At 71.4% G+C, this 57671-nt stretch carries 52 protein-coding genes and 1 tRNA gene (1 of these 53 running past the window's edge); 33 read left to right on the forward strand and 20 right to left on the reverse strand.

All coding sequences use genetic code 11. The annotated features are described in order from the left end of the window. Positions 1–3 precede the first annotated feature (3 nt). Positions 4–90: an IS3 family transposase gene (locus tag GFD30_RS05870; protein WP_322633022.1), complete on the forward strand. Its 87-nt coding sequence runs from the start codon at positions 4–6 to the stop codon at positions 88–90. Between the two features lie 73 nt (positions 91–163). On the opposite strand, the gene GFD30_RS05875 is transcribed toward GFD30_RS05870, so the two are convergent. The 4 genes from GFD30_RS05875 to GFD30_RS05890 form a co-directional block, all read right to left on the reverse strand. After that, entirely contained in the window at positions 164–697 is a 534-nt protein-coding gene (locus GFD30_RS05875) for a hypothetical protein (RefSeq protein WP_153024287.1), read from the reverse strand. A 148-nt stretch (positions 698–845) separates the two neighbouring features. Further along, the gene (locus GFD30_RS05880) at positions 846–1439 is read right to left on the reverse strand and encodes a Uma2 family endonuclease (protein ID WP_153024288.1); all 594 of its coding nucleotides are present in this window, start codon (positions 1437–1439) and stop codon (positions 846–848) included. A 62-nt stretch (positions 1440–1501) separates the two neighbouring features. After that, positions 1502–2434, reverse strand: a complete 933-nt coding sequence (locus GFD30_RS05885; RefSeq protein ID WP_153024443.1) for a polyprenyl synthetase family protein — start codon at positions 2432–2434, stop codon at positions 1502–1504. Positions 2435–2574: 140 nt separating this feature from the next. After that, on the reverse strand, positions 2575–3747 hold the full coding sequence (locus tag GFD30_RS05890) for an MFS transporter (RefSeq protein ID WP_153024289.1): 1173 nt from the start codon (positions 3745–3747) through the stop codon (positions 2575–2577). 531 nt (positions 3748–4278) lie between these two features. Between GFD30_RS05890 and GFD30_RS05895 the strand changes: the two genes are divergently transcribed. After that, the gene (locus GFD30_RS05895; protein WP_194201862.1) at positions 4279–5094 is read left to right on the forward strand and encodes an IclR family transcriptional regulator; all 816 of its coding nucleotides are present in this window, start codon (positions 4279–4281) and stop codon (positions 5092–5094) included. 55 nt (positions 5095–5149) lie between these two features. On the opposite strand, the gene GFD30_RS05900 is transcribed toward GFD30_RS05895, so the two are convergent. The 4 genes from GFD30_RS05900 to GFD30_RS05915 all read right to left on the reverse strand — a co-directional run bounded on the left by GFD30_RS05900 (position 5150) and on the right by GFD30_RS05915 (position 9893). Continuing rightward, positions 5150–6169, reverse strand: coding sequence for a 2-oxoacid:ferredoxin oxidoreductase subunit beta (locus GFD30_RS05900; protein WP_153024291.1), 1020 nt, complete (start codon positions 6167–6169; stop codon positions 5150–5152). Then, on the reverse strand, positions 6162–8018 hold the full coding sequence (locus GFD30_RS05905) for a 2-oxoacid:acceptor oxidoreductase subunit alpha (RefSeq protein ID WP_322632986.1): 1857 nt from the start codon (positions 8016–8018) through the stop codon (positions 6162–6164). Before GFD30_RS05905 ends, GFD30_RS05900 begins: the two co-directional genes overlap by 8 nt. A gap of 337 nt (positions 8019–8355) precedes the next feature. Next, positions 8356–9264 (reverse strand): hypothetical protein, encoded by a 909-nt coding sequence (locus tag GFD30_RS05910; RefSeq protein WP_153024292.1) that lies wholly within the window; start codon positions 9262–9264, stop codon positions 8356–8358. Further along, positions 9261–9893, reverse strand: coding sequence for an RNA polymerase sigma factor (locus GFD30_RS05915; RefSeq protein ID WP_322632987.1), 633 nt, complete (start codon positions 9891–9893; stop codon positions 9261–9263). The genes GFD30_RS05910 and GFD30_RS05915 overlap by 4 nt, the downstream gene beginning before the upstream one ends. Before the next feature lie 480 nt (positions 9894–10373). Here GFD30_RS05915 and GFD30_RS05920 point away from each other — a divergent pair, with 480 nt between their 5' ends. The 5 genes from GFD30_RS05920 (at position 10374) to GFD30_RS05940 (ending at position 15220) form a co-directional block, all read left to right on the forward strand. Continuing rightward, entirely contained in the window at positions 10374–10742 is a 369-nt protein-coding gene (locus tag GFD30_RS05920; protein WP_153024294.1) for an NADH-quinone oxidoreductase subunit A, read from the forward strand. Between the two features lie 38 nt (positions 10743–10780). Next, positions 10781–11359: an NADH-quinone oxidoreductase subunit B gene (locus GFD30_RS05925; protein ID WP_153024445.1), complete on the forward strand. Its 579-nt coding sequence runs from the start codon at positions 10781–10783 to the stop codon at positions 11357–11359. Further along, entirely contained in the window at positions 11356–12048 is a 693-nt protein-coding gene (locus tag GFD30_RS05930) for an NADH-quinone oxidoreductase subunit C (RefSeq protein ID WP_153024295.1), read from the forward strand. Before GFD30_RS05925 ends, GFD30_RS05930 begins: the two co-directional genes overlap by 4 nt. Continuing rightward, positions 12038–12991, forward strand: coding sequence for a complex I subunit 1/NuoH family protein (locus tag GFD30_RS05935; RefSeq protein WP_153024296.1), 954 nt, complete (start codon positions 12038–12040; stop codon positions 12989–12991). Before GFD30_RS05930 ends, GFD30_RS05935 begins: the two co-directional genes overlap by 11 nt. Before the next feature lie 75 nt (positions 12992–13066). Further along, positions 13067–15220, forward strand: a complete 2154-nt coding sequence (locus tag GFD30_RS05940; RefSeq protein ID WP_153024297.1) for a transglycosylase domain-containing protein — start codon at positions 13067–13069, stop codon at positions 15218–15220. A gap of 213 nt (positions 15221–15433) precedes the next feature. On the opposite strand, the gene GFD30_RS05945 is transcribed toward GFD30_RS05940, so the two are convergent. Together GFD30_RS05945 and GFD30_RS05950 are read right to left on the reverse strand one after the other, a co-directional pair. Continuing rightward, the gene (locus GFD30_RS05945) at positions 15434–15769 is read right to left on the reverse strand and encodes an FmdB family zinc ribbon protein (protein WP_322632989.1); all 336 of its coding nucleotides are present in this window, start codon (positions 15767–15769) and stop codon (positions 15434–15436) included. A gap of 109 nt (positions 15770–15878) precedes the next feature. Further along, positions 15879–16460, reverse strand: coding sequence for a 5-formyltetrahydrofolate cyclo-ligase (locus GFD30_RS05950; RefSeq protein WP_227995887.1), 582 nt, complete (start codon positions 16458–16460; stop codon positions 15879–15881). Between the two features lie 158 nt (positions 16461–16618). On the opposite strand from GFD30_RS05950, the gene GFD30_RS05955 reads away from it, so the two are divergent. The 4 genes from GFD30_RS05955 (at position 16619) to GFD30_RS05970 (ending at position 21709) form a co-directional block, all read left to right on the forward strand. Then, on the forward strand, positions 16619–18568 hold the full coding sequence (locus tag GFD30_RS05955; RefSeq protein ID WP_153024300.1) for a diguanylate cyclase: 1950 nt from the start codon (positions 16619–16621) through the stop codon (positions 18566–18568). A gap of 183 nt (positions 18569–18751) precedes the next feature. Then, entirely contained in the window at positions 18752–19642 is an 891-nt protein-coding gene (locus tag GFD30_RS05960; RefSeq protein ID WP_153024301.1) for a UTP--glucose-1-phosphate uridylyltransferase, read from the forward strand. A gap of 59 nt (positions 19643–19701) precedes the next feature. Further along, positions 19702–20937, forward strand: a complete 1236-nt coding sequence (locus GFD30_RS05965) for a molybdopterin molybdotransferase MoeA (RefSeq protein WP_153024302.1) — start codon at positions 19702–19704, stop codon at positions 20935–20937. A 142-nt stretch (positions 20938–21079) separates the two neighbouring features. Beyond that, positions 21080–21709, forward strand: coding sequence for a GNAT family N-acetyltransferase (locus GFD30_RS05970; protein ID WP_153024303.1), 630 nt, complete (start codon positions 21080–21082; stop codon positions 21707–21709). A 60-nt stretch (positions 21710–21769) separates the two neighbouring features. Here the strand turns inward: GFD30_RS05970 and map are convergent, their stop codons facing one another. Continuing rightward, positions 21770–22540, reverse strand: coding sequence for a type I methionyl aminopeptidase (gene map / locus GFD30_RS05975; RefSeq protein WP_153024304.1), 771 nt, complete (start codon positions 22538–22540; stop codon positions 21770–21772). 53 nt (positions 22541–22593) lie between these two features. Between map and GFD30_RS05980 the strand changes: the two genes are divergently transcribed. The 6 genes from GFD30_RS05980 (at position 22594) to GFD30_RS06005 (ending at position 25875) form a co-directional block, all read left to right on the forward strand. Beyond that, entirely contained in the window at positions 22594–22854 is a 261-nt protein-coding gene (locus GFD30_RS05980) for a helix-turn-helix domain-containing protein (protein ID WP_153024305.1), read from the forward strand. Positions 22855–22952: 98 nt separating this feature from the next. Then, the gene (locus GFD30_RS05985) at positions 22953–24086 is read left to right on the forward strand and encodes a 5-(carboxyamino)imidazole ribonucleotide synthase (protein WP_322632990.1); all 1134 of its coding nucleotides are present in this window, start codon (positions 22953–22955) and stop codon (positions 24084–24086) included. Further along, entirely contained in the window at positions 24086–24598 is a 513-nt protein-coding gene (gene purE, locus GFD30_RS05990) for a 5-(carboxyamino)imidazole ribonucleotide mutase (protein WP_153024306.1), read from the forward strand. Before GFD30_RS05985 ends, purE begins: the two co-directional genes overlap by 1 nt. A 69-nt stretch (positions 24599–24667) precedes the next feature. Continuing rightward, positions 24668–25093: a Rid family hydrolase gene (locus GFD30_RS05995; RefSeq protein ID WP_322632991.1), complete on the forward strand. Its 426-nt coding sequence runs from the start codon at positions 24668–24670 to the stop codon at positions 25091–25093. A gap of 84 nt (positions 25094–25177) precedes the next feature. Further along, positions 25178–25441, forward strand: coding sequence for a ribbon-helix-helix protein, CopG family (locus tag GFD30_RS06000; RefSeq protein WP_153024307.1), 264 nt, complete (start codon positions 25178–25180; stop codon positions 25439–25441). Continuing rightward, entirely contained in the window at positions 25438–25875 is a 438-nt protein-coding gene (locus tag GFD30_RS06005) for a PIN domain-containing protein (protein ID WP_322632992.1), read from the forward strand. Before GFD30_RS06000 ends, GFD30_RS06005 begins: the two co-directional genes overlap by 4 nt. Here GFD30_RS06005 and GFD30_RS06010 read toward each other — a convergent pair. Continuing rightward, positions 25872–27035: a class I SAM-dependent methyltransferase gene (locus GFD30_RS06010; protein WP_153024309.1), complete on the reverse strand. Its 1164-nt coding sequence runs from the start codon at positions 27033–27035 to the stop codon at positions 25872–25874. The two genes, GFD30_RS06005 and GFD30_RS06010, sit on opposite strands and share 4 nt — an antisense overlap. A gap of 216 nt (positions 27036–27251) precedes the next feature. Here GFD30_RS06010 and groES point away from each other — a divergent pair, with 216 nt between their 5' ends. Continuing rightward, positions 27252–27551 (forward strand): co-chaperone GroES, encoded by a 300-nt coding sequence (gene groES / locus GFD30_RS06015; protein WP_270118789.1) that lies wholly within the window; start codon positions 27252–27254, stop codon positions 27549–27551. Positions 27552–27620: 69 nt separating this feature from the next. Continuing rightward, positions 27621–29249, forward strand: a complete 1629-nt coding sequence (gene groL / locus GFD30_RS06020; protein ID WP_153024310.1) for a chaperonin GroEL — start codon at positions 27621–27623, stop codon at positions 29247–29249. A 327-nt stretch (positions 29250–29576) separates the two neighbouring features. Here groL and GFD30_RS06025 read toward each other — a convergent pair whose 3' ends face one another. Next, a complete protein-coding gene (locus GFD30_RS06025) occupies positions 29577–31304 on the reverse strand; it encodes an ABC-ATPase domain-containing protein (RefSeq protein WP_153024311.1) in 1728 nt (575 codons plus the stop codon). 189 nt (positions 31305–31493) lie between these two features. Here GFD30_RS06025 and GFD30_RS27790 point away from each other — a divergent pair, with 189 nt between their 5' ends. Continuing rightward, complete coding sequence (locus tag GFD30_RS27790; RefSeq protein ID WP_322632993.1) at positions 31494–32114, forward strand: helix-turn-helix transcriptional regulator; 621 nt, start codon at positions 31494–31496, stop codon at positions 32112–32114. 167 nt (positions 32115–32281) lie between these two features. On the opposite strand, the gene GFD30_RS06035 is transcribed toward GFD30_RS27790, so the two are convergent. From GFD30_RS06035 to GFD30_RS06045, 3 genes are all read right to left on the reverse strand, one after another. Further along, a complete protein-coding gene (locus tag GFD30_RS06035) occupies positions 32282–33457 on the reverse strand; it encodes an amidase (RefSeq protein WP_153024312.1) in 1176 nt (391 codons plus the stop codon). Between the two features lie 199 nt (positions 33458–33656). Next, on the reverse strand, positions 33657–34586 hold the full coding sequence (locus tag GFD30_RS06040; protein WP_153024313.1) for a hypothetical protein: 930 nt from the start codon (positions 34584–34586) through the stop codon (positions 33657–33659). Between the two features lie 73 nt (positions 34587–34659). Continuing rightward, a complete protein-coding gene (locus GFD30_RS06045; protein ID WP_322632994.1) occupies positions 34660–35025 on the reverse strand; it encodes a DUF5319 family protein in 366 nt (121 codons plus the stop codon). A 183-nt stretch (positions 35026–35208) separates the two neighbouring features. On the opposite strand from GFD30_RS06045, the gene GFD30_RS06050 reads away from it, so the two are divergent. From GFD30_RS06050 to GFD30_RS06065, 4 genes are all read left to right on the forward strand, one after another. After that, positions 35209–35376 carry a hypothetical protein gene (locus GFD30_RS06050; RefSeq protein ID WP_153024314.1) on the forward strand — a complete coding sequence of 56 codons (168 nt, stop codon included), beginning with the start codon at positions 35209–35211 and terminating at the stop codon, positions 35374–35376. 340 nt (positions 35377–35716) lie between these two features. Next, positions 35717–37207 (forward strand): IMP dehydrogenase, encoded by a 1491-nt coding sequence (gene guaB, locus GFD30_RS06055; protein WP_153024449.1) that lies wholly within the window; start codon positions 35717–35719, stop codon positions 37205–37207. A 24-nt stretch (positions 37208–37231) separates the two neighbouring features. Continuing rightward, positions 37232–38353 (forward strand): GuaB3 family IMP dehydrogenase-related protein, encoded by a 1122-nt coding sequence (locus GFD30_RS06060; RefSeq protein ID WP_322632995.1) that lies wholly within the window; start codon positions 37232–37234, stop codon positions 38351–38353. A 98-nt stretch (positions 38354–38451) separates the two neighbouring features. Next, positions 38452–38667 carry a hypothetical protein gene (locus GFD30_RS06065; RefSeq protein ID WP_153024315.1) on the forward strand — a complete coding sequence of 72 codons (216 nt, stop codon included), beginning with the start codon at positions 38452–38454 and terminating at the stop codon, positions 38665–38667. Positions 38668–38733: 66 nt separating this feature from the next. On the opposite strand, the gene GFD30_RS06070 is transcribed toward GFD30_RS06065, so the two are convergent. Both GFD30_RS06070 and GFD30_RS06075 read right to left on the reverse strand, forming a co-directional pair. Beyond that, positions 38734–39204, reverse strand: a complete 471-nt coding sequence (locus GFD30_RS06070) for a hypothetical protein (protein ID WP_153024316.1) — start codon at positions 39202–39204, stop codon at positions 38734–38736. Positions 39205–39386: 182 nt separating this feature from the next. Next, positions 39387–40457, reverse strand: a complete 1071-nt coding sequence (locus tag GFD30_RS06075) for a hypothetical protein (protein ID WP_153024317.1) — start codon at positions 40455–40457, stop codon at positions 39387–39389. Between the two features lie 293 nt (positions 40458–40750). On the opposite strand from GFD30_RS06075, the gene GFD30_RS06080 reads away from it, so the two are divergent. Together GFD30_RS06080 and GFD30_RS06085 are read left to right on the forward strand one after the other, a co-directional pair. Further along, on the forward strand, positions 40751–44140 hold the full coding sequence (locus GFD30_RS06080) for an adenylate/guanylate cyclase domain-containing protein (protein ID WP_153024318.1): 3390 nt from the start codon (positions 40751–40753) through the stop codon (positions 44138–44140). Positions 44141–44545: 405 nt separating this feature from the next. Then, positions 44546–46477 (forward strand): serine/threonine-protein kinase, encoded by a 1932-nt coding sequence (locus GFD30_RS06085; RefSeq protein ID WP_194201863.1) that lies wholly within the window; start codon positions 44546–44548, stop codon positions 46475–46477. A 276-nt stretch (positions 46478–46753) separates the two neighbouring features. On the opposite strand, the gene GFD30_RS06090 is transcribed toward GFD30_RS06085, so the two are convergent. Both GFD30_RS06090 and GFD30_RS06095 read right to left on the reverse strand, forming a co-directional pair. Further along, on the reverse strand, positions 46754–47749 hold the full coding sequence (locus GFD30_RS06090) for a ribonucleotide-diphosphate reductase subunit beta (RefSeq protein ID WP_153024320.1): 996 nt from the start codon (positions 47747–47749) through the stop codon (positions 46754–46756). A 153-nt stretch (positions 47750–47902) separates the two neighbouring features. After that, a complete protein-coding gene (locus GFD30_RS06095) occupies positions 47903–50293 on the reverse strand; it encodes a ribonucleoside-diphosphate reductase subunit alpha (protein WP_153024321.1) in 2391 nt (796 codons plus the stop codon). Positions 50294–50686: 393 nt separating this feature from the next. On the opposite strand from GFD30_RS06095, the gene GFD30_RS06100 reads away from it, so the two are divergent. The 7 genes from GFD30_RS06100 to GFD30_RS06130 form a co-directional block, all read left to right on the forward strand. Continuing rightward, positions 50687–50759: transfer RNA gene (locus GFD30_RS06100), tRNA-Arg, on the forward strand. Positions 50760–51084: 325 nt separating this feature from the next. Next, positions 51085–52080, forward strand: coding sequence for a glycoside hydrolase family 11 protein (locus tag GFD30_RS06105; protein WP_153024322.1), 996 nt, complete (start codon positions 51085–51087; stop codon positions 52078–52080). 188 nt (positions 52081–52268) lie between these two features. Beyond that, positions 52269–52925 carry an LppX_LprAFG lipoprotein gene (locus GFD30_RS06110; protein WP_153024323.1) on the forward strand — a complete coding sequence of 219 codons (657 nt, stop codon included), beginning with the start codon at positions 52269–52271 and terminating at the stop codon, positions 52923–52925. Next, positions 52915–54396, forward strand: a complete 1482-nt coding sequence (locus tag GFD30_RS06115; protein ID WP_227995888.1) for an MFS transporter — start codon at positions 52915–52917, stop codon at positions 54394–54396. The genes GFD30_RS06110 and GFD30_RS06115 overlap by 11 nt, the downstream gene beginning before the upstream one ends. A gap of 38 nt (positions 54397–54434) precedes the next feature. Beyond that, positions 54435–54725 (forward strand): GNAT family N-acetyltransferase, encoded by a 291-nt coding sequence (locus GFD30_RS06120; protein WP_153024324.1) that lies wholly within the window; start codon positions 54435–54437, stop codon positions 54723–54725. A gap of 350 nt (positions 54726–55075) precedes the next feature. Further along, positions 55076–55564, forward strand: a complete 489-nt coding sequence (locus GFD30_RS06125; RefSeq protein WP_153024325.1) for a histidine phosphatase family protein — start codon at positions 55076–55078, stop codon at positions 55562–55564. A 209-nt stretch (positions 55565–55773) separates the two neighbouring features. After that, on the forward strand, positions 55774–57671 hold the 5' portion of the coding sequence (locus tag GFD30_RS06130; protein ID WP_153024452.1) for a HelD family protein. The gene runs 67 nt beyond the window's last position; the window shows 1898 of its 1965 coding nt (coding positions 1–1898); its start codon is at positions 55774–55776; the stop codon falls past the right edge of the window.

The raw sequence follows: 57671 nt of genomic DNA on the forward strand, positions 1-57671 counted from the left end.
TACATCCGCTGGTACAACACCGAACGCATCCACACACGGCTTGAGGGCCTGACCCCGGCTGCATACCGGGCCCAGACCCTCATGGCCTAGCCTTCAAACACCAGTCCAACAATCGGGGACCAGTTCAATCAGCCCGGCGCCCCTTTCCGCTTGCGTCATGGCCCTACCGGGTCCGGGCGGCGTCCATCTCGGCCGTGTCGGAGAGTTCGCGGTCGAGGTCGTCGAAGAGCTCGCCCGCGGCGAACCAGGCCCTGGCGGCGCGGGTGCGCAGCAGCAGGAGCACGGCGGTCGGGAAGGACCCGCAGACGACGAGCATCGCGGCGGCGCTCATGTAGAACGGGGCCTCGTCGGGGAAGGTCGCGAAGTACGCCCGGGCGAGGATCCACAGGTACATCGCGGCCGGCACGATCGCCAGCGCCCACCACGCGATCGTGACGACCCGGGCACGGCGGCGGCCGATCCCCGCGGCGATGTACGGCATCGACACCGTGATCGCGACGCTGAGGGTGATCGTCACCAGGTTCTCGGCGCCGATGGAGCCGATCACGTCGAGCATCGTGTCGTGGCTCGACGCCGAGCGCGTCGCGTCGAACAGGAAGCGGAGCCCGATGGAGTAGATCAGCATGATGACGAGGAACTGGAGCCAGAGCACGCCTTGAGCGGCGAGGACTGCCTTCGGTTTGGCGCTTGTTCGCACTGCGCCCCCTTCTCGGCGGATCGCAGCACGCCGGAGGTCGGTACCAGGAGGAGGCCCCCTGGGGAGGGCCGCCTTGAACGATAGCGAACCGGGGCAACCCGCACGTACTCGGTGCGCGCGGGAACACAGGTGAATCGGGTGGTGGGGGTCAGTCCGTGAAAGCGGTGGTGTCGAGCTCGAAGTCGAACGGCGCGGGGATCTGGACGGGTTTCCCGAACTGGACCGTGGTGTGGGTCCGGTACCCGCGCTCGGAGGGCTCCGAGTACACCGTGAGTTCGCGCTTCTTCATGTCGAAGAGCAGGTAGACGGGGACCGACCTGCCGTAGATGTCGAGCTTCACCGTCAGGTCGTTGCCGCGGGTCGAAGTCGAGGTCAGCTCGCCGACCAGTGCGAGCGATTCGCATGGAGCGAACGGCGTGTCGTTCTCCGCGGCATCCAAGTCCACGACGTAGACGTCCGGGCCGATCGCCGCGTGCGATGCGGGGAAGATGAACTTGAAAGGGGCGTCGAGCGCGTTGTAGCCGTCAGGGGCGTTGGCCTCCAGTTGGCGTACCAACGAGTGCATGGGTTTCGCATACGACCACCGGGAAAACGGCGACATTACAATGTTCCCCCCGAACACCTCGACGTTGTGGCCGGGAGCGTCGATGTCGTCCGCGATCGCCAGTTGTGCGCGGAACTCCCGTTCCGGCCCATCATAGTCAACTGCGTGGTTTGTCTCCCGTGCGAGGGCCATGACCATCGTGCCTCCTCGATCACCGTGCGCTCGTATATACGCCGGGTTCGATTATGGCAGGCGCCGCGTCAGGCGTCGCGTTCGATCATGTAGTCGCAGATGTCGACGAGGGCGCCGCGCGCCGCGCCTTCAGGGAGGGACGCGGCGAGTGCCCTGGCGCGGGCCTGGTACTGGCGGAGGGTCTCCTTGGCGCGGTCGAGGGCCTTCGAGGCGCGCAGGAGTGCGAGGGCCTCGTCGAGGTCCTCCTCGGGGACGGGTCCGGCCACGAGTTCGCGCAGGCGCGCCCCGGCCGGGTCGTCGTCGGCGAGGGCGTACAGCACCGGGAGGGTCGGGACGCCTTCGAGGAGGTCGGTGCCCGGGGTCTTGCCGGAGGCGTCGGAGGTGATGTCGATGATGTCGTCGGCGATCTGGAACGCGACCCCGATGACCTCGCCGTACTCTTCGGCGATGGCGGTGACGGCTTCGTCGGCGCCGCCGAACCAGGCGCCGAACTTGGCGCAGGTGGCGATGAGCGATCCGGTCTTCTCCGAGAGGATCTCGAGGTGCCATTCGACGGCGTCGATGCCCTCGGGCCGGGGCATGGTCTCGTTGATCTGGCCGCGCACGAGCCGCGCGAACGTCGCGGCCTGGAGCCGCACCGCGTCGGTGCCGAGCTCGGCCATGATCTGGGCGGCCTGGCTGAACAGGTAGTCGCCGGTGAGGATCGCGACGGAGTTGTCCCAGCGGGCGTTCGCGCTGGGGGCGCCGCGGCGCACGAGGGCCTCGTCCATGACGTCGTCGTGGTAGAGCGTCGCCAGGTGGGTCAGCTCGAGTGCGACGGCCGCTTCGAGGATGTTGGGGCGGTTCGGGTCCCCGAGGTGCGCGCACGCGAGGGTCAGCATCGGCCGGAAGCGCTTCCCTCCGGCCCGGATCAGGTGGGACCCGGACTGGCGAAGCAGGGGCTGCTCGGTGTCGACGGCTTTGAGCAGCCGCTCTTCGACGAGGTCGAGCGAGGCGCGCATCGCCTCGGCGAACGCCTCGTCGGTGAAGGTCAGCGCGGTCTGCGCACGTCGGGTGGTCACCACAGCCTCACCTTATCGTGCGAGCGGTGTCGGATGAGACGCGGCGGTTTCCGGAGTCGTCCGCGCCGCAACGAGGAACGTCAATGCCGGGGCCTCGCGAAGACCGTGCTGCCGACGACGATGAACAGGGCCGACGCGGCCATCGCGGCCGCGACGGCGATCCATCCGGCGCCCCAGCCGGAGTGCTCGGCGATGAGCCCGAACCCGATCGGGCCGACGGCCCCGCCGAGGAAGATCCCGGTCTGCGTGACCGACGTCGCCACCGCGGGCGCGTCCGGGTACTCCCTGGTCACGGCGTGGTTCATGAGTCCCGGCCAGGCCCAGCCGAGCGCGTACGCGGCGACGGTCCCGAGCGGCAGGAGCCACGGCTGCTCGAGCAGGAACGTCGCCACCCCGGCGGCCCCGCCGACGAGCATCAGCGTGATGACGAGGAATTCGCGGCCGTTCTCGCGGTCGCCGACCGCGCCGAACGCGGTGCGGCCGATGACGCCGGCGATGCCGCCGATCGTGAGGTTCAGCCCGGCCCAGCTCTCGGATCCGCCGATGTCCACGGTGTACGTGGTGAGGAACGAGCCGATGGGCGTCGCCGCGGTCGCCCCGAGGAACGTCGCGACGGCGAACACGAGGAGCTGGGCGCTGAACGCCTTCGCGCCGGGCACCTTCGGCCGGGTCGCGGGCCGGCCGAGCCCGGCGAGCGGGATCAGCGCCGCGAGCACGAGCACCGCGCCGAACCCGAACGCCCACCGCCAGCCGAGGGTCAGGGCCACGAGGGGCACGCTGAGGCCGCCGAGCATGATGCACAGCGGCACGGACGCCTGCTTGGCGCCGAACAGGAGCCCCCGCCGCTTCGCGGGCGCCCATTCGCTCAGGACCGTGTTGGACGCGAGCTGCCCGAGCCCGTTCGCGGGCGCGCACAGGACCATGAACGCCGTCAGCGCGACCGGGTGGTGGGCCGCGGCCGCGATGCCCAGCAGCGCGGCCGCCGAGAGCCCGACGGCCGCGCGGGCGGTCACGAGCGCCCCGAACCGGTCGACGAGCCGTCCTGAGGGGACGGTCGTGAGCGCGGAGACCGCGAAGTACAGGCCGGAGATGAGGCCGATCTCGCTGACGCCCATGCCGAGTTCGCCGGCGATCTGGACCGCGAGCCCTCCGAAGAGGAACAGCGGGAGCACGGCCGCGACCTGGACGCTCATCGCGGCCGCGATCGTCACGGAGGTCTTGGGCCTGGAGGGGTCGAGGACGGCGGTGGGCACGTTGGCAACCGTACTCCAAGGGGTCCGGTGTGCCCAGGTTCGCGTTCACATCGAGGGATTCGGCCCGTGCGTTCACGGATACGGGTGACTGACCTTGACTGGGGCACGCAGCGTGTGCGAACGTTGAACCCGGCGTGATCAGCCGGTACAGGTCGGGATCGCCGCGGATCGCCTTGCGCCGCAGGCTTGTGCACTGTGGGGGGACGCGAAACGCGGCGGCCCTGGTGGGAGGGAGCCGCCGCGTTTCGGTTATTCGAATGTCCGCGGCTTCGACGAGGAAGTTTGGTGGGGACTCGACGCCGCCGCCGCGGTTTGTCCGCGGCCGGCCGGAGCCGGTTCGCGAACGGTGCTGACACATAGATACTGCCCTGTATGCGACGACTACGCAACCGACTGTTGTTTATATAGTTAGAACACGGCCGACCTGGCCGGGCGCCGCACGGCGCCGCAGCCGCCAGGTCACGGGTGTGCAATTGGAGCGGCGGCATGGTGGACCGGCAGCGACCAGGGATTCCTTCGGAGCGGCGACCCTTGGAGGGGGCCCGCGAGGGCGACTCCGCCGGATCGTCGGGCCCGAAGGCCGGCGGGCGGGCGGAGCCCACGAAACTGATCCAGAGCGTCCAGCGGGCGCTGCGCATCATGGAGCTCGTCGGACGCCACGCCGGCGGCGTCACTGCTCCGCGCATCGCGTTCGAGTGCGGCCTCAACCGCGCCACCGCCTACAACCTGCTGCGCACGCTCGTCTACGAGGGCTACCTCCGCCGCGACGCCGAGGGCCGCTACTCGCTGGGCCTGGAGGTCTCCGACCGCTACTCCGAACTCACGCGCGCCATCTCGGGCCCGAAGACCTGCGGCGACTACATGCGCCGCCTCTCGGTCGAGACCGGCTACTCGACGTTCGTGGCCCGCTTCGTCGAGGACCGGCCCGCGGTCACCGAGGTCATCGAAGGCACCCGCAGCCCGCACGTGGAGGACCTCATCGTCGGGTTCGACGACGGCGCCCACGCCACCGCGCTCGGGAAGGCCCTCCTCGCCACGCTCCAGCCGGGCGACCGGGCCCGCTTCCTCAGGTCCGCGGGGATGCGCCGCTTCACCGGCCGCACCCTCACCGAGCCCGACGCGTTCGAGTACGACCTCGCCGTCTACGGCGAGTCCGGCGTCTACGCCGAGCTCGGCCAGTTCAAAGAGGACGTCGCCTGCGCCGGCGTCGTGGTCCGCCGCGACGGCAGCCCGGCCGAACGCGTGGTCTTCGCGGTCGCCATGCCCCTCTCCGACATCCGCGACCGCTGGGAGCCCATGAGCCTGCGCCTGCGCGAGGCCGCGGCCGAGCTCCAGCCCCTCGTCTGAGGCACGGAACGCGGAACGGCCGGGCCCTCGGGCCCGGCCGTTCCATTCGTCGTCCCTAGAGCACGGTCCAGGTGTCGCCGGCGTGCAGGAGCCGGTCGAGGGCCTCCTTGCGGTCGACGCCGGCGGCGGCCTCGTCGACCTGGCTGCGGACGCCCTGGTCGTACGTGGGCCGCTTGACGTTGCGGAACACGCCGATCGGCGTGTGGTCGAGCGCGACGCCCGACAGCCGCGAGAGCGCGAACGCGTACGCCGGGTCGTCCACGTCGGCCTTGTGGACCACGACCTCGGACTCGTCCACCTCGGCGGCGTCCTTGACCTGGAGCCCGTAACCGGACTGCACGACCACCTTGTCGCCGAAGCGGATCGGCTGGCCGTCCTGGAGGCGGATGATCGACTCGTCGCGGGTCTCGGGGTTCTTCAGGACCTCGAACGCGCCGTCGTTGAAGATCGGGCAGTTCTGGTAGATCTCGACGAACGCGGAGCCCTCGTGCTCGGCCGCGGCGCGCAGCACCTCGTGCAGGTGCGCGCGGTCGGAGTCGAGCGTGCGGGCCACGAACGTGGCCTCCGAGCCCAGCGCCAGCGACAGCGGGTTGAACGGCGCGTCGATCGAGCCAAGCGGGCTCGACTTCGTCAGCGTGCCCGGCGCGGAAGTGGGGGAGTACTGGCCCTTGGTGAGCCCGTAGATCCGGTTGTTGAACAGCAGGATCTTCAGGTTCACGTTGCGGCGCAGCGCGTGGATGAGGTGGTTGCCGCCGATCGACAGGGCGTCGCCGTCACCGGTGACGACCCACACCGACAGGTCGGGGCGCGAGACCGCGAGGCCCGTGGCGATCGCCGGGGCGCGCCCGTGGATCGAGTGGATCCCGTACGTGTTCAGGTAGTACGGGAACCGGGAGGAGCAGCCGATGCCGGAGACGAACGCGATGTTCTCGCGTTCGAGGCCGAGCTCGGGCAGGAACGACTGGACCGCGGCCAGGATGGCGTAGTCGCCGCAGCCGGGGCACCAGCGCACCTCCTGGCTCGACTTGAAGTCCTTGGCCTTCAGCTTCGGCGCGTCGAGCTTCACGTCAGCCATTCTTGATGACCTCTTCCAGGGCGTCCGTCAGTTCGTTGGAGGTGAACGGCAGGCCGCGCACCTTGTTGTACCCGACCACGTCGGTGCCGGGGAAGTTCCCGCGCAGCAGCAGCGCGAGCTGCCCCAGGTTCATCTCGGGCACGACGACCTTGTCGTACTGCTCGAGCACGTGGCCGGTGTTGCGCGGCATCGGGTTCAGGTAGCGCAGGTGCGCGCGGGCGATGGAGACGCCCTTCTCGCGCAGGGCGCGCACGGCCGCGCCGATCGGGCCCCACGTGGAGCCCCACCCGAGGACGAGCACCTTCGCGTCGCCCGTGGGGTCGTCGACCTCGAGGTCGGGGACCTTGACGCCGGCGATCTTCGCGGCGCGGGTGCGGACCATGTGGTCGTGGTTGACGGGGTCGTACGAGATGTCGCCGGTGCCGTCGGCCTTCTCGATGCCGCCGATGCGGTGCTGGAGGCCGGGCGTGCCCGGGACCGCCCACGGCCGCGCGAGCGTCTCGGGGTCGCGCTGGAACGGCAGGAAGATCTCCTCGCCCTTCGCGTCAACGGCGTTCGGCTCGGTCGCGAACTCGACCGACAGGTCCGGGAGGTCGGCCAGCTCCGGCAGCTTCCACGGCTCGGCGCCGTTGGCGATGTAGCCGTCCGAGAGGACCATGACCGGGGTCCGGTAGGTCAGCGCGATCCGCGCCGCCTCGAGCATGATGTCGAAGCAGTCCGAAGGGGACTGCGGCGCGAGGACCGCGATCGGGGCCTCGCCGTGGCGGCCGAACATGGCCATCACGAGGTCGGCCTGCTCGGTCTTGGTCGGCATGCCCGTCGAGGGCCCGGCGCGCTGCACGTCGACGACGACGAGCGGCAGCTCCAGGGACACCGCGAGCGAGATCGTCTCCGACTTGAGCGCGATGCCGGGGCCCGAGGAGGTGGTGACGCCGAGCGCCCCGCCCCACGAGGCGCCCAGGGCCGCGCCGGCCGCGGCGATCTCGTCCTCGGCCTGCACGGTGGTGACGCCGAAGCGCTTGTGCTTCGACAGCTCGTGCAGGATGTCGCTGGCGGGGGTGATCGGATACGCGCCGAGGAACACCGGCAGGCCCGAGGCGACGCCGGAGGCGGTGATGCCCCACGCGAGCGCGGTGTTGCCGGTGATGTTCCGGTAGGTTCCGGCGGCGAGCTTCGCCGGCGGGATCTCGAACCGGACCGCGAACGCCTCGGCGGTCTCGCCGTAGTTCCAGCCGGCCTTCAGCGCGGCGATGTTCGCCTCGGCGATGGCGGGCTTGGACTTGAACTTGCCGCGCAGGAACTCCTCGGTGGCCTCGGTGGGCCGCGAGTACATCCACGAGACGAGGCCGAGCGCGAACATGTTCTTGGACCGCTCGGCGTCCTTCTTCGAGATGTCGAAGTCGGCGAGCGCGGCGATCGTGAGGCTCGCGAGGGCCACCGGGTGGAGCTGGTAGTCGTCGAGCGAGCCGTCCTCGAGCGGGTTGTCGTCGTAGCCGACCTTGGTGAGGTTCCGCTTGGTGAACTCGTCGGTGTTGACGACGATGGTGCCGCCGGGCTTGAGGTCGCGCAGGTTGGCCTTGAGCGCGGCCGGGTTCATGGCGATGAGCACCTCGGGCTGGTCGCCCGGGGTGAGGATGTCGGTGTCCGCGAAGTGGATCTGGAAGCTCGACACGCCCGGGAGCGTCCCGGCGGGGGCCCGGATCTCGGCGGGGTAGTTCGGGAGGGTCGACAGGTCGTTGCCGAGCTTGGCGGTCTCCGCGGTGAAGCGGTCACCGGTGAGCTGCATCCCGTCGCCGGAGTCCCCTGCGAAGCGGATGACGACCCGGTCGAGCTGCCGGACGGTGTTCACCTAGTTCTCCTCTTGCGGGTGCTTGGGCGCGCAGGGACTGCGGCTTTCTTCGGGCGGCGGAGCAGGGCTCCGCCATGTCTTACTTGCGATGCTACGCGGGCGCGCCTCCGCGGTGCCAACGCAGCGCGGCGCGCGCGATGTAGGCGACACCACTAGGTGCGTCGTCTCTCACTGTATGGGACCTGGAGCCGTCATGAGTGACCCAGACCTCTCGTTTCGGCTGTCTCGGCGGGGTTTCCCGCCCGTGAGGCCGTCTCGGATACTGGACGGCGCGGCGTGCCGCGGTGTCGCCGGACCGGTCCCCGCCGCGGCCCGGTCGGGCCGCCGCGGGTTCCCTTCAGGACCCGTCCGCGCCCGAGGTCCCCGCCGTCGTCCCGTCCGACGACGGCGTCTCGGCGGGCGTCGAGGTGCTCTCGCTCGGGTCGGCGGTCGGCTCGGAGGTCGCGCCGTCGTCGACGAGCGTGAAGACCGCCTGCTCGGGGTCCCACGCGTACGTGACGGTCCAGACCTCCCCGGTGGCGCTGTCGACGCCTTCGAGGGTGACCGCGCCGGCGTCGACGGCGGTCACCGCGGTCGGCGCGTGGGCGCCGTCGGGCTGCCAGACCCACCCGAAGGACGCCAGGACCGGCTCGCCGGCCTCGTCCTCGGCGGCGCTGAACGCGGCCACGCCGGTCTGCTCGCCGCAGGTGAGGGCCAGGACGGTGTCGTTCTCGCCGTCGCCGTCCGCGTCGCCTTCGGCGGCGAACGCGATGCTCCAGCCGGTGTCGCCGGTGATCTGCCAGGACTCGAAGTCGGCGTCCTGGAGGCCCGGCGCGCAGTCCTGCGCCCAGTCGCCTTCGAACGGGCCCGCGATGAGGAGCGCGTCGATGTCGTCGGCGGGCGGGGACGGCGTGAACGTGGTGGCGCCGCCGTCGTCGCCCTCGTCGCTGGACGGGTTGCCGGGGGATCCGGTCGGGTGCTCGTCCGATTCGGCGGAGGACACGGATCCGGTCGAGGTCTCGGCCGCTTCCGGCTCGTCCTTGAGCGGCCCGAGGGTCTGGGCGACGGCGAACCCGCCCGCGGTGACCGCGGTGCAGGCGCCGACGACGGCGGCGAGCGAGACGAGGCGGCGGCGTCGCAGGGCGGCCGGGCCGCGCATGATCAGCTCGTCGACGGGCGGGGGCGGGAACTGCGCGGAGGACTCCGCCTTCAGGCGCTGGAAGGCCGCCGCGACCGTCTCGTGCTCGCGGTCGAATTCGGAACTCATGAACGGTCCTCCTTCACGGAAGCTCGGCGGCCCGCGGCGCGCGGCAGGCGCGGGGCGGCCGCGCCGCCGCGGATGCGGATCGGCATGGTGTCGGGGTCGGCGGCCGGGGCCGCGTCGGTCTTGCGGGCACCGGTCCTGATGACCGCGGTGTCGTCCGGGTCAGCGAGGAGCGCGGCCAGTTCCTTGCGGCCGCGGTGCAGCCAGGACTTGACGGTGCCCTCGCGGGCGCCGGTCTCCTTCGCGATCGCGCTGATCGTCATGTCGGCCATGTAGTGCATGACGAGCGCCTGCCGGCGCTTGGCGGGGACCTGCTTCAGTGCGGCGACGAGCGCGACGTGGTCGGGGCTCGCGGCGGGGGCCGCCTCGGGGGCGGACGACTTCTGGAGGAACTTCCGCGCGACCTGGTTGCGGCGGTGCCGGCTGGTGGCGAGGTTCCATGCGACGCGGCGGACCCACGCGACCGGCTCCTCGTAGCCGCCGACCTTGTCCCAGCGCTGCCACGCCCGCAGGAACGCCTCCTGGACGAGGTCCTGCGCCTCGGCGGCGTCACCGAGATAAGCGCACACCTGAGCGGCGAGCTCCGAGAAGTGATTCTCGTAGAGGTCGGTGAACTCCGCCTCCGTTCGCACATCCGCTCCTGCGCAGGTAGGGGAAACTAGGGCATTCAACGGGCCCTGATGTTCGTGCCCGGCGGCAACCATTGTCGCTTTGGCGCGCCCGGAGACACGAGGGGGGGTCGCTATGTCGACAATAGTGTCGGCGGCCCGATCGCGGGGTCCCCGAACCCCATTGTCCGCCCAATTGCCGACGACCAGGGCGAATTCGGCCTGGACCGCGGCGTTGTCGCGGAGCGGCGGTGCGCTGGCAGCGGTCACGGGCGGTGACCCCTTTCTGAGTGTCGGCTCGTCTTCCCGCCTATGGAGACCTCCATAGGTCTGCATAGGTGTGTACAGCTCCAACACGTGTGTGAGTGCCGCTCGGTTGCGGCTCCGCTGCGAAGATCCGCGACGGCCCCCGGCCGTCCGCGGCTCGGCCCGGCCGCGGCTTTCCGCCCCCGAACCGGCGCGCACGGGTATCGCAGAACCCCTGTGCGGCATTAGGGTGTCGATATGGACACCTCCCGCCTCGGCGAGTACGTCACGTTCGGGGTCCTGCTGCTGGTCGGATTCGCGTTCGTGGCCGTCGCCATGACCGCCAACCGGATCCTGCGCCCCTCGGCGCCGTCCGCGGCCAAGGGCGCGGCGTACGAGTGCGGCGTCGACCCGGTCGGGAAGGACTGGGCCCAGGTCCAGATCCGCTACTACGTCTACGCGTTCCTGTTCGTGCTCTTCGCCGTCGAGGCCGTGTTCCTGTTCCCGTGGGCCGCGGTCTTCCGCGCCTTCGGGGCCGCGGCGGCCGTCGAGATGGGCCTCTTCGTCGGTGTGCTCGCGCTCGGCCTCGCGTACGCCTGGAGGAAGGGGGTGCTGCGGTGGCGGTGAGGCTCCCGTTCCCGGCCCGCCCCGGCGACGAGTCGAGCATGCTCGGCGACCCGATCCGGTTCGTCCTCAACTGGGGCCGCAAGTACTCGCTGTGGGTCTTCAACTTCGGGCTGGCGTGCTGCGCCATCGAGTTCATCGCGGCCTCGATGAGCCGCCACGACTTCATGCGCCTCGGCGTCATCCCGTTCGCGCACTCCCCGCGCCAGGCCGACCTCATGGTCGTCTCGGGCACGGTCACGGACAAGATGGCGCCCGCGATCAAGCGCCTGTACGACCAGATGCCCGAACCGAAGTACGTCATCTCCTTCGGCGCCTGCTCGAACTCCGGAGGCCCCTACTGGGACTCGTACTGCGTCACCAAGGGCGTCGACCAGATCATCCCGGTCGACGTGTACGTTCCCGGCTGCCCGCCCCGCCCCGAGGCGCTCCTGTACGGCATCGGCGAGCTCCAGAAGCGGATCGCCGCCGAGCCGCTCCGGAAGGGCCCGCGAGCCGGCCAGGGCGCACAGCGGCGAAGCTCGCGAGCCGATGCGACCGCGCAGGGCGACACCCCGCGGGCCGAACCCGGCTCGCAGCGGAAGCCGAGTCTTCGTCCGCCGCTGAGGAGGCCCGAATGACCGACTGGAACGAGCGGGTGCGCGGCGCCCTCGGCGTCGAGCAGACCGGGACGGACGGCCCGCGCGCGGTCGCCGACGTCGACCCCAAGGACTGGCACGAGGCCGTCCGGGCCTGCCGCGACGTCCTCGGCTGCGACTTCTTCGACTGGCTCTCGGCCGTCGACGAGGGCCCCGAGGGCTTCCGCGTGGTCGCCCACGTCTGGTCGGTCGCCGAGAAGCGCGGCGTCCTCCTGCGCGCCCTCCTCACCGAGGGCGCCCTTGCCTCCGTCACCGACCTCTATCCGGGCGCGGACTGGCACGAGCGCGAGACCCACGAGATGTTCGGTGTCGACTTCCCCGGCCACCCCGACCTCAAGCCGCTCCTCCTCGCCCCCGAGTTCGAGGGACACCCGCTCCGCAAGGACTTCGTGCTCGCGTCCCGCGTCGTCAAGCCATGGCCCGGCGCGAAGGAGCCCGGCGAGGGCCACGGCACGGCCCGCAAGCGCGCCCCGAAGCGGCCGCCGGGCGTCCCCGAGGACTGGATCGAGCCGGAGCCGCAGGCGGCCGGCGGCGACCCGCGGGAACCGTCCGCCGGTCCCGGGGAACCGAAAGCCGGACCGCCGGCGGCCGCTTCCGGCGGCGCCCAGGCCCCCGCCGATCCGCAGGAACCCGCATCCGATCGGCGGACCGGGCGGCCCGATGCTCCTTGAGATCGCCGTCAAGGTCGCCGCCGTCATGGCCGCGTTCCTGGTCCTGCCCCTCCTCGTCGGCCAGACCGAGCACAAGCTCATGGCGCACATGCAGGGCCGGCTCGGGCCCATGCACGCCGGCGGCTTCCACGGCTGGGCCCAGCTGATCGCCGACGGCGTCAAGTTCGCGCAGAAGGAGGACCTCGTCCCGGACGCGGCCGACAAGCCCGTCTTCAAGCTCGCGCCCGCCGTCGCGCTCCTGCCGTACCTCCTGGTGGTCCTGTTCATCCCGCTGGGCCCCGGCGACCTCGTCGGCTCCTCGCTCGACATGGGCCTGTTCGTGGTGGTCGCGCTCGTCGGCGTCGGCGTGCTCGCCGTCCTCATGGCCGGCTGGTCCTCCGCGAACAAGTACACGCTCATCGGCGCCCTGCGCGGCGCCGCGCAGCTCATGGCCTACGAGCTGCCGCTCGTGCTCGCGGCCGCGTCGGTCGCGGTCGCGGCCGGCACCCTGAGCCTGCCCGCGATCGTCGAAGCGTGGAACCCGTGGTGGCTCCTGTGGCAGGCGCCGGCGGCGCTCGTGTTCTTCACCGCCGGGCTCGCCGAGATCCGCCGGCCCCCGTTCGACGCGCCCGTCGCCGACTCCGAACTCGTCTTCGGCTACCTCACCGAGTACGCCGGGCTCCGGTTCGCGCTGCTGCTCCTCGCCGAGTACGTCGGCATCGTCGTCATCTCCGCACTGACTGCCGTCCTCTTCCTCGGCGGCTGGCGGGGCCCTGGCCCCGAGTCGCTCGGCTGGCTGTGGACGCTCGTGAAGACCGGCGCGCTCGCGGCGGTCGTCATCTGGCTCCGCGTCGCCTGGCCGCGCCTGCGCGTCGACCAGATCCAGGCGCTGTGCTGGAAGGGCCTGGTCCCGATCGCCCTCGCCCAGCTCGTCGTCACCACCGCGGTCGTCCTCGCCATCTGAGACCGGTCCGTCACGCTTCGGGTTGCCATGTGCGGCTTGGCAACCACTGCCTGAAAGCAGCGCGTCTAACGGGGTATGGCAGGCCGACACAGCGCGCGCCGCACTGCCGCGGACGCAGCGAAGCAGCCGGATCCGAAGCGGCCGGGGCGGCGGCGCCGGGGACGCCGGCGCCTCATCGCACTCGGGCTGGTCCTGGCGATCCTCTCCGGGGCCGCGGTGGTCGTCGGCTCGGTCTTCTACGCGAGCGTGGACCTCCCCGACGAACTCGACTCGGCCCTCAGCCAGGGATCCACCGTCTACTTCAGCGACGGCGAGACCGTCCTCGGCGAACTCGCCGCCGAGCGCCGCACCTCCGTCGGCCTCGACGAGATCGCCGACGACGTCCAGTGGGCGCTCGTGGCCGCCGAGGACGCGGGCTTCTACGACCACCCCGGCGTCGACGCCAAAGGCGTCCTGCGGGCCCTCGTCAACAACGTCTCCGGCGGCGACCGGCAGGGCGCCTCGACCCTCACCCAGCAGTACGTGGGCCTGGTCGCCGACATCCGGGGCGACGGCTCCTACCTCCGCAAGGCCCGCGAAGCCGCGATGGCCATGAAGATGGAGGAGGAGTACACGAAGGACGAGATCCTCAACCACTACCTGAACATCGCCTACTTCGGGCGCGGCGCGTACGGCGTCGAGGCCGCCTCGCAGGCGTTCTTCGGCAAGCCCGCCGCCGACCTCTCGACCTCCCAGTCCGCGCTGCTGGTCGCCCAGCTCAAGTCCCCGGACGGCCCCTACGACCCGCGCGACCCCTACGGCCAGGGCGGCAGCGTCGAGGACGCCGCGGACCGCTGGGACTACGTCCTCGACCAGATGGTCGCCATCGGCAGGCTCGACCAGGTCAAGCGTGACGCGATCACCGAGCTCCCCGAGACCCTCGACCCCACCGACGACCCCGAGGGCCTCGGCCCCGAAGGGTTCGTCACCAACGGATTCGTCCTGCGCGAACTCGCCGACGCCGGGATCACCACCGACGAGGTCATGCGGGGCGGCCTCGACATCACGACCACCCTCGACGCCGACCTCCAGGCCCTCGTCCTCGACCACAGCGGCATCCGCGGCGTCGCCGCCGCGGACGAGGACCTCGCGGCCGCACTGGCCGCCGTCGAGTCCGGCACCGGCCGCGTCCTCGCCTACTACGGCGGCGAGAACGGCGCCGGGCTCGACCTCGCCGACGACGTCGGGCACCTCCCGGGGACCGCGTTCAACGTCGTCCCCGCCGTCGCCGCGATCGAGGCCGGGTACGACCCGTGGACGCAGACCCTCGACGGCTCCTCCCCGCAGCGGTTCGCGACCTACCTCGACGAGGACGGCGAACCGAGGGATCTGGTCAACACCGGCGGCGCGTCCGACCCCGAGACGACCCTGCTCGCCGCGGTCATCGAGAAGCTCGACACGCCCGTGTACGCGGTCTCCGAGGACCTCGGCGGCGACCTGGTCGCCGCGACCGCCGAATCCCTCGGCGTCCGCACCTTCTGGGACCCGCACCGCCCCGACGACCAGGGCGTCCTCCCCGAGGTCGCGCCCGGCGGCGGCGCGTTCCAACCCGACGTCGGCATCGGCGCCTACCCGGTCACGACCCTCGACACGGCCTCGGTGTACGCGACGCTCGCCTCCGGCGGGACCGCCGCCGAGCCGTTCTTCGTCGAGCGCGCCGACGGCCCCGACGGCGTCGTCTACGAAGCCGAACCGCAGGTCACGGAGCACGCCGTCGATCCCGCGGCGGCCAACCTGACGGCGGGCGCCCTCCTCGAAGGCACGCTCGCGGACCAGGCGGAGCTGGGACTGCGCCCCGATCTCGGCGTCGGCTCGAACGCCTCCCCGACCTGGCACGCCGGATTCGCCGGGAGCCTCGCGCTCGCGGTGTGGGCCGGCGACGAGACCAAGGAGGGCGACGGCAGTTCGCCCGAGGGCACGCTCGCCGAATCGATCTGGTGGTCGATCGTGCGCGAGCGCCCCGACCGCTATCTCGGGGAGCTGCCGCTCTGGGGCGGCGAAGGCGAGTCCGGAGTCGCCAACGAGTCGCCGGTCGACCCCGAAGGACTCGCCGGCTCCGAGGAGTCGAAGGCCGAGGAGAGCCGAGCCGAAGTGGAGCAGAGCCTGGAGGAATCCCAGCAGGGCTCCGACGAATCCGCGGAGTCCCCCGACGAGGCCGAGCCGGGCGCCGGCGGGCACGGCACCCGCTGAACACGCCGGTGCCCGGCCGCGTTCGCGACCGGGCACCGGGGGAGATTCCTGGACCGCGCGGAGCGGCCCCAGTTGTGCGGCCTGCCGGCGAGCCGCTCGGCAGTGCATTTCGGCAGTGCTTCTCGGCCGTGCTTTCTCAGCAGCTTCTCGGCCGTCCTGCTCAGCCGTGCGTTCGGCCGGACGCGCCGTCCGGCCTCCGGCCGTGCAGGCCGCCTATGCGGCCTTGGCGGTGGAGCTGGTGCTGGAGGACGCCGCCGCGGGCTTCGATTCGCTCTTCGAACCGCTCGCGGCCGAGGACTCCGACTTCGACTCGCTCTTCTTCGCGCCGTTCTGCGACCCGTTCGAGCTGAGCGAGGACGAGTCCGTGGAGCGGGAGTCGGTGCGGTAGAACCCGCTGCCCTTGAAGGTCACGCCGACGTTCCCGAAGACCTTGCGCAGCGCGCCCTTGGCCTCGCAGTTCGGGCAGTCCGTCAACCGCGCTTCGGCGAACGACTGGTGTTTGTCGAACTCGTAACCGCACTCCTTGCAGCGGTATTCGTAGACAGGCACGTCCAACCTCCAGGACTTCACACGGGACCGGATCGACATTAGCACTCAACACCGCCGAGTGCTAATCCCATCCGGTGCGCAAGTGAGGCATCGGCCACGGGCCCGCGCCTCAGCGCAGCGACACGAACCCCTTCGCCGGCGTGATCACGCCCGTCACCGGCCGGTCGTGCGGCTCCGCCGGGACCTCGATCCCCAGTTCGGGGTCGCGCAGCAGGGCCACGACCGGGACCTGCGGACCGACCCGGGCCAGCGCCCGGTCGTACGAGCCGCCGCCGCGACCCAACCTGATCCCATCATATGAGACGGCGAGGCCGGGGACGATCACCGCCGCCGCGTCCTCGATCCGGGCCGGCTCCGGCGCCTCCCCGGGGTCCCCGGCCGCGGCCGCGTCCTCTTGCGCCCCATCGGCTTCGACCCGCTCCCAGGCGAGGTCGTTGTCGGGCAACAGCACCGGCAGCAGCACCCGGTAGACCACGGCGAGCCGTTCGGGCAGTTCGGGTTCGAGCGTCGAGCCCGGTTCGGCCCCGAACGGCCGGTACGCCGCGACCGTCGCGCCCTCGTCGACGACCTCGATCAGGAAGTCCCGCAACGCCTTCCACGTCGCCACGTCGGCGGCCGCGCGGGCCTCTCCGGGCATCGCCGTGCGCGCGTCGAGCAGCGCGCGACGCGCCGCCTGCTTGCTCTCATGCATGCCAATTCCCTCCATCGACCTGTGTCACCTGGAAGGATTCCCCCGAAAAGGCGATCACACTCGTCCTTTCGGCCAGACTGCTGGAAAACCAGATGCCGTGTCGTGTCCGGTCGGTAGCTCTAGGTAGTCTTCTAGGGAGTGAACTTGAGGGGGCTTCGGTGTCGCTGCGCTCACGGCTCACCACGGCGTTCCTCGTCGTCGTGCTCGGGCCGGTCCTGGTGGGGGCCGTCTTCGTCGCTGCCGTCATGTCCCAACTGGCGGACTCCCGCGGCGAGGCGCTGGCGAACTCGGCGGTGACGACGGTCGACTCGACCCTCGGGACCATCTGCGAGCGCATCCAGGCGTCGGCCGCGGTGGTGGCACTCAGCCACAGTAGCGGCGGGAGCGCCGACGCGCTCGAAATGGCGCAGCTCGTCGTCGACCGCAAGGTCGTCGACGGCGTCGTCTTCACCAGCCTCCAGGACGCCGGGCAGGTCGCGAGCCCCGACGTGGGCGCCGAGGCCCCCGAAGGCGCCTGGGTCGACTGCGGCGAGGCCGCCGCCTCCGCCGGCACCGGCCCGATCGTCGCCCTCGGCGCGCAGGCCGAGGTCCAGAACACCGACGGCACCACCTCCGTGTTCAGCGCGTTCCGCGTCGTCGACCGGGGCTTCCTCGACCGGATCGCGAACGTCGCCGACGCCGACCTGGTCCTCCTCGACGGCCGCTCCAGCCCGCTGCGGGTCGGCGACGTGGACGCGGGCCGCTGGGACTCGACGAACGCGTTCCTGCCCCTGAGCATCGGCACCGTCGCCACGAACGTCACCCCCATGTACTGGACGCTCGCCGCGATGGTCGCCGTCTCCGCCCTCTGCGCGATGGCCCTCGCCGCCTGGCTCGCCCGCTCCACGACCCGGCCCCTCCACGAGGTCGCCGCGGCCGCCGAGCGCGTCTCCGAAGGCGACCTGGACGTGCGCGTGCCCGTCCACGGCCGCGACGAGGTCGCCAACCTCGCGCTGGCCTTCAACCGCATGACCGCGCAGACCCAGGCGTACGTGAACGCTCTCACCGCCTCCCGGGACCAGATGCGCGGCCAGCTCGGCCGCCTCGGCCAGACCCTCACCGCCACGCTCGACCTCGACCGGATCCTCGAGGTCATCCTCGACACCGCGATGGTCACCGCCGGCGCCGAGGCCGGCGTGATCATGCTCGTCGACGTGGACGACGCCGACCAGCTCCGCCAGCGGGCCGGCGAAGGCGACCTCGGCATCGACCAGCCCGCGACGATCCGCCTCGGCGAGGGCATCATCGGCTCGATCGCCGCCAGCGGCGCCCCCGCGCACGGCCGCATCGTCGGCGGCCGGCTCGGCGACCGCCGCCGCGCCGACACCGAACCGGACGCGCGCACGATCGTCGCCGTCCCCTTCGAAGGCCGCGCCCCCGCCGACCCCGAGGACGCGGACGCCCCGCGCACCGACTCCGGCGTCCTCGGCGTCCTCGCCCTCTACAACCGGATCGCCGACGACGACTTCGAGCCCGGCGACGTCGACACGCTCCGCACCTTCGCCGGGCAGGCGTCCGTCGCCGTCGAGAACGTCCTCCTGCACCGCCAGGCCCAGCGCCTGAGCCTCACCGACCCGCTCACGGGCCTGTGGAACTACCGGTTCATGCAGACCTCGCTGCGCCGCGAGGCCGAACGCGCCCGCCGCTACCAGCGGCCCTCCGCGCTCCTCGCGATCGACCTCGACCGGTTCAAGGCCGTCAACGACACCTACGGGCACCCGGTCGGCGACCAGGTCCTCATCGAGCTCGCCCGCCGCATCACCGGCCAGATCCGCGAGGTCGACCTCGCGTTCCGCCACGGCGGCGAGGAGTTCATGGTGCTGCTGCCCGAGACCGACGCCCTCGGCGCCTCGGCGGTCGCCGAACGCCTCGGCCGCTCCGTCGCCGCCCGGCCGTTCAAGGTCAACGACGCGTCCGGCGGCCGCGAACTGCGCGTCACCGTCTCCATCGGCGTCGCCGTCCTCGGTGAGCACGCCGACACCGCGAACGACGTCCTCGCCGCCGCCGACGAGGCCCTCTACGCCGCCAAGGCCGCCGGACGCGACACCTGGCGCGTGGCGGCGGTCTAAGGCCGGGACGAGGCGATCGGAGCGGCCCGGGCCGGTGGGCGCCCGGCCGCTCCCGGGAAGCGAGCGGAAGGCGGGGCGGCAGGCGCCTCGAGTGGCGCCTGACATCGCGGAATCCGGCCGTTCACGCGCTGTTCTCCAGGGTGGCCGAGACCTGACGCTGCGTGCCCACGATACCCTCGCCGTATGTCAGATACTGCGCCTCGCGCCACGAAAGCCGTCATTCCCGTTGCCGGTAACGCCACGCGCTTCCTGCCGGTGACCAAGGCCGTCCCGAAGGAGCTTCTGCCGATCGTCGACAAGCCCGTCCTCCAGTACATCGTGGAGGAGGCCGCCGCCGCCGGGCTCGACGACGTCACCCTCATCACCGCCCGCGGCAAGGGCCCGATCGTCGACTACTTCGACACCCGCCCCGACCTCGAGGACGCCCTCGCCGAGAAGGGCAAGGACGACCTGATCGACGTCATCAAGGCCCCCGAGCGGATCGCCGAGATCCACACCATCCGCCAGGGCCGCCCCAAGGGCCTGGGCCACGCCGTCGGCCGCGCCGCCGCCCACGTCGGCGACGAGCCCTTCGCGGTCCTCCTCGGCGACGAGTTCTACGAGATCGACGACAAGCTCCTGCCGCGCATGATCGACCTCCAGGCCGAGACCGGCGGCATCGTCCTCGCGCTCCTCGAGGTCCCCGAAGACGAGGTCTCCCGGTACGGCGTCGCCTCGGTCGAACCCACCGACACGCCCGACATCGTCGCGATCACCGGCCTCGTCGAGAAGCCCGCCCGCGAGGACGCGCCGTCCAATCTCATCCTCATCGGACGCTACGTCCTCCCCGGCGCGATCTTCCCCGTCCTCGACAGGACCAAGCCCGGCAGCGGCGGCGAGATCCAACTCACCGACGCCATGGACGCCATGCGCGCCAACGGAACCCCAGTCCACGCGGTCATCCTCCGCGGCCGCCGGTACGACACCGGCCAGCCCGTCGAGTACCTCCAGACCCTCGTCGAGCTCGCCACCCAGCGCGACGACTTGCCCGGCTTCAACGCCTGGCTGCGCGAATTCAGTGCGACACTGGACTGACCGCACCGCCGCCAGGCGGCGCACGTGAGCGATTGACCAGCACGGGGGGATGAGGAGAGATGGGGACCGGCGACGCGACGCCTTTGGCCGACTTCCTGTCGAAGGCGCTGGCGCTCGTCCGCCCCCTGCCCCCGGTCGACATCGACATGACGCAGTCGACGGGCGCGGTCCTCGCCGAGAACGCGGTCAGCCCCGGGCCGCTGCCCGCCTTCGACTACGCCGCGATCGACGGGTACGCGTGCGCCGCCGACGACATCGCCGGCGCCAGTCCCGAGCGCGGCGTGGGCCTGAAGGTCCTCGGCGACCTCGCCGCGTCCTCGTGGCGGCCCGTGCGGCTCGTCGCCGGCACCTGCTTCTCCGTCGCCGCCGGGGCCCCGCTCCCGGTCGGCGCGGACATCGTCGTCCCGCTCGCGTGGACCGACGAGGGCATGGCCACCGTCGACGTCCGCCAGGTGCCCCGCCGCGGGCACGGCGTGCGCCGCATGGGATCCGAGCGCTCCGCCGGCGAGATCCTCGCCCACGAGGGCCGCCGCGTCACGCCCCAGCTCGTCGGCCTCCTCGCCGCCGCCGGCATCGCCGACGTCGTCGTCCGGCCCACGCCGCGCGTCGTCGTCATCGCCACCGGCGACGAACTCGTCGACACCGGCCGCCCCTCCCAGCCCGGCCAGCTCATCGACGTCAACTCCCACCTCGTCACCGCCGCCGCCTCCGAAGCCGGCGCCCACGCCTACCGGGTCGGCATCTGCGACGACGAGCCCGACGCGCTCCGGAACGTCCTCGACGACCAGATCCTCCGCGCCGACCTCGTCATCACCACCGGCGGCACCGGCACCGGCCCCGGCGACATGGTCCGCCGCACCTTCTCCCGCGACGGCGCGGTCGACTTCACGCCGATCGCCGTGTACCTGTGCGAGACCATGGGCTTCGGGACCATCGGCCCCGAAGAGGTCCCCGTCGTGTGCCTCCCCGGCGACCCCGTCGCCGCCACCATCGCGTTCGAGGTCGTCGCCCGCCCGCTCATCCAGCGGCTCGCCGGCGCCGAGCCGGTTTTCCGGCCCAGCGTGCGCGCCAACCTGACCGAGCCCGTATCCTCACCGAGCGGACTCAGGGAATTCCGCCCCGTCCGCGTCGCCGAGCGCCGCGGCGGCGGCTACACCGTCGCCCCGCTCGGCTCGAGCTCGTACACGCTCTCCGGCCTCGCCGAGGCCACCGGTCTGATGACGATCGGCGAGAACGCGACCCGGGTGCCCGCCGGGTCCACGGTGGACGTGCTCCTGCTGGACAGGAACCGATGACCCGTACGAGCCGCCCCGCCCGCCGATCGCTACGCTCGCTTCCCCGAGCCCGTCCGGACGCCCCGCATCCGGGCCGCCGCCGACGTTCCGCACACCGACGGCCTCCGACGACCGTCCCACTACCGCAGCTGGACCGAGACCGATGACCCTTTCCAACCCCGGATGGCCGGTGCACCTCAGCCACGAGCAGGTGAGCGTCCGGCCCTTCCGCCGCTCCGACGCGAACCGCTGGTCCGAACTGCGACGCGCCAACGAAGCCTGGCTCGCCCCATGGGAACCCGGCACCGGCACCACCTGGCACGAAGCCCACTCCCCGGCCGCGTTCCGCGCGATGCTGCGCGGCCTCAAGCGCTCCGTGAAGGACGGCACGAGCTGGCCGCTCGCGGTCTGCTGGGAGGGGCGGCTCGTCGGCGGCCTCACCGTCGGCAACATCGTCCGCCGCGCCTTCGGGTCCGCATACGCCGGCTACTGGATCGACCGCGGCCACGCCGGGAAGGGCATCACCGCCACCGCGCTGGCGCTCGTCGTCGACCACGCGCTCACGGTCGGGCGCCTGCACCGCATCGAGGTCAACATCCGGCCCGAGAACGGGCCCTCGAACCGCGTGGCCGAGAAACTCGGCCTGCGCCGCGAGGGCCTCCACAAGCGGTACCTGTACATCGACGGCGACTGGCGCGACCACTACGGGTACGCCGTCACCGCCGAGGAGATCGTCTCCGAGCGCATGATCGACCGCCTGGAGCGCCTCAAGCGCGCCGAGGCCGACCGCTAGGCGGCCCGTGCCCGGGCCGGATCCCGGCCCGGACGCCCCCGCCGCCTGCTTCGAACCGCGCTAGTCCCTGGCGGTCAGGATGATCGGCGGCCCGTCCTCGGTGATCGCGACGGTGTGCTCCATGTGCGCGCCGCGGGAGCCGTCGGCGCTGCGCAGCGTCCACCCGTCCGGGTCGTAGACGATCTCGTCGGTCGTCTGCAGGAACCACGGCTCGATCGCGATGACCAGGCCCGGCCGCAGCTTCATGCCCCGGCCCGGGCGGCCGTCGTTGGGGATGTGCGGGTCGCCGTGCATCGTCCGGCCCACGCCGTGCCCGCCGAACTGGGTGTTCACGCTCAGGCCGTCGCCGCGCGCGACCGTCGCGATCGCGTGCCCGATGTCGCCGACCTTGTTCCCGGCCCGCGCGGCCGCGATCCCGGCCTCCAGCGCTCGCGTGGTCGTGTCGATCAGGTGCAGGTCCTCTTCCCGCGGGGTGCCGACGACGACCGACAGCGCCGAGTCCGCGACCCACCCGTCGACTTCGGCCGCGAAGTCGAAGCTCACCAGGTCGCCGTCCTTGAGCTTGTAGTCGTGCGGGAGGCCGTGCAGGACCGCGTCGTTCACCGAGGTGCACAGGACCTTCCCGAAGGGGCTGCCGCCGAACGACGGGTGGTAGTCCACGTAGCAGGAGACCGCCCCGGCCTCCTTGATGCGCCGGGCCACCAGGTCGTCGAGTTCGAGCAGGTTCATGCCGACGTCGGCGACCCGCGCCAGCTCGGCGAGCGTCGCGGCGACGAAGCGGCCCGCGGGGCGCATCGCCTCGACCTCGGCGGGGGAGTACAGCTCGATCATGGACGGCCTCTCAGACGGTTCCGGTATTTGTATACCGGTACTATAATACCGGTATGATCCGACCGCCGCTGAGGCCCGACGAGCACGACCGCGGCCGCGCGCTGGGCCGGGCGCTGCGCACGGCCCGCGGCCCGCGCAGCCTCCCGGACGTCGCCGCCGAAGCCGGCATCTCCCCGGAGACGCTGCGCAAGATCGAGACCGGCCGCATCGCCACACCGGCGTTCTTCACCATCATGGCCCTCTGCGGCGTCCTCGGCATCGACCCCGACGAACTCGCCGCGGTCTCCCGCCCCGAACATCCGATCACCGGGTGACACAACGAATCCCCGGCCCGCAGACCCCCGCAAGGACGCAGGTCACGCCGCGTTCACAATGCGGTCCCGCGCCCATATGCACGCGTTAGGCTCAGCCCGTGGATGCCGCGACCCAACTCCCGACCGTGGGCATGATCGGAGCCGGCCAGCTCGCCCGCATGACCCACCAGGCCGCCATCGCCCTCGGCCAGAGCCTCAAGGTGCTCGCGGGCGACCCGGCCGAGAGCGCCGCCGTCGTCGCCCCCGCGACCGTGCTCGGCGACTACCGCGAACTCGAGGACCTCCGCGCCTTCGCCAAGGGCTGCACCGTGGTCACCTTCGACCACGAGCACGTCCCCCAGAGCGTCCTGCGCACGCTCGTCGACGAAGGCGTCGACGTCCAGCCCCGCCCCGAGGCCCTCCTGTACGCCCAGGACAAGCAGGCCATGCGCACCCGCCTCGCCGAGTTCGGCCTCCCGCAGCCGCGCTGGGCCCCCGTCGACTCGATCTCCGACGTCGAGGCGTTCGGCCTCCCCTGCGTCCTCAAGGCCGCCACCGGCGGCTACGACGGCAAAGGCGTCTGGATGATCGACACCCTCGCCGACGCCCAGGCCGTCCTCGCCTCCGGCATCCGCCTCATCGCCGAGGAGCGCATGGCCCTCCAGCGCGAACTCGCCGTCCAGATCGCCCGCTCCCCGCGCGGCGAGACCGCGGTCTACCCCGTCGTCGAGACCGTCCAGTCCGGCGGCATCTGCACCGAGGTCATCGCCCCCGCGCCGCATTTGGCCCCCGAGACCGCGGACGAGGCGAAGCGCATCGCCGAGACCATCGCGACCGGACTCGGCGTCTGCGGCATGCTCGCCGTCGAACTCTTCCAGACCTCCAAGGGCCTGTTCATCAACGAACTCGCGATGCGCGCCCACAACTCCGGCCACTGGACCATCGAGGGCGCCGAGACCAGCCAGTTCGAGCAGCACCTGCGCGCCGTCCTCGACTACCCGCTCGGCTCGACCGCGACCGTCGCCCCCTACACGGTCATGGCCAACGTCCTCGGCGGCCGCGCCGGCGGGCCCCGCCTCGACGAGCGACTCCAGCACCTGCTCGCCGACGACCCCGGCGCGCACGTCCACCTCTACGGCAAAGCGGTCCGACCCGGCCGCAAGATCGGGCACGTCACCGTCCGCGGCGACGACCCCGAACTCCTCCGGCGCCGCGCCCTGCGCGCCGCCGAACGGCTCCAGGAAGGCGAGTAATGGCAGACCGCAAGCCCCGCGTCGGCGTCATCATGGGTTCGGACTCGGACTGGCCCACCATGGAGCCCGCCACGGCCGCCCTCGACGAGTTCGGCGTCCCCTACGAAGTCCGCGTCGTCTCCGCCCACCGCACCCCGCACGGCATGCTCGGCTACGCCGACTCCGCGGCCGCCCGCGGCCTCCAGGTCGTCATCGCCGGAGCCGGCGGCGCCGCCCACCTCCCCGGCATGGTCGCCTCCGCGACCCCGCTCCCGGTCATCGGCGTCCCCGTGCCGCTCAAGCACCTCGACGGCATGGACTCCCTCATGTCCATCGTCCAGATGCCCGCCGGCATCCCCGTCGCCACCGTCTCGATCGCCGGAGCCCGCAACGCCGGCCTCCTCGCCGTCCGCATCCTCGGCGCCACCGACGAGGCCCTCCGCGAGAAGATGGCGAACTTCCAGGTCGACCTCGAACGCATGGTCACCGAGAAGGACGCCGGCCTCCGCTACAGGCTCGCCCACCCCGAATAGCGCCCGACACCGCCGCACGGCCCGGCGAATTCGATTGCCGGGCCCGGCGGCGGTGCATAGCCTCGGGGCGTGTCGAAACCTGAACTCCACCCCACCGGCGGCTACGAGCACGTGACGATCGTCGAGGCCGGGCGCCTCGCCTTCCTCGCCGGGCAGTGCCCGGTCGACGCCGACGAGCACGTCGTCGGGGTCGGCGACCTGGAGCGGCAGATCGAGCAGGTCGCCGCGAACTGCCTCGCCGCGCTGGCCGCGGCCGGAGCGCGGCCCGAGGATGTCGTGCGGTCGGTCGTCTACGTGGTGAGCAGTGAGAGCAACACCGTCGGCGGCGCCTGGCACCGCCTCGCCGAACACCCCGAACTCGGCCCCGCGTTCAAGGCCGCCAGCACCGTGACCGGCGTGACCGCCCTCGGCTACGCGGACCAGCTCGTCGAGGTCGACCTCACCGCCAGACTCCCAGACCAGCCTGAGTCCGAGAACCGGGCTGCTGATGCATGAGACCGGGAGACACGCCGAGAACACCGCCCGACCACTCGAGCGTCGGAAGCGTCTCAACACGTATGCATGAGGTAGCATACGCACATGGCAAAGAAGAGGACCATGGTCTACGCGGACGAGGAAGACCTGGCGATCATCAAGGAGGCGGCCAAGCGGTACGGCGTGTCGGAAGCGGAGATCATCCGCAATGCGATCCACCGAGCCGCGATGTCCAGCCGGATCTGGGATGAGCCGTTCTTCCGAAAGACCTATAAGCGAATCCGCGATGAGAGCTACCAGGAGGCGAAGGAAGCCATCTGGGAGGAGCGACTCGACCGGTACCACGCTTCGCGGGACGAGCGCGCGTGATCGTCGTCGTGGCCGACACTTCCGGTCTTCTCGCGGCGCTGGACGAGGAGCACCCCGACGGCGAGGGGGCCCGCGAGGTCATGCGCACGGCCGGTGTGCTGGTGATCTGCCCGGCTCTCTTCTCCGAACTGGACCACATGGTCACCCGGGATTTCGGGCGCGAAGCATCCTTGGAGGTGCTCGACGACCTGAGGGTCCGGGTCGACGAGGGGCGCGCGGTGATACCACATGTCTCGGCGCGAACGTTGGATCTGGCACAAGATGTTCGCCGCCAATATCGCGGTCTCGACCTCGACATCGCGGACGCGTTCAACGTTGTCATCGCCGCTGAATACGAGACCGACGCGATCCTGACACTCGACCGTCGAGACTTCAGGGCGATCAAACCGCTCGCGCAGTTCGCGGCGTTCCGACTTCTCCCCGACGACCTCTAGGCTTCGCCGCAGAGCAGGGCCGCGTGGGACTCGCCGATTCTTGTCGCCACCAGCGTGGCTTCTTCGGGTCCCTTCAGTTTCAGTTGCTTTCGGAGGGCCGCCGGGTCGATTCCGGTTCCTCTTTGCTTGATCGTGAGGCGACCGATGCCTCGGTCTGCCAGGAGCGCCTTGAGTCTCCTGGGGTGCAAAGGCCAGACCTCTTCGACCTTCCAGGCTCTGGCGAACGGGGTTTCGATCAGCTCGTCGCCGTAGAGGTACGCGATGTGCTCGTTCGCGGTGTGCGCGTTCAGATCTTGAGCGAGTTCCGCCACCAGGCCCGCTCTGATGACCGCGCCGTCCGGTTCGTAGAGGTAGGTCGCCACCTCGCCCACCTCGGCCCGCTCCTCGCCGGTGCCGGTCAGTTCGTGCCACTCGCCGGCCTTGAGCAGACTCGCCCTCCGCTCGACCTGAGCGGCCTCGCCGAGCCACAGGCACGCCTCGACCACGTCCCTCTCGACCGAGACCCATTCCGCCTCGGCTCCTTCCGGGATCCACTCGTGGCCGATGCCCGGCCCCAGTTTCACCGCCGCGAAGCGCGCTCCGCGGAGGTGTTCCAGGAGCTCGTCCAGGGGCGGCGAGTAGTCGGCCGGGTTGAAGTTGCGGCCGGCGCCCGACCGCCTCGCCGGGTCGGCGAACGCCGCATCGGCGAGGGGCGTCCGCAGCGCGTCGCCCACCTGCACGTCCACGGCCAGTCCCATCGCCTCCGCGTTCGCCCGCGCGTACGCCGCGGTCTCGGCGCTCATGTCGACTGCCTCGACCGCCAGGCCCGCCTCCGCGAACGCGAGCGCCTCCGTACCCAGCCCGCAGCACAGGTCGGTCACCCGGCCCGCCGCGGCCGCGAAGCGGGCCGCGCGGCGCTCCGCGACCGGCCACCGCGTGGCCTGCTCGAGCCCCGGCCGCGTGAAGTAGAGCCGGTCCGCCCGGTCCCCGAACTTGGCCCGCGCGTGGCGCCTCAGGTCCGCCAAGGTCAGGGCCGCCGCGGCCAGGTCCGGTTCGACCCCGGCCTTGCGGAGCGCCAGCGGGGCCCGGTCGCCGTCGCGTTCGAGGACCTCGGCGGCGCGGTCCTGGAGCCCCGGATCGGCCTTGAGCGCTTCGAGCAGGCTGGTGTGCACGAGGTCCATGCTATGACGATGGAGACCCGGGCTTGACGCCCCCACCTGGGCGAACTAACCTCTGCCTTAGCACTCGCAGGGCGAGATTGCTAAGCGCTATGATCGCATTGGCACTCTCTCCGTGAGAGTGCCAGCCACGGGCCGGTGCCTCGGCACCCGCGACGACGAGACCCGCGCTCTCGTGGCGGACATCCGTATCGAACACGTCAGGTTTGGAGAAACCAAGTGAGCAAGGCTGCCATCAAGCCGCTGGGCGACCGCATCGTTGTCCAGGCGAACGAGGCCGAGACCACCACTGCCTCGGGTCTCGTCATCCCGGACACCGCCAAGGAGAAGCCGCAGGAAGGCACCGTTCTGGCCGTCGGCCCGGGCGCCTTCGACGACAAGGGCAACCGCCTCCCGATCGATGTCAAGGTCGGCGACGTGGTCATCTACTCCAAGTACGGCGGCACCGAGGTCAAGTACAACGGCGAGGAGTACCTCGTCCTGTCCTCGCGCGACGTCCTCGCGGTCGTCGAAAACTAACTGCCGAGCAGTGGCACGTTCGGGGCCCTCTCTCGCGGAGGGCCCTTCCGTGTCTTAGGAAGGGAAACCATGCCGAAGATTCTCAACTTCGCCGAGGACGCGCGGCAGAACCTGCTGCACGGCATCGACCACCTCGCCGACACCGTCAAGGTCACGCTCGGCCCGAAGGGCCGCAACGTGGTCCTGCAGCGCTCGTTCGGCGCGCCCCTGATCACCAACGACGGCGTGACCATCGCCAAGGAGATCGAGCTCGCCGACCCGTACGCCAACCTCGGCGCGCAGCTGGTGAAGGAGGTCGCGACCAAGACGAACGACGTCGCGGGCGACGGCACCACCACCGCGACCGTGCTGGCCCAGAAGATGAGCCGCGCCGGCATCAAGGCGGTCACGGCCGGGGGCAACCCGATCGCGATCCGCAAGGGCATCGAGGCCGCGGCGAACGCCGTGTCCGACGAGCTGCTCCGCCAGGCGATCCAGATCTCCGACCACGAGCACATCTCGCAGGTCGCCGCCGTCTCGGCGCAGGACCCGGAGATCGGCGAGCTCATCGCCAAGGCCATGGACGCGGTCGGTGTCGAGGGCGTCATCTCGGTCGAGGACGGCTCCAGCCTGGAGACCGTGCTCGAGGTGACCGAGGGCATGCAGTTCGACAAGGGCTTCATCTCCCCGAACTTCATCACCGACCAGGACTCGCGCCAGACGGTCTTCGAGGACCCGTACATCCTCATCACCAACGCCAAGATCTCCTCGATCGAGGACCTCCTGCCGGTGCTGGAGAAGGTCGTCGAGACCTCGAAGCCGCTGCTCATCATCGCCGAGGACGTCGAGGGCCAGGCCCTCGCGACCCTGACGGTGAACGCCCTCCGCGGGACCCTGCGCGTGTGCGCCGTCAAGGCCCCGGCCTTCGGCGACCGCCGCAAGGCGATCCTGGGCGACATCGCGACCCTCACGGGCGCCGAGGTCGTCTCCTCGGAGATCGGCCTCGACATCAAGGCCGCCGACCTGTCGCACCTGGGCCGCGCGCGCCGCGTCACCGTCTCGAAGGACGCCACCACGATCGTGGACGGCGCCGGCGAGAAGGAGGCGGTCGACGCCCGCATCGCGCAGATCAAGCAGCAGGCCTCGACCACCGAGTCGTCCTGGGACCGGGAGAAGCTCGAGGAGCGCCTCGCGAAGCTCTCGGGCGGCGTCGCCGTCATCCAGGTCGGCGCGGCCACCGAGGTCGAGCTGAAGGAGCGCAAGCACCGGATCGAGGACGCGGTCAACGCGACCAAGGCCGCGGTGGAGGAGGGCATCGTCGCCGGCGGCGGCGCCGCCCTGGTCCACGCGATCCCCGTCCTGGAGAAGGTCGAGCTCGACGACCCCGAGGCCCGTGTCGGCCTGCAGATCGTCGAGGAGGCCCTCTCCGAGCCGCTGCGCCGCATCGCGGTCAACGCCGGCGAGTCCGGCGACGTGGTCGTCAACGAGGTCGCCGGCAAGGGCTGGCGCGAGGGCTGGAACGCCGCCACCGACGTCTACGAGGACCTGGTCTCGGCCGGCATCCTCGACCCGGTGAAGGTCACCCGCAACGCGCTGCTCAACGCCGCCTCGATCGTGGGCCTCGCGCTCACCACCGAGGTGACGATCGTGGACAAGCCCGAGGAGGAGCAGGAAGCGGCCGGGCACGGCCACTCCCACTCCCACGGGCACTCCCACTAGGCCCGGGATCGCCTGAGCCGCAGTACGACCCGACCGAGGGCCGCCGACACCGTCGGCGGCCCTCCGGCGTTCGCACAGGCGGACTGGACGCCGGGAGAACCGAAAGTGTCAACATCCCGACAGTTTGTCGCGGAGCTGTCGGGAAACCGATAGAGTTCAAGTGCCTTCGCGGCCTTTGGGGATCGGAGCCGCGAAGGCACTTTCATGTCTACGTTTCGGACGAGTGTTCAGTTCCGCCCCTGCCGCAAACCAGCCCGTCGCCGCCGGCCCTGTCGCAGCGGCCCCGCCGCATCGCCTGCCCCGCTTCGCCCGGCGCCGTCGGTCCGCTCACTGCCGCACCCGCAGCTCCCGCATCCGGTTGAGCGCCGCGGCCACCTCGAACCGCCTCGGGATCGCGAAGTCCACGTCCCGGATCCGCAGCAGCTCCGCCTCGCCCCCGGCATCGAGGGCGGCGTCCAACCGGTCCAGCGCCTCCGCGACCGTGGCCTTCCCGTCGATCCAGCCCCGCCGCACCGCGGCCTCGAGCGCGAGCCCGATCCCGGCGGTCATCGACGGGTCGGTGATCTGCTCGACCGCCCGCACGTCGATCTCGGACTCGCCGAACCGCAGCCCGTCGGTGCCGCCCGCGCGGATCTTCTGCCTCCCCCGCGACTCCGACGACACCGAGCCCGCGTCGATCACGCGCGCCCGCGGCATCCGGAACCCCTCGGCCTCGACCCGCCGCCCGGTCGGCTTCGCCGCCAGGGACTTCGCGCGCTCGGTCACGTCCTCGGGCACGTACGCGTCCATCAGGATCACCCGGTCGGCGACGTCCATGTAGTCGCCGGAGCCGCCCATGACGAGCACGACCGCCACGCCGTGGTCGTCGGCCATCGACCGCACGACGTCGACGAGCGGTGTCAGCGGCTCGCGGTCCTTCGCGACGAGCTCCTGCATCCGCGCGTCGCGGATCATCAGGTTCGTCGCGGCCGTGTCCTCGTCGATGAGCAGCACCCGCGCGCCGGCTTCGAGCGACTCGACGACGGCGGCGGCCTGCGAGGTGGAGCCGGAGGCGTTCTCGGTCGAGAAGTGCCGCGTGTCGTCCCCTGACGGCAGGTGGTCGACGAACGCGTGGACGTCGACGCCGGTGACGGACCGCCCGTCCTCGGCGCGGATCTTCACGGTGCTCCGGTCGGCGACGACGAAGTCGCGGCCGTCGCTGGGGACGTGGTCCCACACGCCGGCTTCGAGGGCCCGCAGGAGGGTCGACTTGCCGTGGAAGCCGCCGCCGACGATGAGCGTGACCCCCGGGCCGATGCCCATGCCGCGCACGGTTCCCGCGTGCGGCAGTTCGACCTCGACGGCGAGCGAGTCGGGGGAGCGGAACGGCACCCCGGACGCCATCGGCCGGTCGTCCACTCCGGACCGCCGGGCGAGCATGGACCCGTCGGCGACGAACGCCACGAGCCCCTGCGCGGCGACCGCCTCCCTCAGGGCCGCGACGTCGTCGGCGTGCCGCATCCAGGTCCCGGCCTCCTCTTCGCCCACGGCGAGCGCGTCGTCGGCGGCGCCGGGGAGGTCCTCGCACAGCAGCCGCGCGGCCTGCCGTCCGGCGATGCGCCGCCCGTGCCCGGGGAGCTGCGCGCCGAGGCGGAACACGACGGAGCCGTCATCGCCGACCTCGCATGAGGACCGGCGCAGGATCTCCTGGCCGCCGGCGTCGATCCTGAGGTCCCTTGTCGGGCAGGCCCGTTTGAACCGCTTCGCGAGGAGCACCGCGATCGCGCGGCGCCGCTCGGGGGTCGCGTGCCACTCGGGGAGCAGGTCGGCCGCATCGGCGTCGAAGTGGAGCTCCACGCGGCTCGGCGGGGCGTAGGGATCCGACTGGACCTTCGATATGTCCAGAATCGCCAGACCTGTCCGCCATTTGCCACGCAAGGATTTATATCGGCCGTAACTCGTACCTTCCAGGGCCGTTAGTTCGTTAGACAGGTCATGGCGAGGTGGATGTGAACGATGATCACCAAAATCGCTGGACTCGGCCCAGTGCTGTCGTCCGCCTCTTCGCTGTGTCATGCCCCCAGTTTCCCATCAGGGTCGAGGTCTTCGCGTCAGCGAACCCGAACACCAAGCGTCCACGCCTCTTCCCGGAAACCTCGAAAAGTCACTCGAAAATTCGCGCGAACACGCGTCATGGCGGCGGATCGCCTGCGTGCTGGAACTAGAGAGACACGCACGGCCTACCGCACCGAAAGGTAGAACAAAGTGAGAACCGTACTGGTCTGTGTTAAGACTCCTCAAGCCGGACAGAAGATCTCGGCCTGCGCGACCCGCATGGGCCTGGCGCAGGCGGTCAAGTCGGTCGAGGGATCGCCCGAGCTCTTCATCGAGCTCGGCCGCCGCCAGGTGGACGTGGTGCTGGTCGACGTCGGCCTCGCCGCCCCGGACCCGGTCAAGTTCGTCAAGACCGTCCGCGCCCGTTCGCCCCGCACCGGGGTCCTGCTGTCCGGCGCGGCGGACCCCCGTACCGCCGCGATGGTGGTGGCCGCGGGCGCCCGGGGCGTCATCCGCACGCCGTCCAACAACTCCGACGACCTGCTGGTCGCCCTCGCGCAGGCGATCATGTTCGCCTCCCCGAGCCTCCAGCGCGTCACCGAGACCGTCCCCCGGCAGCGCTCGACCCTCCAGGGGATGAAGCTGACCGAGCGCGAGCTCCAGGTCCTCCGCGGCATGAGCGAAGGCAAGTCGAACGCCGAGATCGGGCGCGACCTGTTCGTCTCGGAGGACACCGTCAAGACCCACGCGCGGCGCATGTTCCGCAAGCTCGGCGCGCGCGACCGGGCCCACGCCGTGGCCGAGGCGTTCCGCTCGGGCCTCGTCTGCTGACGCGTCGACCGCGGATCCACTGAGGACCGCAGCCGGTCCCGCCTGGCAGGACGGGATACCGCGCGGTCCGACCCGGCGCCGACGTCGATCCACCGAGGACCGCAGCCGGCCCCTGGCAGGACGGGACGGTACGCGGTCCGAGACGACGCCGCGGCAGCGAAGCTGAATCAGTGCGGATCGGCAAGGGCCAGCAGGGCCTCGTCGCCTCCCGGAGTGGCGACGAGCTGCAGGCCCACCGGCAGGTCCTCGACCGTGCCCGCGGGGAGCGCGAGCCCGGGGGCGCCGGCGAGCCCGGCGATGCACGTCAAGCGCACGATGGCCTCGCGGTCGGGCTCCTGCCCGATCAGCGGCGCGGGTCCGGGCGCGGCGGGGATCGCGAGCGCGGTGCCCTCGGGGAGCCGGTCCCTGACTAGCGCCACCACGCCGCTGCGGACCCGCTGCGCCCCGGTCACGTCGGCGCTGCCGAGCTTCGACGCGGCCGCGAAGCGCGCCTTGACGCCCGGCCCGAACTCGGGCCTCGACGCCTCGATCCACGCGCCGTGCGCCTGCCACGCCTCCCACGCCTGGAGCGCCGCATAGGCCCGGCGGGCGGATTCGAGGGGCGTGACCGCGCCCGCGGCCGCGCCGGTGTCGTGCCGGACGCCGAAGTGCGGGTCGTCGAAGAACGGGGAGGTGTCCACTTCGAGCCCGAGCGATTCGACGGCGGGCATGACCGCCGCGCGGGTCGCCTCTGACTGCTCGTCCCAGATGTCGCGGGGTGCGAGCAGCCGGGTGATCGGCGCGTGCGCCTCCTCCGGTGCGCCGAGGAGCACCTCCATGGCGAGGCGCAGCGTGCGCGCGTCGCGGGTGAGGACCCCCGCCGTGTCGAATGTGGGCGCGAGCGGCACGACGCCTTCGAGGCTCACCCGCCCGTGCGTGGGCCGCAGCCCGAACAGGCCGCAGTAGGAGGCGGGCACGCGGATCGACCCGCCGGTGTCGGTGCCGAGCCCGATGTCCGCGAGGCCCTGCGCGACCGCGGACGCCGACCCGGACGACGAGCCGCCGGGGACGCGCCCGGGCGCGGCCGGGTTGTCCGGGACGCCGTAGTGGGCGTTGCTGCCGTTGAGGCTCCACGCGAGCTCGTCGGTGACGGTCTTGCCGACGACGCGCGCGCCGGCCGCCCGCAGCAGTGCGACGGCCTCGGCGTCCTTCTCGGCGGGGCCGTGCGTCTCCAGCCAGCGCGGATTCCCTGCGCCCGTCGGGGTTCCGGCCAGGTCGAACAGGTCTTTGACGGCGAGGCGCAGGCCTTCGAGCGGCCCGGAGCCGCCGGCGTCGTCGACGAGGGCGATGAACGGATCGGACACGGTCGGTCTCCTTCGGCAGCATGGGGCGGGCGCCTTCGACGCGGCCGTCCTCGTTCCGTCGCACTCGGCTCGGACGCGGCCGGCGGTGCCGCGGCGTCGTGGTCCAGTGTTCCCCGGTTTCGCGGCACGGCCCGCGAACGCCGCGGCGAGTTTCCCCACAGCCCGGTCCGGCGGACCGGAGTGGACGGTCGCGCTCCCCTCAGTCCTCGGACTCGGCGAGGAACGCGGCCAGTTCCGCCCGGAGGTCGCGGGACCTGGTGGCGCTCCTGCTCGTCATCAGGTCGACCGCCTCCCAGGCGAGCCGCCAGTCCGCTTCGGCGGCCGCGTTCGTCAGGGCCCTGAGGTCGGCGTGCTCGCGGATGCCGCTGTAGGCCTGCTCGGCGGAGAACGCGTCCATGGTCTCGAAGTGCCCGGGCAGCGGCTGGCGGCCGGGTTCGCCGAAGGACAGGAGCGTCAGTGCGATGAGGTGCCCGGTCCGCGCCACGGCGAACACCTGCCCAGGGAGGATCTCGAGCGGTTCGGCCGCGGCGGTGATCTCGGCTTCGATGCCGGAGGCGGCGAAGATCAGGTCGACGTCGAGGTCGCGCTCGCCGGTGTCGTCGACGAGCCGCGCGCCGGCGACGAGGCCGTTCGGGTGCTGCTCGATCTCGATGTTGAACGGGTCGGCGGGTCGGCCGTGCTCGTGGTCCCAGTCCTTGACCGACATCTGGTCGGTGACGCTGATCGTGCGGAGCCCGGCTTCTTCGAGCGCGTCCAGGATCGCGTGCGCGACGTCCTCCTCCTTGACGGCGAGGATCACGCTGGCGTGGGTCATGTACGCGGGTTCGATCCGGGCCGAGACCGCGAGGCTCCCGCCGAGCGCCCAGGGCGCTTCGAGCGCGTCGAACGCGACGGCGAGCCGCTCGTACGCGCGCTCGAGGCCGTTCGACTCGGGTCCGGCGGGGCGCTCGCCGGGGGCGCCGAAGTCCTGGATCCCGTCGGTGCTCATCCATTCCAGGAGGGCGCGCTGCTGCTCCCGCACGCCGAGGCCCGGCCGTTCCCGCAGCACCTTCATGCGGTACATGCGCAGACGGGTCTCGTCCATTTCCCGGGCCAGCCGCAGGCGGTCCTCCGGCGTGAGTGATGCCATACCGCCAGGGTAAATCGGTTCCCCCGCCGACCTCAAACGGCCGCACCCGCGGGTTCGGCTCCCGGCGCGCCCCTCAGTCGATCTCGCCGTGGGTCCGCAGCCAGCAGTCGGAGAAGCCGCGGGCGTAGTCCCAGGTCACGTAGTGCGCGGGGTCGGGGTCGAAGGCCGGTTCGTGCACCTGGGCGCAGTTGGCCTCCAGGAGGCCGCGGAGGTTCGCCATGAGCAGGCCCCAGGTGAAGTAGTGCGATTCGTCGCAGTCGGCGCAGTCGACCACGACGCCCCGGTAGCCCTGCGGTTGCAACACCTTCTCGAACGTCTCCAGTTCGTGGAGGTCCTCGAGGAGGTCGGCGCGGTCGTCGTCGTCCAGCTCGGGTTCGAACGCGAGCGCCTCCGCGTGGTCGGGATCGTCGGCGAACGGGTCGCGAGGCTCCTCATACACGGTTCAAGCCTAACGCCACGGCGCCGCCGCGGCCTGCTCCCGGCGCGGCGGCGCCTGGTGGGCGCGGGTGCGGGGCGCGGGACTCCCGGATGCGTGCCACCATCGCAATCGGGTGCTGACACGGCGTACCCCGCTCGTTAGCATGGGCTGCAAGTCAACCCGATGGATGCGAGGAGACGGCATATGGACAGCTTCGGCGAGAACGTGGAAGAGATCTTCGACGACGTGGTGGACGGGGTCGCGGACACGGTCACCGACATCGACGCCACCGAGGTGTTCGAGGACGTCAGCGAAGGCGTCGGCGACGCGTGGGACACCGTGTCGGACGAGGCCGGGGAGCTCTTCGAGTAGCCCCGCCCCGCGAGCAGCACACCCTCGGCACACCCTTGGCACTCTCTTCACCCGCGACCTGATTCACCCGACCGGTTCACTCATACACCCGGTTCACTCATGCGGCCCCGGGGACGCCCGTCCCCGGGGCCGCTCCACGTCCCGCGGAATTCAGTCCCTCGAATTCAGCGGATGACCGGATGCCCAGCTCCCGCCGTGAATCACACCCCACGGGGACGTGTGCGACGCGGGGGGACGGCCGTTGCGGCACTACCATTGCCCCATGGCGTTCTCAGGGGATTTCGGAATTCAAGGGCTCGAAGGCGCTGCCGGCGAGCGGGTCGGAGGCACCACGGTGCCGATGGGCGCGGCCGGCGCCATTCCACTCGGCCTCACCTATGACGACGTGCTGCTGCTGCCCGGCGAGTCCGAGGTGGTTCCCGCGGAGGTCGACACCTCCTCCCAGCTCACCCGCAACATCCGCATCTCGGTGCCGCTCCTGACCGCGCCGATGGACACCGTCACCGAGGCCCGCATGGCGATCGCCATGGCCCGCCTCGGCGGCCTCGGCATCCTCCACCGCAACCTCCCCGCCGAGGAGCAGGCCCAGCAGGTGGACCTCGTCAAGCGCTCCGAGTCCGGCATGGTCGCCGACCCGGTCACATGCTCGCCCGAGGACACCCTCGACCAGGTCGACAAGCTCTGCGGCAAGTACCGCATCTCCGGCCTCCCCGTCACCGACGAGAAAGGCAAGCTCGTCGGCATCATCACCAACCGCGACATGCGCTTCGAGACCGACCTCTCGGTGAAGGTCGCGACCGTCATGACCCGCGATCACCTGGTCACCGCGCCCGAGGGCGTCTCCAACGAGGAGGCCCTCGAACTGCTCAAGAAGCACAAGATCGAGAAGCTCCCGATCGTCGACGGCGACGGCTACCTGCGCGGCCTCATCACCGTCAAGGACTTCGCCAAGCGCGAGGAGTTCCCGAACGCGTCGAAGGACGACTCCGGGCGCCTCCGCGTCGGCGGCGCCATCGGCGTCGGCGAGGACCAGTACGCGCGCGCCGGGCAGCTCGTCGAGGCCGGCGTCGACCTCCTCGTGGTCGACTCCTCCCACGGGCACTCCCGCGGCGTGCTCGACATGATCGCCTCCGTCGCGAAGGACTTCGGCCACAAGGTCGACATCATCGGCGGCAACATCGTCACCTCCCAGGCGGCCGCCGCCCTGATCGACGCGGGCGTCGACGGCATCAAGGTCGGCGTGGGGCCCGGCGCCATCTGCACCACCCGCGTCGTCGCCGGCGTGGGCGCCCCGCAGGTCTCGGCGATCATGGACACCGTCCGCGTCGCCCGCGAGCGCGGCGTCCCGGTCATCGCCGACGGCGGCATCCAGTACTCCGGCGACATCGCCAAGGCCATCGTCGCCGGCGCCTCCACCGTCATGATGGGGCAGCTCTTCGCCGGCTGCGCCGAGAGCCCCGGCGACCTCATCTACATGAACGGCAAGCAGTTCAAGTCCTACCGCGGCATGGGCTCCCTTGGTGCGATGCAGTCCCGCGGCCAGGCCAAGTCCTACTCCAAGGACCGCTACTTCCAGGACGCGGTCGACTCCAACGACAAGCTCGTCCCCGAGGGCGTCGAGGGCCAGGTCCCCTATCGCGGCACCCTCGCACAGGTGGTCTACCAGCTGGTCGGCGGTCTGCGCATCGCGATGGGCTACACCGGGGCCGGTACCATCGAAGGGATGCATGAGCGCGGCCGTCTGGTCCGGATCACCGCTGCGGGCCTCAAGGAGAGCCACCCGCACGACATCCAGATGACTGTGGAAGCGCCCAACTACCACACCCGGTAGTCGGGACCTGTAGGAGGAGAGACTGTGCGGGAATTGGTCGAGATCGGCCCCGGCAAGATCGTGGCGCGGGGCTGGCGTCTGTCCGAAGTGGCGCTCGTGCCGACCCGGCGGACCCGGGACATCGACGACGTCTCCACCGAATGGCAGCTCGACGCCTACCGGTTCGAGATCCCTGCCGTCGGGCACCCGTCCGACGCGACGATGAGCCCGGCGTCCGTGATCGAGATGGGCCGCCTCGGCGGCCTCGGCGTCCTCAACGGCGAGGGCCTCTGGTGCCGCTACGTCGACCCGACGTCGCTGCTCAAGGAGCTCGCCGACACGCCGGCGGAGAACGCGATCGAGCGGCTCCAGGAGATCTACGCCGAGCCGGTGAAGCCCGAGCTCATCGCCGAGCGGATCGCCGAGATCCGCGCCGGCGGGATCACCACCGCGATCCGCTTCAGCCCGCAGCACACGGCCGAGCTCGCGCCGCTCGCCGTCGAGGCGGGCGTCGACCTGCTGGTCATCCAGGGCACCATCGTCTCGGCGGAGCACGTCTCCTCCGGCGGCGACGTCCTGAACCTGAAGCAGTTCATCGCCGACCTGGACATCCCGGTCGTCGTCGGCGGGGCCACGAACTACAAGACCGCCATGCACCTGATGCGCACCGGCGCGGCCGGCGTCATCGTCGGCGTCGGCTCCGACGACTGGTCGACCACCGACACGGTGCTCGGCATCGACGTCCCGATGGCCTCCGCCATCGTCGAGGCCGCCGCGGCCCGCCGCGACTACCTCGACGAGACCGGCGGGCGCTACGTGCACCTCATCGCCGACGGCGAGATCACCAACTCGGGCGCGATCGCGAAGGCCGTCGCCTGCGGCGCCGACGCGGTCATGCTCGGCTCGATCCTCGCCGACGCCGCCGAGTCCCCGGCCGCCGGCGCCTGGTGGCACTCCGCCGCCTCCCACCCGAAGCTGCCCCGCGGCCGCTTCCGCCCGGGCGACTCCGGCGACATCGAGGTCCCCGACCTCGAGGCCATCCTCTACGGACCCAGCAACTCCTCGGACGGCTCGCAGAACCTCTTCGGCGGCCTGCGCCGCGCCATGGCCAAGACCGGCTACACCTCGGTCAAGGAATTCCAGAAGGCCAGCCTGGTCACCGCCTAGACGACCAGCGCCGAGGCCCGGGACGCGCGGTGCGAGTCCCGGGCCCCAGCGTTTCGTTCGCGCACCCTGGAATCGGACACGACACCGGAGGTGATGACATGACGACCAAGGAACTGCTGCACCGGCTCGTCGACGACCTCGGAGAGCCTCAGGCGGCTGAGGCGCTCACCTGGATCCGCGCGCGCTACGGTATGCCAGACCCGTGCCGGGACGACACCACCTTGCCCGAATGGGTCGGCTCGTTCTCCTCTGGCCGCGGTGACCTCGCCGAACGCCATGAGGAGACCCTGCGTGACGAGGGCGACGGTCGTTGATGGTCGTTGACACCGGGCCGCTTCTGGCGCACTTCACCATCGTCCGGCCCGTCCGCGTGGACGCCTTCAGCCTTCTTCCCTGAAACCCTGCTTCGGTTCGTCTTGGAGAAGGAGATCCACCAGGGTCCTCCAGTCTTCGCGGTTTGCCCAGAACCGCTTGAACGGCAGCTTCTTGCGTGCGCCGTCGCGGGCGACTTGATAGATCCGGCCGTCATAGACCGAGTACTCGAGCCGCTCGAATCCCCGAGACGGGTACCGGTCTCTCCGTGAGCGCGGATCAATCACTCTGCGGCGCTGAGCATCGAAGAAGAACATCCGCCGCTGGGACAGCAAGATGATCGAGCCGCCGATCCAACCATAGGAGCAGCCTCGTGCGAAACCCTGCATGAATCGTTCGAGGGTCGACTCTGCGGTGGGCCAGAACCAGCAAGCTGCGGCGAGGAGTAGCGCAGCCGCGAGGCTCCACCAGGCAAGGGGTTGATGCCATCGAACCGCTTGGAGTGTTCGCGCCGCTTCGGCGGCGTCGACCGGCCGCATGGGGGCAGGGTCGGTGGGAGGACTCATATGGGGGTCTCCGTCCTAAGCTCGAGTTAGGGGCGGCAGGCGCTCGGTGAAGGCGTCGCAGTCGTGGAACGGCGTCGAATACACGAGGACGACGCCCGCCCCGATCCCGACTGCGCCTATCGCGAACAGGAGCAGGCGCCTCGGCCTGACACGGATCATCGCCGTTCACCGCTCGCAGCGGCGGGAACCGTGTGGTCGCTCCGGAACCGGTCGACGAACGCCTTCCATGCGACCTGCTCCCGCGCCCAGCCCGTGGCGACGCGGCGCCGTCTGCCGTCGGCGCGGACTTCGTAGAGGACGCCGAGGTACACCGAGTACTCGAGCCGCTCGTAGCCCGGGCGTGGGAACTCCCGGGCCGGAAGACCGAGTGGTTTCTTGCTCACCCGGCCGGTGCCCGGCTCGAACGAGAGTATCGGCCTGACGATGAGCGGGATCGCGCCGAACAGGCCGTATCCCGTCGCGACCAGTGCCATCGACCCGAAGGGGCCGTAGCCCTCGGGGGAGGAGCCCAGCCAGATCGCGACCTCGATGGCAGCGGTGCCGAGCCCTACGAGCAGCAGTCCGCCGAAGAACCGCCAACGGACGCCGACGCTGATCTCTCGTTCCGGTTCCGATGCGGACGGGGTGGGCACGCCGGCCGTAGGCGGCTCGCCGCCCTCATGACCTGCCGGCCGATCGCTCTGGTGCTCGAGGAAGACGTCGGCGAACGCGGTCCAGGCGCGCTGGTCGACCGTGAACGAATTGCGGGCGACGCTCCGCCGCCTGCCGCTCGGTCGGACGATCTCGAGCCGCCCGAGGTAGATCGAGTACTCGAGGCGGTCGCCGTCACGCCACCGCTTGAGTGCCCGCCGGATCTGACCGGTGCCGCCTGTGAGCCGTCGCCGGCGCACGTCGTACGTGAACAAGGATGGCTGCGCCAGCAGCATCGTGCCGAAGACCGCGGCGAACATCGGCGGGAATTGCACGAGGTACAACAGCGCCGAGCCGCTCTCGACGCCGAAGGACGCCGTGAGGTAGACGCTCAGTACGAACGTCGAGGGCGTCAGCGGCCAGGCGATCGCGACGATCCACCAGAGCAGGCGCCGGTTCGAGCGGACGACGATGGTGTTCCGGTCGGGCTCCTCGAGTTCCGCGGGAGGAACCGATGTCGCCTGCGGCCGCCGGCGCGGATGCAGCTCGTCGTCCGGGATGGGCGGCATGGGCGGGAGGTCGGCGAGAGGGGCCATATGGGGTGTCTTTCGTGTGCGGAGCCGCCGGGGCCGGCTCGTTGCCGCTGATGTTATCGGGGTCGGCGTCGCCGGTGGGTCCGCGCAGCCGGCGGGACCCCCGCCCGGTCCTCTGTTCGGGTGAGGGCCCTCCCGCTGTCGGGGAATTGTGCCGCTGCACACAGGTATCTGTCAGGTAGGCCACGTATCCTTGCCACCGTGAAGCGCAAGAAAGCCCCCCTTCCCACAAGGAGTGGGGAACAACACACCCCCGTCTCGGTGTTGGTGCTGCTGTGACCTGCCCGTTCTGTTCCGTGCCCACCGTGCCGGGCGCGCGCTACTGCCACAACTGCGGCGCGCCCCTGTCACCCGAAGCGACCGCTCCCCAGACGGAGCGGCGCTATGTCACGGTGCTCTTCGGCGACCTCTCCGACTTCACCACCTGGTCCGAAAGCCTCGACCCCGAGCGGGTCTCCTCGGTCACCGACCGGCTCCTCGCCGAGTGCGTGTCCGCGGTCAACGAGTTCGGCGGGCACGTCGACAAGCTCACCGGCGACGGCATCATGGCCGTCTTCGGCGCCCCCCTCTCGCACGAGGACGACGCCGAACGCGCCGTCCGCGCCGCCCAAGCCATGCAGAAGCGCGTCCGCCGCCTGCTCAAGGCCGAATCCGGCGGGGGCCTCCCCATCGGCCTGCGCATCGGCCTGCGGTCCGGGCTCGTCGTCGCCGGTATGCAGGCCAACCTCGAGTACACGGTCATCGGCGACACCGTGAACACCGCCGCCCGCATCTGCGCGATCGCCTCCGTCGGCACCGTCTGGGCCGGCGAGGAGACCGTGCGCGCCACGAAGCACACCGCCGCCTGGCGCCGACTCACCCCCGTGCGCCTCAAAGGCAAGCGCGAGCCCGTCGAAGTGTTCCAGCTCCTGGGCCTCGAAGACGAGCCCGGGACGCGCGCGAGCCTCGGCGACACCGCGCCGTTCATCGGACGCGACGCCGAGATCGGGCGCGTCACCGGCCGCCTCGAGGCCGTCATCGACCGCAGCGAGCCGCTCGTCCTCATCCACACCGCCGAAGCCGGCATGGGCAAGACCCGGTTCGCCCGCGAAGTCCGCACCCTCGCCACCGAGCGCGGCGCCCGCGTCCTCACCGTGCGCGTCGCCCCCTACGGCGAAGGCCGCCGGTTCGGGCCCCTCGCCGACCTCGTCCGCAAGGCCGCCGGCCTGCGGTTCGACGACGACCGGGCCACCGCCGAAGCGAAACTCCGGCGCATCGCCGACGGCCACCCCGACCACGGCGAATGCCGCCTGAACATCACGCTGCTCCTCGGCCTCCTCGGCCACGGCCGCCCCGGCGCGGCCGACCGGGTCGGCGGGTTCACCGGGCAGCAGTCCGACGCGTACACGATCCCCGAGGCCGTCGCCGAGCTCATCACCCACATGTCGACGCACGGACCGCTCGTCCTCATCATCGACGACCTGCACACCGCCTCCAAGGACGGCATCGACGCCCTCGGCGTCGCCCTCGCCAAGATCCACGGCCCCGTCCTCGTGCTCCTCTACGGCCGGCCCGAGCTCACCAGGTCCTCCGGCGTCCTCAACCGCATCTCCGAAGCCGAGGTCCACCCGCTCCCGCCGCTCGCCGGCGCCGACGCCGCGCGCCTCCTCCGCGAGTTCCTCGGCGGCGGCCGCCTGCCCAAACCCGACGAGGACCGCCTCCTCGGCTTCGCCCAGGGCAACCCCTACTACCTCGCCGAACTCGTCACCCTCCTCACCGAGCAGGGCCTCCTCACCGGCACCGGCGACCAGTGGCGCCTCGCCGCCGGGTCCCTCACCGGCAAGGTCCTCTCCCGCGACCTCGCCCAGGTCCTCGGCGCCCGCATCGACGCCCTGAGCCCCGCCGCGCGCTCGCTCCTGCGCGCCGCCTCGATCTTCGGCGACGCCGTGCCCCCCGAAGCCACCCAGCTCCTCGAGAAGGAGGTCCCCGGCGAGTTCGACCTCGCCCTCCAGGAGCTCCTCGACCGCCGCATGCTGCGCCGCCGCTCCTACGGCGGCTACCGCTTCGTCACCCCGCTGCTGCGCCAGGCCGCCTACGCGCCCATCGGCAAGGCCGACGCCGCCCACGCGCACGCCGAGATCGCCCGCTGGGCCGCCGACACCGAACTCGAGGGCCAGAGCGCCGACGACCTCGTCGTCTTCCACGCCGAGCAGGCCGTCACCCTCGCCCGCGAAGTCGAGATCGAAGCGATCGACGAGGTCTGGAACGTCCTCCCGCTCGCCGTCGACGCCGTCCGCAAGCAGGCCGACCGCGCCATGGACGCCTCCGAACCCGAACGCGCCGTCGCCCTCCTCAACGGCGTCGAGCGCATCGCGTCCCTCTCCCACGACGACCGGCTCCTGCGCGCCCGCGCGCTCACCCGCCTCGGCCGCACCGTCGAAGCCGAAGCCGAGATCGAGGGCCTCGCCATCGACATCGGCCTCATCCCCGCCGAGGACCACGCCGGCGACGAGCACGACGACCACGACCACCCGTCCGGACGGCTCTTCGGCGACGACTTCCCCGAGGACGCCTCCGAACTCGTCGCCCAGCTCCTCCTGCTCCGCGGCCGCCTCCACCGCTACAAGGGCGAACTCGCCGAGGCCCGCGGCACCTGGACCGCCGCGCTCGCGCTGTCGCGCCGCGAGGGCCTGGCCGGGCCCCGCTGCGACGCCCAGTGCCGCATCGGCCTGCTCGACTTCCTCGCCGGGCACCTCTCCGAAGCCGAGGCCCGCTTCCTCGACGCCTACGACACCGCGCTCGGCGTCGGCGACGACAAGCGCCTCGCGTGGGCCCTCCAGCACCGCGCCTGGGTCCTGGTGGCCCGCGGCGACTTCGACGGCGCCGACGACGTCCTCCGCGAAGCCGCCAAGGCCTTCGCCCGCCAGATGGACCTGGTCGGCCGGGCCTGGGTCCGCGGCGTCTCCGCGTTCGCGCTGCTCATGGCCGGCCGCTTCACCGAGGCGAAGCGGCTGTCGGACGTGTTCATGCCGATCGGCGAGCGCTCGGGCGACGTGTTCGCCGTCGGGCTCCTGCGCGCCATCGGCGCCGCCGCCCAGATCGGCCTCGGCCATCCTGAAGGCGCCGACGCGCTGGCGCGCAAGTCCTTCCGCGACTTCGAGCGGATCGACGACGACTGGGGCCGCGGCTTCGCCAAGTACGTCCGGGCCCTCGCGGCGCGCTCGATCGGCGCGCTCGACCACGCCCTCGACCTCGCCGCCGGCGCCGAGGAGTACGGCGCGAAGACCGGTCACCCGCTGCTGATCTCCTTGGCGCACAACCTGAGAGGTCGCTGCGCGCTCGAGGCCGGGGACCCGGCGACCGCGGAGGACGCCGCCCAGGAGGCCCTCGCGCTCGTCACCGACGACGTCCTCGAACCGGGCCGCGCCGCCAACACCGCGCTCCTGGCCGACGTGCACGCCGCCAAGGGCGACCGCGCCGAGGCCCTGCGCCTGCTCGAAGCCCTCGCGGCCCACCACGACGAGCCGTCGCTCGGCCTCCCGCGCCGGGCCATCGTGGCCCGCTACGCGCGGCTGCTCGACGAGGACGGCCGGTTCGACGAGGCCGCGAAGTGGGCCGGGATCGCGCTCAAGTCCTTCGGCGAGGACCCCGAGGCCACCGCCTGGGCCGCGCGCTACCTCGACACCGCGCGCGTCGCAGGGGCCTGAAGCCGATGACGGCCGGACGCGGCGGGCGGACGGGCGCCCCGGCGAACGCCGGCGCACCCGTCCTCCCGCGCGCTACACGGGGGATGCGTTCACTATGCGCCACCGACACTTCGCCCTCGGGAAGCGACATATCATCCGTTCGGCCAGTTATCGTTGGCTTTTCGTCTAGGGGTATACAGAATCGAGGGCGCGTTGCCGTAACGTTATTCGTCAAAGGTCCCACGACTCGGTTCCCCCAGGCCCGAGTCGCCCTCAAGACGCAGCGGCGCGCACCTGAGCGCTGACACGCGCATGCGACCTGACACATCACGACCTGAACATGCTCGACCCAGCGAGCTCGACACCGGCTCGACACCCAGACAGATTTTCGGCTTGCACGCTTGCCGAGAACGGAGGCTGCTTCCAGTGGACACCATCTCGTCCTACGGTGCTCCAACCGGTCCACTCGCCCCGAACGCCACCTTCTCGCCCCCGCGGACCCGCCCCGAGCCCGACCCCGAAGCCCTGCTCCACGGCATCGAGCGCCTGACCGGCTTCACCGAGATCGACCGCGGCGCGTACTCGACCGTCTACAGCGCCACCCGCTTCGACGACGGCGCCGAAGTCGCCGTGAAGATCGAGTCCCGCCCGCTCACCGACGACGCCTCCCGCGAGCGCTTCCGCCACGAGGTCCAGACCGCCGGGCGGCTCTCCGACCACCCGTGCGTCGTCAAGATGCTCTCGGCCGGCCTCACCCACCAGGCGAACCCGTACGTCGTCATGGAGCGGTGCCGCGGATCGGTCGCCGACCTGCTCGACCGCCACACGACCATCCCGCCGCACCGCACGATCGAGATCGGCATCCGCATCGCCGACGCTCTCGCCGCGGCCCACGACGCCGGGATCGTCCACCGCGACATCAAGCCCGCGAACCTGCTGATCGACCACCACGGCCACGCCGTGCTCGCCGACTTCGGGCTCTCCAGCCTCATCCCCGTCCCCCGCCCGGGCGAGCGGTTCACGATGATGGCGACCCCCGCGTACGCGCCGCTGGAGGTCTTCCAGATGCGCGAGATCGGCCCCAGCGCCGACGTCTACTCGCTCGCGGCCACCCTCTACGCGATGCTCAGCGGCAACCCGCCGCGCTTCCCCGCCGACGGCGACCTCGACATCAACGAGGTCGCGGCCCTGTTCGACCTGCCGATCCCGGCGATCCCCGGCATATCGCCCCTGCTGCTCGAGATGCTCCGCACAGCGCTCATCAACAACCCCGACGGGCGCCCCACCGCGGTCGAGTTCCGCGAGTTCCTCGCGAGCATCCCCGAGGCGTCGACCGGGATCATCCCGCGCGTCGCCGACGACCCCCCGCGCGCGTCCGTCTCGCCTGCGCCCCAAGGGGTCTACGGCGCGTACAGCTCGCCGCCCACGGACTTCCGCGAGCCCGGCTCCAGGGCCGGCCTCGGCTCCGACCGCGGGTTCGGCGCCGCCCCCGCGCCCGGCTACGCCGAACTCGACGGGATGCCCGACTCGCCTTCGACCCTCCGCCTGGCGCCCTCGAAGCGCCGCGACGGGAGCCCCGACACGGCGAACCCGTCCTCGACCCGCCGCGCCGCACGGGCCGCGCGCTCGACCGCCGCCGCGCCCGCCTCCGCGGGCACCGCGCGCATCCCCAGCCCGCCCGTGAGCCCCCCGGTGAGCCCGGTCGCCTCTCCGGCGCCGTCCGGCGACTTCGGGAGCGAGACGTCCCGCTGGGAGTCCTTCGGCGCCCGCGACGACGACCGCGACTCGCGCCTGCCCGTCCCGGTCCCGCGCAACGAGACCGGCCTGACCCGCCGCGAGCGCCGCCTCAAGGAGGGCGACACCGGCTCCGGCATCGGGCGCCTCATCGGCATGGGCGCGGTCGGCCTGGTCGTCCTCGGGCTCCTCATCACCGGCGCCGTATGGCTCTTCGGCGGCGGCGACGAGCGGACCGACCTGGCCTCGCAGTCCATGGCCGACGACTACGTCTCCGAGTGCACGCTCGCCGTCGAAGGCGCCGGCTGCGTCACCGAGCCGACCTGCTTCGACGCCGCGTTCGCCTCGGTCGACTGCGAAGCCGCCCACCTGTGGGAGGCGTACGCGACCGGGCAGCTCCCCGAGGGCGTCGCCGACGCGGAGGCCGCGAGGGCCGACGCGACCGTGGCCGCGGCCTGCATCGACGGCCAGGCCGACGGCGGCCCGCTCTCGCAGCTCGTCTCCAGCGAGGCGGTCGACTGGGTCACCGACGTCCACGTCCCCGGCGACGGCACGTTCCTGTGCGTCGCCCAGCTCAGCGACGGCACCGAGGCTTCGGGCGCGACCTTCCCCCGGGCCGGGTAGCCACCGCAGCCCGAGGATGAAGCCACGCCCCGGCGCACCGCCGCCGGACCGCGTGCGAATCGACGCGCACCGACCCGGAATTCGCGCGGCGGCGACCGTCCCGAGTACGCAGCAGGCCCCGGCACCGCGAGGTGCCGGGGCCCGGCTCAGCCGCGCGCGGGGGACTGGGTTTCCTTCACGGCTCGCAAGCTTCACCGCTGTGCTCATGCACGGCCGGCGGGCTTCACCGGCCGTGCATGAGCACGGTTCGCAAGCGCACCGCTGCGCAGCCTGGGATCAGAACTCCTCGTCGAGGTCGACCTTGCCCTCCACGGCCACTTGGTAGGCGGTCGGCCGGCGTTCGAAGAAGTTCGTCAGCTCTTGGACGTCCTGGAGCGCCATGAACGGGAACGGGTTCTCCGAGCCCCACTTCTTGGGCATGCCGAGGCGCACGAGGCGCTGGTCGGCGGCGTACTCCAGGTACGACTTCATGTCCTTGACGGTCATGCCCGGCATGCCGTCGCCGATGAGGTCCTCGGCGAACTGGAGTTCGGCCTCGACGGCCTCTTCGAGCATGTCGGTGACCTGCTGCCGCATCCGCTCGTCGAACAGCTCGGGTTCCTCCTGGCGCACCACGTCGACGACGCTGAACGCGAAGTTCATGTGGCAGGACTCGTCGCGGAACACCCAGTTGGTGCCGGTCGCGAGCCCGTCGAGGAGGCCGCGGCTGCGCAGCCAGTACACGTACGCGAAGGCGCCGTAGAAGAACAGGCCCTCGATGCACGCGGCGAAGCAGATGAGGTTGAGCAGGAACGTCCGGCGGTCCTCGGCGGTCTTGAGCTCCTGCAGGTCGAAGACGGAGTCGATCCACTTGAAGCAGAAGTCGGCCTTGCGCTTGATCGACGGGATGTTGTTGACCGCGTCGAACGCCTTGGTGCGCTCCTCCGGGTCGGGCAGGTACGTGTCGAGCAGCGTCAGGTAGAACTGCACGTGCACGGCCTCCTCGAAGAGCTGGCGCGAGAGGTAGAGCCGCCCTTCGGGGGAGTTGACGTGCTGGTACAGGTTGAGCACCAGGTTGTTCGCGACGATCGTGTCGCCGGTGGCGAAGAAGGCCACGAGCCGGTGGACGAGGTGCTGCTCCTGCGGCGTGAACTTGGCCAGGTCGGTGAGGTCCGAGGCCAGGTCGACCTCTTCGACGGTCCACGTGTTCTTGATGGCGGCCCGGTACTGGTCGTAGAAGTCCGGGTACTTCATCGGTCGCAGGGTCAGGTCCATACCTGGGTCGAGCAGCATGGGCGGTCCTCTCGGTTGTCGGTTCGCGTCGGGGGTGGCGGGCAGTTCGAAGGCGGTGGCGGTGCAGGAGCCGCGGCGGCTCGGCGGCCGGCGGTCCTGCGGCCGGGCGGCAGCGGAGAGGGCCGGACCCCGCGGGGTCCGGCCCTCGCGGTCCTACTGGCAGGCCTCGCAGCTCTCCGGGTTCTCCAGGGAGCAGGCGATGTCGGCCGGGATCACTTCGAGCGCCGTCGCCGCGGCGGCGGTCTCGGCGGGCCGCTCGGCCGCTCCGGCGGCGCTCACGGTCGTCTGGTTGATCCGCGTGGCGGGACGGCTGCGCAGGTAGTACGTGGTCTTCAGGCCCTGCTGCCACGCGTACCGGTACATCGACGAGAGCTTGCCGATGGTCGGGCTGGCCTGGAACAGGTTGAGCGACTGGGCCTGGTCGATGAACGGCGTGCGGGCCGCCGCGAGGTCGATCAGGGCGCGCTGCGGCAGCTCCCACGCGGTGCGGTACCGCTCCTGGAGGTCGGCCGGGATTCCGGCGATGCCCTGGACGGAGCCCTCGGCGACGACGATCGCCTGGCGGATCTGCTCGTTCCAGATCCCGCGCTCCTTGAGCTCGGCGATCAGGTGCCGGTTGACCTGGAGGAACTCGCCCGAGAGGGTCTCGCGCTTGAACACGTTGGAGACGACCGGCTCGATGCACTCGGCGCAGCCCGCGATCGACGCGATCGTCGCGGTCGGCGCGATCGCGATCATGAGCGAGTTGCGCAGGCCGTGCTCGGCGATCCGGCCGCGGACGGCGTCCCACCGGTCGGTGAGCGTGATCCGCGCGTTCGGGTAGTGGTCGATGTGGAGCACGCCGTCGGCGGCGCGGGTCTCCCCGAAGTTCGGGTGGGCCCCGAGCTGCTCGGCGAGCCCGGTGGAGGTCTCGAACGCGACCAGGGCGATCCGCTCGGCGATCGCGGTCGAGAGCCGCAGCGCCTCCTCGGAGTCGAACGCGAGCTTCAGCTTGAAGAACACGTCGGCGAGGCCCATGCAGCCCAGGCCGATCGGGCGCCACTTGCGGTTGGCCTTCTCGGCCTCCGCGGTCGGGTAGAAGCCGAGGTCGATGGTGCGGTCGAGGAACTTGACGGCCGAGCGGACCGTCGCCTCGAGCCGCTCGAAGTCGAAGCCGTCGGGCGTGCAGTGCTCGGCGAGGTTCACCGACCCGAGGTTGCACACGGCGGTCTCGGAGTCGTTGGTGACCTCGAGGATCTCGGTGCACAGGTTCGACAGGTGGATGACGTTCTCGCGGCGCGCGGTCTGGTTCGAGGTCCGGTTCGCGGTGTCGGAGAAGGTCATCCAGCCGTTGCCGGTCTGCGCGAGGGTCCGCATCATGCGGCCGTACAGCTCGCGGGCGGGGACGGTCTTGCGGGCCTTCCCGGCCGCCTCGGCGGCCCGGTACGCCTCGTCGAACTCGTCGCCCCACAGGTCGACCAGCTCGGGGGTCTCCTTGGGGTCGAACAGGGACCACTGGGCGTCGGCCTCGACCCGGCGCATGAACTCGTCGGGGATCCAGTTCGCGAGGTTCAGGTTGTGGGTGCGGCGCTCGACGTCGCCGGTGTTGTCGCGCAGCTCCAGGAACTCCTCGACGTCGGCGTGCCAGGTCGCCAGGTACACGCACGCGGCGCCTTTGCGGCGCCCGCCCTGGTTCACGGCCGCCACGGACGAGTCGAGGGTCCGCAGCCACGGCACGATCCCGTTCGAGTGGCCGTTGGTGCCGCGGATGAGCGAGCCGCGCGAGCGCACCCGCGACCAGGCGATGCCGATGCCGCCGGCGTACTTCGACAGGCGCGCGACCTGGCTGTACCGCTCGTAGATCGAGTCGAGCTCGTCCTTGGGGGAGTCGAGCAGGAAGCACGAGGAGAGCTGGGCGCGGCGGGTGCCGGAGTTGAACAGGGTCGGCGAGGACGGCAGGTACGCGAGGGCCGACATGAGCCGGTAGAGCTCGGCGGCCTCCTCCACGGACTGGCTCAGCCCGCACGCGACGCGGAGCATGAAGTACTGGGGGCGTTCGAGGACGGTGCGGTGCTCGGGGTGGCGCAGCAGGTACCGGTCGTAGACGGTGCGGAGTCCGAAGTACTCGAAGCGGTCGTCCGCGGCGTCGTCGATGACCGCGTCGAGAGCCTCGGCGTTGGCCTCCACGAACGCGACGAGGTCGTCGGCGAGGAGACCGTTGTCGCGGCTCGCCGCGATCGAGGTGGTGAACGAGGTGACGCCCTCGCCCGCGGTCTCCTCGGCGATGTGCTCGGCCAGGAGCCGCGCCGCGAGCTTGGAGTAGGTCGGCTCGGAGGCGACGCTCGCAGAGGTGATCTCGACGGCGCGCTCGCGCAGCGCCGCCTCGGTCGCGCCGGGCCACAGGCCGGCCTCGATCTGCGCGACGACCCTCTCGGCGTCCACATCGGGCAGTCCCGCCGCGTGGGCGCGGATGCGCTCGGCGATCCGGGCCGCGGGACCCGGCTCGGGTCCCCGCTGCTGCGGCGCGGTGGTGGTGGCGGATGGCGTGGTGGCGAGCCCGGTCATCTCTGCATCCCCTCATGGTGTGCGGTCCCTGCAGACCGCACGGTTCTGGACGGCGCGTGGCGGCACGGCGGCACTGCGGCCCCACGCGGTGGGAACGCGGTGAGAGCGGAGTGCGACGGCACCGACCTTGACAGAGGGGAATCATACATGTTGTGGTCGAGCCGTGGGGCCTCCCCAAGATGTTGCGTTTCTCAGTCGATTCGCTGAGTGAAACCGCAGCGTGTCCGCTAGGCTCGGACGTTTCGGCGGAGTCAGACTATGCCCGTCCACCGACACTGCGGCCGCCGAATCGCGGGACCGGCGGAAGGTGTGATCCTCACCGGGCAAACCGCCTTCGGCCCCCGCGCCGGAGGCTGGTAGCATCGTTCCGTCCGACGCGTCGGGCGATTGCACGCCTCCGTAGCTCAGTGGATAGAGCACTGGTTTCCGGGACCAGGTGTCGCAGGTTCGAATCCTGCCGGGGGCACGAGCATCACAGGCCATCCGCAAACTGCGGGTGGCCTTTTTGCTGCGTGTTGGACGGTCGATAGTTCCGGAAGTTTCAGCGCCAGGTTGAATGCGTTTACCGGGTTCTGGATGACGGATTTCGACGGTTCTCGTTTGACCGGACTCGTGAGCTGGTGGAACATCGGGAGTTCGCAACCGCTCCGACCCGAAAAGTTCCGAAAGTTTTCCGGAAGTCATTGACATGTTCCGGGCTGAGGTCCACGATGGTCCCTATCGAAAGATAGATGGCTTTCGATTCGGCTTTGCGAGTCGCATGCCGGTCGGCACCCTTCCAAGGAGTTTGGATGTCCACCTACAATCCGCCCCCCAGCATCTTCAGCCGGCGGAACCTGCTGCTCGGCGGCACGAGCGCGCTCGCGCTCGGGGCCACCGGGATGTTCCTCCCCAACGCGGCGCAAGCGCAGCAGGTGATCACCACCAACCAGGAGGGCACCCACAACGGGTACTACTACTCGTTCTGGACCGACACCCAGGGCCGGGCCTCGATGACCCTCGGCGCGGGCGGGAACTACAGCTCCCAGTGGAACGGCGCCAACAACTGGGTCGGCGGCAAGGGCTGGGCCAACGGCGGGCGCCGGACCGTGAACTACAGCGGCTCGGTCAACCACGGCAGCAACGGCTACCTCGCCCTCTACGGTTGGACCTCCAACCCGCTCGTCGAGTACTACATCGTCGAATCGCACGGCCCCTACAACCCCAGCAGCGGCGCCTCCGGCCGCGGGACGCTCACCACCAGCGGCGGCACCTACTGGCTCGGCGTGTCCACCCGCACCAACGCCCCGTCGGTCGAGGGCACCAGGACCTTCCAGCAGTACTGGAGCGTCCGCCAGGGCAACCGCAGCTCCGGCACGATCAACACCGGAGAGCACTTCGACGCCTGGGCCCGCGCGGGCCTGAACCTCGGCGATTTCCGGTACTACATGATCATGGCGACCGAGGGCTACCAGTCCACCGGCAGCTCCAACATCACCGTCGACAGCACCGGCGGCAACCCCGACCCCGATCCCGACCCCGGCACCGGTCCCTGCACGGCCGTCCTCTCGGCCGGACAGCGCTGGGGCGACCGCTACAACCTCAACGTGAACGTCTCCGGCTCCAGCAACTGGAGGGTCGTCCTGAACATGCAGGGCGCCTCGCGTGTCAGCTCCTACTGGAACTGCAGCGCCACCTGGCCCACCGCGACGCAGATGGTCTGCACGCCGAACGGCAGCGGCAACAACTTCGGCATCACCGTCATGGCCAACGGCAACTGGAACTGGCCGACGGTCTCGTGCGGTTAGCCGAGCGACGGGACCCGGCACCCTGCCGCCGGGGCCTCCGCTGAGACCGCCCGCGGCCGCGGGCGGTCTCTCCCGTTCCGCCGCCCGGCCGCGGCCGTCCGGCACGGCCGCGGCGGCGGACCTGTTCTTCATGTGCGCCTGGTCTTTCTCGGTTTCCCGCCCGAATCCGCGGGGCATAGGATCCCCCTATGCGATCGAAACTCCCCGTGATCGGCGCCGCCGCCCTCGCATTCCTGGCCGCCTGCTCGGACCCCGCGGACGAGATGCCCTCCGGCGACGAGGTGGTGCCCAGCGCGTCGGCCGTCATGGCCGAGGTCGAGTCGGTCCACTTCGAACTCGACGTCGAGGGCGAGGTCGAGGGGTTGACGGTCAAGGGCGCCGACGGGGTCGTCACCGCGGACGGGGAGGCCGAGGGGACCGGGACGATCACCGCGCTCGGCATGGACCTCGAGGTCGACTACACGATCATCGGCGAGCGCGCCTACGTCAAGGGCGTCACCGGCGGCTACCAGGAGATCCCGGTCGGGGACGAGATGCTCCCGTACGACCCGACCGTGCTCCTCGACCCCGGCCGCGGCATCTCGGCGCTCCTGGACGCGGTCGAGACCGCCACCCCGGAGGACACCGAGGCCGTCGGCGGCTACGACACCTACCGGTACGACGTCGTGTTCGACCCGGCCGCGTTCGCGGAGTTCCTGCCCGCCGCGGGCGACTGGAACAACGCGACGGTCTGGTTCGACGAGGAGACCCTCCGGGTCGTGAAGGCCGAGTTCGCGCAAGGCGACGCGACCGTGACGCTCCTGTTCGACGACTACAACGAGCCGGTCGAGATCGTTGCGCCCTGACCCGTACTCCGCCTCGCGCCCCGGGCGCTCGCGGCTCGCCGTGGGCGCCGCGGGAGCCGCCGTCCTGCTCGGCTCGATCGACGCGTACGTCCTGGTGAGCGTCCTGGTCGACATGATCGGCGAGCTCGAGATCCCCGCGAACCACCTCGAGCGGGCCACGCCGCTGGTCACCGGCTACCTGCTCGGCTACATCGCCGGGATGCCGCTGCTCGGGCGGGTCTCGGACCGGTTCGGGCGCCGCATCGTCATCCACGTCTGCCTGGCCGCGTTCGCGATCGGCTCGATCGTCAGCGCCGTCGCCCTCGACCTGGCCCCGCTCGTCGCCGGCCGCGCCCTCCAGGGGCTCGCGGGCGGCGCGCTCCTGCCGGTGACGATGGCGCTCGCCGCCGACCTGTTCGCCGCGGAGCGGCGCGCGGTCGTCCTCGGCTGGGTCGGCGCGGCCCAGGAGCTCGGCGCGGTCCTCGGGCCGCTGGCGGGCGCCGGGATCGCCGCGCTCGTCGGCTGGCGCGGCATCTTCTGGATCAACGTCCCGCTCGCGGTCCTCGCCGCCCTGGCCGTCCACTTCGCACTCCCGTCGGAGGCGCCCCGCCGGGCCGTGCGGGTCGACTTCCTCGGCGGGGGCCTCCTCGCGGTCGCCTTGGCGCTGTTCACCGTGGGCCTGTACAACCCCGAACCCGAGGACTCGGTGCTCCCCACGTGGGGGCCGCTCGCGATCGCCGCCGGCCTCGCGGTGCTGGCCCTGTTCGCGCTCCAGCAGCGCCGCTCCCCGGTGCGCCTGCTCGACCCGGACGGCGTCCGCTGGCGCCCCTATGCGGCGTGCCTGACCGCGAGCGCCGCGGCCGGCGCGGTCCTGATGGTGACGCTCGTCGACACCCAGCTCCTCGCCCAGACCCTCCTGGGGCTCGACTCGGCCGGCGGCGCGCTCCTGCTCATGTGGTTCCTCGTGGGCCTCCCGATCGGCGCGGTCGCGGGCGGGGTCCTGGCCTCCCGGTACGGCGAGCGGGCGCCGGCGCTCGCCGGGTTCGCCGCTGCCGCCGCCGCTTACGCGTGGATCGCGGACGCGGTCCCCGACGTCGGCCTCGGGCTCGCCTTCGCGGGCGCGGCCCTGGGCCTGACGATCGCCCCGCTGTCGTCGGCGTCGCTCCGCGCCGTCCCGGAGGACCGCCACGGGACGGCCGCGGCCCTCGCGGTGGTCGCCCGCATGATGGGCATGCTCATCGGCGTGGCCGCCCTCACCTCCTGGAGCCTCCACCGCTTCCAGGAGTCCACTGCCGACCTCGACACCCCGCTCCCGTTCGGGATCTCCGAGACCGAGTTCCTCGAACGCCAGGAGGTCTACCTCGAAGCGATCGACCGGGCCCTGGCGGCCCAGTACGCCGACGTGTTCACCGCGGCCGCGTTCATCTGCCTCGCCGGGGCCGCCGCCTCGGTCGCGCTCCCGGGGCGGGCGAGAGTGACGAGCGCCGTCTAGGCGCGACTGCGCGGCGCCCGGCCGGATATGGTTGCGCCATGGCGGATCTTTCTGTCGCCGAGAACGGCGACGAGCACCGGTACGAGCTGCTGGACGACGCGGGGACCGTGCTCGGGTACCTCGAGTACCTCGTGCGCGAGGACTTCGTCGTCCTGCCCCACACCGAGGTCGACCGCTCGCTGCGCGGCCAGGGCTGGGGCGACCGGCTCGTGCGCCACGCGCTGGACGACCTGCGGACCAAGGGCGCGAAGGTGTACCCGACCTGCCCGTTCGTGGACCGCTGGATGCAGCGCCACGAGGAGTACGAGGACCTGCGCTACCAGCCCTGACCGGCCGCGTCCCTCCCGGCGGCGCCGGACCGGCGGCGATGAACCTCCGCGTTCAACCCGGCTGCGCCCCTGCCGCCCGATGCCTTGAGCGCTCCGCACCGCCTTGAGGGCTCCGCATCCTCGAGTTCGCGCCCCGTCGCCTCGAGCTCCCGCTCCGCGCGGTCCAGAGCCCCGTGTTCAACCGCCCTCGGCCGCTCCGCCGCGGACTGTTCACCTCCGCGCCAACTCCGGGTTCAACTGTCGTTCATCTCCGAATGAAGCATTCTCAATATGCGTCTCCCGGTTCCCTCCGTCCGGCCGACTCGATGCCGTGTCGCGCCAGCCCGCACCTCCGCGAACGGGGGCCGCCGATGCTGTCCGCGCTGATCCTGCTGCGCCACGTCTCCGACGGCGCCGCCGACGCGCCGCTCACCGACGCCCAGATGCGCCGGGCCTGGGCGCTCGCCGACTTCCTCCAGCTCTACAACCCGACGACGCTCCTGAGCGGACCCGGCCGCGCCTGCGCCGACACGCTCGCGCCGCTCGCCAGCCGCCTCGACCTCAAGGCCGCCCCGACACCGGACCTCGCGGCCGACGCGCCGAAGCTCGGCCCCGCGCACACCGCCGTCTGGCTCGCCGCCCGCGCCCTGCGGTGCCTGCCGGACCCGCGGCGCACCAGCGTCGTCTGCGCCGAAGCGCCCGTGCTCGCCGCGCTCCTCGTCGCGGTCGCCGCCGTCGACGGCCACGACCTCGCCGCCCGCGCCCAGGAACCCGCCGAGGACCTCCCGCCCGGCGCCGGCTGGGTCCTCCACCGCGACGACGGCCGCCTGGTCGACGTCAAGCCGCTGAGCGTCCGCTAGGACGCGCGCTAAATCGATTGCGACCCCGCTCCCGGCCCCGGTAGGGTCGACGGTTCGCCTTTCCGCCGAAGCCGTGCGCAGCCCGTGCCGCGCTTGAGCGCGTCCGCGGACGGGCAGATCAGCGACCTGACAAATCCACCGGGGAGACTCCTGTGTCAGAAGCCGAACTCCAAGAGGAAATCGCACACCACGAGCGCGCGCGCGAGTACATGGCCGCCATGCGCGCGACCACCGAGGCCATCCACCGCACCTACGCCGGCGAGGTCGACGAGTCGGGCAAGAACCTGGGCATCGGCGACGTCGGCATCGACCAGCACTTCGGCTGGGTCATGGCCAACTACACCGTCCCGCGCCTCGCCGACCTGACCGACCGCGGCATCGCCCTGTTCTTCGGCCGCATCTGGATGGACGACGGCGAGGACTTCCACATCGGCCGCCGCCACATCCGCGACGAGCACGGCGACCCGCTCGTCCTCGACTGGCGCGCGCCGCTCTCCGAGCAGTACTACCGCGCCTCCGCCCACGACCGCCGCGACGTCGCCCGCCGCCGCCGCTTCGGCTTCCAAGGCGCCCGCCTCACCGGCTTCGAGGACGAGAACCTCCTCTTCGGGGAGGAGGTCGCCTCCGACATCCTCACCGCCGAGATCGAGCGCCCCCGCACCGGGCCGATGCGCGACATCGTCGCCACCATCCAGCCCGAGCAGGACGAGCTCATTCGCCGCGAGGCCGGCACCAACCTGTGCGTCCAAGGCGCGCCCGGCACCGGGAAGACCGCCGTCGGCCTCCACCGCGCCGCCTGGCTCCTCTACAACTACACCGACAAGCTCACCAAGTCCGGCGTCCTCGTCGTCGGCCCCAACGAGGGCTTCCTCTCCTACATCTCCGGGGTTCTCCCGACCCTCGGCGAGACCTCCGTCTGGCAGACCACCGTCCACCAGCTCACCGGCGCCCACACCGCCGCCGCGACCGACAGCCACGAAGCGGCCCTGGTCAAGCACGACGAGCGCATGGCCCTCGTGTGCGAGCGGGCCGTCTGGGGACACGTCGGCACCGCCGCCGACGGCGGCGTCACCGCCGAGGAAGGGCTCCTGATCGCCGACGGCGGCTGGCGCTGGCGGCTCGGCCTCAACTTCCTCGAAGACGCGATCGCGAACGCCCGCAAGCACACCCGCACCTACACCGCCGGACGCAAGGCCGTCGAGGAGGCGATCGTGCAGGGGGTGCGCCGCCAGGCCGAGATCCGCTCCGGCCACTCCCCGGACGGCAAGTGGGCCACGAAGCTCAAGCGGACCCCGTCGGTGCAGGCGTTCCTGGACGGCGTGTGGCCCAAGCTCAACGGCAAGACCGTCATGAAGAAGCTCTACGGGAACCCGGACTTCCTCGCCGACGCCACCCGCGGGATCCTCACCGAGGAGGAGACCGCGCTCCTGACCGGCAAGCCCGGCAGGCCCACCGCGGCGGACCTGCTCATCATGGACGAGATCGAATCCCACCTGAAGCTGCGCGACCCTTCGGACTCGTACGGCCACATCGTGATCGACGAGGCCCAGGACCTGTCGCCGATGCAGTGCCGGGTCATCGCCCGCCGCTCGGGGAAGGGCTCGGTCACCGTCCTCGGCGACCTCGCCCAGGGGACCACGCCGTGGGCCGCCGCCTCATGGGAGGACCAGATGCGGCACCTGGGCAAGGAGCAGGTCGAGCACACCGAGCTCACCACCGGATTCCGCGTGCCCGCGGTCATCATCGAACTCGCCAACCGGGTCCTGCCGCACCTCGGCGTCGGCGTCGCCCCCGCCCGGTCGATCCGCTCCGACGGGTCCCTCGACATGGTCGCGACCGCCGACCTCGAAGCGGGCGTGCGCGACGCGGTCGCCAAGGCCCTCAGGGAGGAGGGCCTGGTGGGCGTGATCGCCGCGGACGAGCGCGCCGCCGCGCTCCGGCCCGTGCTCGAGGGGACCGACCGGGTCGAGCTCGTCGCCGCCAGCCTCGCGAAGGGCCTCGAGTATGACCACGTGGTGGTCGTCGAACCGGTCGAGATCGTCGAAGCGCCCGCCACCGGCGGCGCCACGGTCGAGGGCGTCGGCCTGCGGCACCTGTACGTCGCGCT

This window comes from Glycomyces albidus, from assembly GCF_009451885.1.
Taxonomy (GTDB): Bacteria; Actinomycetota; Actinomycetes; order Mycobacteriales; family Micromonosporaceae; genus Glycomyces; species Glycomyces albidus.

Excerpts from the sequence above, each read along its gene's own strand:
- GFD30_RS05880 (WP_153024288.1), bottom strand. The coding sequence starts at position 1,439 with ATGGTCATGGCCCTCGCACGGGAGACAAACCACGCAGTTGACTATGAT.
- GFD30_RS05885 (WP_153024443.1), bottom strand. The coding sequence starts at position 2,434 with ATGCGCGCCTCGCTCGACCTCGTCGAAGAGCGGCTGCTCAAAGCCGTC.
- GFD30_RS05900 (WP_153024291.1), bottom strand. The coding sequence starts at position 6,169 with ATGGCTGACGTGAAGCTCGACGCGCCGAAGCTGAAGGCCAAGGACTTC.
- GFD30_RS05910 (WP_153024292.1), bottom strand. The coding sequence starts at position 9,264 with ATGAGTTCCGAATTCGACCGCGAGCACGAGACGGTCGCGGCGGCCTTC.
- GFD30_RS05920 (WP_153024294.1), top strand. The coding sequence starts at position 10,374 with ATGGACACCTCCCGCCTCGGCGAGTACGTCACGTTCGGGGTCCTGCTG.
- GFD30_RS05925 (WP_153024445.1), top strand. The coding sequence starts at position 10,781 with ATGCTCGGCGACCCGATCCGGTTCGTCCTCAACTGGGGCCGCAAGTAC.
- GFD30_RS05930 (WP_153024295.1), top strand. The coding sequence starts at position 11,356 with ATGACCGACTGGAACGAGCGGGTGCGCGGCGCCCTCGGCGTCGAGCAG.
- GFD30_RS05935 (WP_153024296.1), top strand. The coding sequence starts at position 12,038 with ATGCTCCTTGAGATCGCCGTCAAGGTCGCCGCCGTCATGGCCGCGTTC.
- GFD30_RS05940 (WP_153024297.1), top strand. The coding sequence starts at position 13,067 with ATGGCAGGCCGACACAGCGCGCGCCGCACTGCCGCGGACGCAGCGAAG.
- GFD30_RS05950 (WP_227995887.1), bottom strand. The coding sequence starts at position 16,460 with ATGCATGAGAGCAAGCAGGCGGCGCGTCGCGCGCTGCTCGACGCGCGC.
- GFD30_RS05960 (WP_153024301.1), top strand. The coding sequence starts at position 18,752 with ATGTCAGATACTGCGCCTCGCGCCACGAAAGCCGTCATTCCCGTTGCC.
- GFD30_RS05965 (WP_153024302.1), top strand. The coding sequence starts at position 19,702 with ATGGGGACCGGCGACGCGACGCCTTTGGCCGACTTCCTGTCGAAGGCG.
- GFD30_RS05970 (WP_153024303.1), top strand. The coding sequence starts at position 21,080 with ATGACCCTTTCCAACCCCGGATGGCCGGTGCACCTCAGCCACGAGCAG.
- map (WP_153024304.1), bottom strand. The coding sequence starts at position 22,540 with ATGATCGAGCTGTACTCCCCCGCCGAGGTCGAGGCGATGCGCCCCGCG.
- GFD30_RS05980 (WP_153024305.1), top strand. The coding sequence starts at position 22,594 with ATGATCCGACCGCCGCTGAGGCCCGACGAGCACGACCGCGGCCGCGCG.
- purE (WP_153024306.1), top strand. The coding sequence starts at position 24,086 with ATGGCAGACCGCAAGCCCCGCGTCGGCGTCATCATGGGTTCGGACTCG.
- GFD30_RS06000 (WP_153024307.1), top strand. The coding sequence starts at position 25,178 with ATGGCAAAGAAGAGGACCATGGTCTACGCGGACGAGGAAGACCTGGCG.
- GFD30_RS06010 (WP_153024309.1), bottom strand. The coding sequence starts at position 27,035 with ATGGACCTCGTGCACACCAGCCTGCTCGAAGCGCTCAAGGCCGATCCG.
- groL (WP_153024310.1), top strand. The coding sequence starts at position 27,621 with ATGCCGAAGATTCTCAACTTCGCCGAGGACGCGCGGCAGAACCTGCTG.
- GFD30_RS06025 (WP_153024311.1), bottom strand. The coding sequence starts at position 31,304 with ATGACACAGCGAAGAGGCGGACGACAGCACTGGGCCGAGTCCAGCGAT.
- GFD30_RS06040 (WP_153024313.1), bottom strand. The coding sequence starts at position 34,586 with ATGGCATCACTCACGCCGGAGGACCGCCTGCGGCTGGCCCGGGAAATG.
- GFD30_RS06050 (WP_153024314.1), top strand. The coding sequence starts at position 35,209 with ATGGACAGCTTCGGCGAGAACGTGGAAGAGATCTTCGACGACGTGGTG.
- guaB (WP_153024449.1), top strand. The coding sequence starts at position 35,717 with ATGGGCGCGGCCGGCGCCATTCCACTCGGCCTCACCTATGACGACGTG.
- GFD30_RS06065 (WP_153024315.1), top strand. The coding sequence starts at position 38,452 with ATGACGACCAAGGAACTGCTGCACCGGCTCGTCGACGACCTCGGAGAG.
- GFD30_RS06070 (WP_153024316.1), bottom strand. The coding sequence starts at position 39,204 with ATGCGGCCGGTCGACGCCGCCGAAGCGGCGCGAACACTCCAAGCGGTT.
- GFD30_RS06075 (WP_153024317.1), bottom strand. The coding sequence starts at position 40,457 with ATGGCCCCTCTCGCCGACCTCCCGCCCATGCCGCCCATCCCGGACGAC.
- GFD30_RS06090 (WP_153024320.1), bottom strand. The coding sequence starts at position 47,749 with ATGCTGCTCGACCCAGGTATGGACCTGACCCTGCGACCGATGAAGTAC.
- GFD30_RS06095 (WP_153024321.1), bottom strand. The coding sequence starts at position 50,293 with ATGACCGGGCTCGCCACCACGCCATCCGCCACCACCACCGCGCCGCAG.
- GFD30_RS06105 (WP_153024322.1), top strand. The coding sequence starts at position 51,085 with ATGTCCACCTACAATCCGCCCCCCAGCATCTTCAGCCGGCGGAACCTG.
- GFD30_RS06110 (WP_153024323.1), top strand. The coding sequence starts at position 52,269 with ATGCGATCGAAACTCCCCGTGATCGGCGCCGCCGCCCTCGCATTCCTG.
- GFD30_RS06120 (WP_153024324.1), top strand. The coding sequence starts at position 54,435 with ATGGCGGATCTTTCTGTCGCCGAGAACGGCGACGAGCACCGGTACGAG.
- GFD30_RS06125 (WP_153024325.1), top strand. The coding sequence starts at position 55,076 with ATGCTGTCCGCGCTGATCCTGCTGCGCCACGTCTCCGACGGCGCCGCC.